This is a genomic window from Natronorubrum marinum (genome assembly GCF_052040125.1).
GTDB lineage: Archaea > Halobacteriota > Halobacteria > Halobacteriales > Natrialbaceae > Natronorubrum.
Window position 1 is genome coordinate 509,712 of record NZ_JBPPFV010000003.1, and the last position, 54,707, is coordinate 564,418.

Sequence of the window (54,707 nt, forward strand, 5' to 3'; positions counted from 1 at the left end):
AGGACCGGCGGCGAACGTACGCCGTCGAGACGCCGGCGCTCTTCTCCTCGGACCGGGACGATCCCGCCGTCCAGGAGACCGTCGCCGAGACGATTCACGACACCGTCCGGATGACGCCCGGCAACACGCTCGCGTTCTTCCCCAACTACGGCGAGGCGAGTCGGTACGCCGAGCGAGTCGACGATCGCTCCGAGAAGACGGTCTACCTCGACGAACCGGGAACGTCCGTCGAGGAGCTACGCCAGCAGTTCGTCGCGGACGACGGCGCCGTCCTCTGTACGTCGCTGTGGGGTACCCTTGCGGAGGGGGTCAGCTTCGACGGCGACGACGCCCATACGGTCCTCGTCGTCGGCGTTCCCTACCCGCACCTCGACGACCGGGCCGAGGCGGTCCAGGAGGCCTACGACGCGGCTTTCGAGGGGACCGAGACGGGCTGGCGCTACGCCGTCGAGATTCCGACGGTCCGCAAGACCAGACAGGCACTGGGCCGGGTTATCCGGTCGCCCGAAGACGTCGGCGTCCGCGCCTTGCTCGACCGGCGCTACTCGCGGTCGGCGAAATCCGATCTCGGCAGGTACAGCGTCAACAGCACCTTCCCGCACGAGGAACGCGAGGAACTGATCGACATCGCACCCGAGAAGCTCAAGTTCGCGATGCTCAACTTCTACGGCGATTTCGACGCCTACGACGGCGAGACGCCCGCGCCGTAGACCCTGCCTCGAGAACCAACACCCGTCTCACTCGACCGGTTCGACCGTCACGTCGGCGACGCCGTTCGTCACCGTGACGACGTGGGCGCCGTCGGATTCGACCGTCACGTCGTAGCTGTCGGCGTCTTCGATCGACCGCGCGTCGAGGGGTCCTTCACCGATTTCGGCGACCTGGACGCTGACTGCGCTTCCCTCACTGACTTCTTGGACATTGACCGAGACGGTGAGTTCCTCGCCTGCCTCAGCGCTGAACTCCGCCGGTTCCTCGTCTCGGAGGGTGCCGTCGACGTATCCGTCATCCATCAGCCCGGTGACTTCGCTACAGCCGGCCAGTAACACTGCCGTCGACCCCGCGAGAACCGCCCGTCGGTACATGGCTCGAGGTACCGAGACGACCGAGTAATAGCTCCCGGACGACTCACGGTTCGTTTCTGTCGGTGAGTCCGTGTCACGTTGCTGGCGAGTTCGATCAAGCCGGCAGCGTCACGCGACTCACGGGTAACTTGTAGGTCCCGTCCCAGAACTCGAGTTCGCTAACGGTCCACCGGATCGGTTCGAGTTCCCGCTCGGCCAGCCGCTTTGCCGTCGCGGCGTCGCCCCCGCGGGCCAGCGTGACGTGGGGGACGTAGTCGGCCCCCTCGAGGCCCTCGACGGTGCCGAAGGCCTCTGTGAGGGTTGCGTGGATCGACTCGAGGCCGGGGCTCTCGACGGCGAGGTAGACGACGGGGGCGGAGCCGAGCGGCGGGTCGGCGAAGTAGTCGATACCCGTAATCTGGGCTTCGACGGCGGGACTCCCCTCGAGCGCGCGGTGGGCGCGGTGTTGTAACTGGGCGACGTGGTCGGCGTCGCCGAGGCGTTTGAGCAGACAGGAGTGGTCCTCGCGGACGCTGTCGAAGCCGACGAGTTCCGGGTAGAGCTCGTTGGCGATGGTCCGGACGCGTCCGGGGACCGGGACGTTGACGCTGTACACTACGGCGGTCGTAGGGTCGAGTGACCTATCAGTGTGACGTTCCCCGCGGCGTCCGGACCGCCGGTTTCAGAGTCGGTCGAGCAGCCAGAGACCGATCACGAGCAGGATGGCGATCATGAGAAGCGGCTGGAGAAGCCCGAGGAGCCCGCTGATGATCGAGCTCAGAATGTTGATGATCAGCAGGACGGCGACCAGCGCAAGGACGATTTTCAGGAGGGTTTCGACCTCGAGTTTGCCACGAGCTCCGTGCATACATTCTGCTACGGACGAACGTTTCAAAAATACGTCGCTGTCGTCGTCGGAAAGACCTATTTGGACGGCTACGACAGTTCATGGTAATGGATTCGAAGGGGCTCTGGGTGCTCGTGGTCGTCGGGTGTGCGGTCGCGATGCTGCCGGTTGCGTCGGTCGGCGCGGTTGCCGACGCTGGAGCCACAGGAGCGATGGTTCAGGAGGACGAGGAGCCGGTCGAGCGCGAAGAACTCGACGAGGCGGACGAGGTGCACATCGACGTCTCTCTCACCGAGAACGGATCGGCGACGTTCGGGGTCGACTATCGGTATTTTCTCGAGAACGAGAACAACACCGAAGCGGAGTGGGACGAGTTAACGAACGACATCGAAGCGGATCCCGAGGCGTTCGCCGCCGCGGAGATGGACGACTGGGACGAAATTCGCGCCGACGGGCAGAACGCAACGGACCGGGAGATGAATCTCTCGAACGCTACCATCTCGATCGACGAGAGCACCGCGCCGCGTCACATCGGCCACGTCCAGTTTACGTTCGAGTGGTCGTCGTTCGCCCACGTCGAGTTGACCGAAATCACCGCGGGAGACGCGCTCCCGGGCTTTACGCTCGTCGACGGCACAACGCTACAGATTACCGGTCCCGAGGACTACGCCGTCCATGATCACGAACCGACGGCCGACAACACGGAACCGAACGCGGTCTACTGGGACGGCGCCGGGACCGAGTTCAACGACGACCAGCCGCGGGTCGTCTTCATCGAGAACGGCGATTCGGGTGCGGAGGTGACCGAACCCGACGAGGGACCGCCGACGACGTGGCTCGCGGTGGCGGCTGCACTCGGCCTGCTCGCCACCGGTGCGATGATCGGCTGGTGGCTCAGACACGGTCGGTCCGACGGGCCGGATCCCGGCGGCGATGTCACTGCCTCACCGTCGCCGCCTGAGGGCTCGTCCAACAACGCGGCGGGACCACCGCCCGAACTCCTCAGCAACGAGGAACGCGTCCTGCGGCTGCTCGAGGAGCGCGGCGGCCGAATCAAACAGCAGGAGGTCGTCGCGGAACTGGACTGGACGGAGGCCAAGACGAGCCAGGTCGTCGGCAGCCTGCGGGAAGGCGACGAGATCGAGGTCTTCCGGATCGGCCGGGAGAACGTGCTGTCGCTCCCCGAGGAAGACGAGGAGTAGTCGCTGTCGCCGCCGTCGCGTCACCGTTAGCCGGTTTCGACTCACCGCTCTCGGTCGAACTCTCGCGACGTGTTCCGCTCGCGTTCGTCGGTACCGGTCAGAAAGACGCAATACTTGCTATTCAGCAGGATTTAATACCGGTGGCGCTCTACAACGCTCCAATGAGTCTCGCCGTCGGTACCACGCTCGCCGCGTTCGGTACCGACGGGACCGTCTCGCCGCGGCGACCGCGACGGCGGCGGCCGGGCCTCTGAGCCCGACTACTACTTTACCCTTTGACCCCGGTTCGTTCCATCGTTCCACCACTCTAGCAACCCTGGAATTTTCGGTTAGCAGACGCTCTATCGGTAATTTACGCGTATGAAATCAATGTGCTTAAGTCGCTCCTGCCGTTTTCCTCGAGTACGATATGACACGCGTTGCACTCGCGTTCTCGGGCGGGTTGGACACGACGGTCTGTGTCCCGCTGCTCGAGGAAGAATACGGATACGACGATGTTATCGGCGTCACGGTCGACGTCGGTCAGCCGGCTTCCGAATTCGAGGAAGCTGAAGAAACCGCGGAAGCGCTCGGTCTCGAACACTACGTCGTCGACGCGAAGGAGGAATTTGCACAACTCTGTCTCGACAGCGTCCGCGCGAACGCGACGTATCAGGGCTACCCGCTCGGCACCGCACTCGCCCGTCCCGTGATCGCGAAGGCGATCCTCGAGGTCGCGGAGGAACAGGGCTGTACCGGCATCGCTCACGGCTGTACGGGCAAGGGGAACGACCAGCTCCGTTTCGAAGCCGTCTGGCGCGACTCCGACCTCGAGGTCATCGCCCCCGTGCGCGAACTCGGGCTCACCCGCGAGTGGGAGAGCGAGTACGCCGAAAAAAAGCAGCTGCCCGTCGAGGGCGGCGACGGCGGGAAGTGGTCGGTCGACACCAACCTCTGGAGTCGCTCCGTCGAGGGCTCCGAACTCGAGGACCCGAACTACGTCCCCGGCGAAGAGATCTACAACTGGACGCAGGCCCCCACCGGCGAGACCCAGGAGATCGAAATCACCTTCGAGAAGGGCTACCCCGTCGCCGTCGACGGCGTCGAGTACGACCCGATCGACCTCATCGAGCACTTAAACGGCGTGGCGGGCGCGTACGGCGTCGGCCGCACCGACTCGATGGAAGACCGCATGCTCGGCCTGAAGGTTCGCGAAAACTACGAGCACCCCGCGGCGACGACGCTGCTCAACGCACACGAAGCCCTCGAGGGCCTCGTGCTCACGCAGGAGGAACGCGAGTTCAAGCAACTGATCGACCAGCGCTGGTCGAAAAAAGGCTACGAGGGCCTGATCGACGCGCCGCTCGTGAAGGCGCTCGAGGCCTTCATCGACGAGACCCAACAGCGCGTCACCGGCACGGTCACGATCCGTTTCGAGGGCGGTCAGGCTCGCGCGGTGGGTCGCGACAGTAAGTACGCCGCCTACTCCGCCGAGCACGCCTCCTTCGACACGGAGACGGTCGGCAAGATCGACCAGGAGGACGCCACGGGCGTCGCGAAGTACCACGGCTTCCAGCGCCGTCTCGCGAACTCGGTGACGGACGCGGAAGACGAGGACGACGCGGTCGAACTCGCGACCGACGGCAGCGGAACCGACGAGGACGAGTAACCATGACCGAGGAGAGCGCTCACGACGACCTGTCCGAACTCGAGTCCGCAGTCGCAACCGACGGGAGCGGCGAGGGCGTCGTCCGGCGGGACCGGTTCAGCGGCGGCCCCGCCCGGAGCTTCCTCTCCTCGCTCGAGGCCGACCGGCGGATCTTCGAGGCCGACCTCGAGGTCGACCGTGCACACGTCCTGATGCTCGCCGAGCAGGGGATCGTCGAGGACGACGTCGCGGGCGAGATTCTGACGGCCCTCGACGCCATCGAAGTCGACGGCCACGGCTCGCTTCCTGACGGCGAGGACGTCCACGAGGCAATCGAGACGGCCGTTATCCAACGTATCGGTGCTGAGGGCGGGAAGATGCACACCGCGCGCTCGCGTAACGACGAGGTCGCGACCTGCATTCGCTACCGCCTGCGCGAGGACGTTCTCGAGGCCATCGAGACGACGCTCGCGCTGCGCGAGGCGCTGGTGGGGGTCGGCGAAGCGAACGTGGAGACGATCATGCCCGGCTACACCCACCTCCAGCCCGCCCAGCCGATCACGGTCGCCCACTGGGCGTGCTCCTACGAGGGAGCCGTCCGCCGCGATACGGAACGCCTGCTCGAGGCCTATGCTCGGATCAACGAGTCGCCGCTGGGCGGCGCCGCGTTCGCCGGCACGACGTTCGATATCGACCGCGAGCGCACGGCCGAGTTGCTGGGATTCGAGGAGATAGTCGAGAACTCGATGGACGCCTCCTCGAGCCGGGACTTCCTGCTCGAGACGACGCAGGCGCTGTCGACGCACGCGACGACGCTGTCGGGACTCGCGGAGGATCTGATCATCTTCGCGAACCGCGGCTTCGTCGATCTCGCGGACGACTACTCCTCGACGTCGTCGATCATGCCCCAGAAAAAGAATCCCGACACGCTCGAACTCGTCCGCGCGGTCGCGGGCGACGCCGCAGGGTCGGTCCAGGGACTGACGACGACGCTCAAGGGACTGCCGCGCGCGTACAACCGCGACCTCCAGCGGGCGACGACCCACGCCTGGGAGACCGTCGACGCCACGACGGACGCGAGCGAGGTTGCGGCGGGGGCCGTCGCGACCGCAGACTGGAACGAGGAGGCGCTGGCCGCCGAAGCCGGCGACGGCTTTTCGACGGCGACCGGCGTCGCCGACCTGCTGGCCGCGAACGGGTTGCCGTTCCGGACGGCCCACGAGATGGTCGCGATCGCCGCAGAGAACGGGGGCGACTACGAGGCGATCGAGTCGGCTGCCCGGGAGGTACTGGGAGAGCCGCTCGAGTCGTTCGTCGATCCCGCGGCCGTCGAGGCCGCGCTCGACCCCGTCGAAAGCGTTGCGAGTCGCGACTCGCAGGGCGGGCCCGCCCCCGAGGTGGTTGCGGACCAACTCGCGGCGGCCCGCGAGGCCCTGTCGGCCGACGAGGAGACGCTCGCGGAGATGGGCGACGCGCTCGAGGCGGCTCACAAGGCGCTCCGCGAGGAGGTGAACGGCTATGTCTGAGGCAGAGTACCCGCGGCCGGCACCGCCACCGTCCCCGCGAGGGGACAATACACCGACTACATGATATGTCATACAAAATTTGCCGCGGATTCGCCTTTTCATCCGCTTAGCGGATAGTCTCTGTAGTGTAATATCCCTGTTAAGTTCGAAGGCTTTAAGGGTCATCGGCTCTCAGTTGCAGGTACAATGACCGAATGCGTCGAGTGTGGGGCTGAGGTGTCCCTGCACGACGATCTGGAAGTTGGAGAGATCGTTGACTGTACGACCTGTGGAGCAGAGCTAGAAGTCGTCGACACTGAGCCGCCAGTCCTCGAGCGAGCCCCGGAGCTCGAAGAGGACTGGGGTGAGTGACCTTGCAAATAGGAATACTCTACTCACGAATCCGCAAAGACGAGAAGCTCCTCCTCAACGAGCTTCGCGAGCGCGACCACGAGATCACCAAGATCGACGTCCGTAAACAGACGTTCGACATCAGCGAGGTCCCCGAGGAGTTCGCTGACCTCGACATCGTCGTCGACCGCTGTCTCGCCACGAGCCGGAGCCTGTACGCCACGCAGTTCTTCGAGGCCTACGGCATCCCCGTGGTCAACAGCCACGAGACCGCCGACATCTGTGCTGACAAAGTGAAGAACAGCTTAGCGCTCGAGAAAGCCGGCGTCCCCACGCCCGCGACGAAAGTCGCCTTTACGAAGGAGACCGCGATGGAAGCCATCGAGGACTTTGGCTACCCCTGCGTCCTCAAACCCGTCGTGGGTTCGTGGGGCCGCCTGATGGCCAAAATCGACTCGCCCGACGCTGCGGAAGCGATTCTGGAGCACAAGGCGACGCTGGGCCACTACGAGCACAAGGTGTTCTACGTCCAGGAGTTCGTCGACAAACCCGGCCGCGACATCCGCGTGCTCGCGACCGACGGCGAACCGATCGCCGGCATGGTCCGCTCCTCGGATCACTGGATCACGAACGCCGCGAAGGGCGCGGAGACGAACGTCTTCGAGCCCGACGAGGAAGCGAAAGAACTCGTGAAGAAGGCCAGCGACGCCGTCGGCGGCGGCCTGCTCGGTATCGACCTGATGGAGACTGACGAGGGATATACGGTCCACGAGGTCAACCACACCGTCGAGTTCAAGGCGCTCGACGGTGCCGTCGACACCGACATCGCCGGCACCGTCGTCGACTGGCTCGAGACGAAAGCGGCCGCCGAAGCCGACGAGGAACTCGAGGTGACCGTCTGATGGCGGTCGGCACCGAGACCGGCGCGGACGCGAACGCCGAGACGGTCACCGCGAGCGTTATCGGTGGCTCCGGCTTCACCGGCGGAGAGTTGCTGCGACTGCTCGCCGGCCATCCGAATTTCGCGATCACGGAGGTCACCAGCCGCTCGAAGGCCGGCAAAAGCGTCGGCTCCGTTCACCCGCCGCTGCGGGGGATGGACCTGCGGTTTACCGAACCCGACGATCTCGAGTCCGTCGACGTCCTGTTCGCCGCGACGCCACACGGCGTCTCGATGGGGCAGATCGACGAGTTCTTCGAGATCGCGGATACCGTCGTCGACCTCTCGGCGGACTTCCGTCTGAACACGGAAGCGCAGTACGAGGAGTGGTACGACGGCCACGACGCGCCCGAGTACTTAGAGAAGGCCGAGTACGCCCTGCCCGAGATCAACCGCGAGAACCTCTCCGGTGCGGGCCTGATCGCCGGCGGTGGCTGTAACGCCACCGCGACGATCCTCGGGCTCTACCCGCTGTTCGAGCACGGTATTCTCGAGGGTGGAGAACAGGTCGTCGTCGACGTCAAAGTCGGCTCCTCGGAGGGAGGTGCTGGCGGCGGCGAGGCCTCGAGTCACCCCGAGCGCTCGGGCGTCGTACGCCCGTACGCGCCGACCGGTCACCGCCACGAGGCCGAAATCGAGCAGTTCCTCGGCACGAGCGTCGCGTTCACCTGCCACGCCGTGGACATGATTCGCGGTGCGAGCGCGACGAGTCACGTCTTCCCGAGCGGCCCCGTCTCGAAGGGCGACCTCTGGAAGGCATATCGGGGCTGCTACGAAGACGAGCCGTTCGTCCGCATGGCCGCCGGCGGCTCCGGGGTCTACCGCTACCCCGAACCGAAGGCCGTCGCGGGGACGAACCTCGCCGAGGTCGGCTTCGAACTCGACCCCTCGAACAAGCGCATCGTCGTCTTCTCGGCCATCGACAACATGATGAAAGGCTCCGCGGGACAGGCGGTCCACGCCGCCAACATCGCGCTGGGCTTGGAGGAGACGGCCGGACTCGAGTTTACGGGGCTCCACCCCGTGGGGGCGCCCTAAATGACGACCGTGGTCAAGATCGGCGGCGCGCGCGCCGTCGACCCCGAGGGCGCGCTCGCGGACGTCGCGAGCCTCGTCGAAGACGGCGAGGACGTCGTCCTTACGCACGGCGGTTCGACCGCCGTCGACGAGACCTTAGAGGACCTCGACCAGGAACCCACGTACGTCGAGACACCCGGCGGCGTCGTCGGACGATTCACCGACGAGGACACGATGGACGTCTTCAAGATGGTGATGCCGGGCAAGCTCAACACCGACCTGGTGGAGAGCCTGCAGAACCTCGAGGTGGACGCGGTCGGCCTCTCGGGTACCGACGGAAAGCTCCTCGAAGGGAAACGCAAGTCCGCCGTTCGCGTCAAAGAAGACGGGAAGAAGAAGATCAAGCGCGGCGACCACTCCGGCAAGATCGAGTCGGTCAATTCGGACCTGCTCGAGACCGTCCTCGCGGGCGGCTACACGCCCGTCGTCTCCGTCCCCATGCTGGGTAAGGAGAAAGAGGGCGGCTATACCGCAGTGAACGCCGACGCCGACCGCGCCGCAGCGGCGATTGCTGGGGCGCTCGACGCGGACTTGGTGCTCCTCACCGACGTCTCGGGCATCTACGAGGATCCCGACGACGAGTCGACCAAGATCGATTCGGCGTCGACGCCCGACGAGTTCTCCGCGGTCAAATCCGCCGCCGAAGGCTTCATGACCAAGAAGGTCATGGCCGCCGAGGAGGCCCTCGAGGGCGGCGCGTCGTCCGTTATCGTCGCGACCGCGAACGCTGACGATCCGATCACGAGCGCGCTCGCGGGAGAGGGCACGACCCTCGAGCCCGGCGTGCTCGAGACGGAGACCGAAACGGCACAGGAGGCCGCAGAATGAGCGACCACGACTTTATCTCCGGCAGCAAGCCCATCGGCATCGAACGCGGCGAGGGACCGTACCTCTACACCGCAGACGACACGGAGTACCTCGATGCCGGCGCGAGCTTCGCGTGCACGCCGCTCGGTCACAGCCACCCCGCGGTCGTCGAGGCCGTCCAGGAGCAGGTCGGCAAGCTGACGTTCGTCGATTCCTCCTATCCCGTGCAGTCCCGGGAGGACGCCTACGCCGCGCTCGTCACGGCAACGCCCGACGGACTCGAGTCCGCCTGGTTCTGTAACTCCGGGACCGAGGCCAACGAGGCCGCACTGAAGTTCGCCCGCTCGGCGACGGGCGAGTCGAAGATCATCGCGGCGACCCGCTCGTTCCACGGCCGGACGATGGGCTCGCTCGCGGCGACCTGGAAGGACAAGTACAAGGAGCCGTTCGAACCCCTCGCTGGCGACGTGGAGTTCGTCCCCTACGGCGACGGCGAGGAGCTCGCGGCCGCCGTGGACGACGAGACCGCGGCCGTGATCTTGGAGCCGATTCAGGGCGAGGGCGGGATCAACGTCCCGCCTGCGGGCTACCTCGAGACCGCTCGCGAACTGACCGACGACGCCGGCGCGGCGCTCGTCTTCGACGAGGTCCAGACCGGCATGGGACGGACGGGCGAGATGTGGGCCTGCGAGAACGCGGGCGTCACGCCAGACGTGCTTACGACAGCGAAGGGGCTGGGCAACGGCCTGCCCGTCGGTGCCGTCGCAGTGCAGGACTGGATCGCCGACGGCGCGGCCTCGCACAACGCCACGTTCAGCGGCGGCCCCGTCGTTGCCGCGGCGGTTCACGCGACCGTCTCGACGCTGGTCGAGGAGGAGTGGCCCGCCCACGCCGCCGAGATGGGAGAGTACCTCACGGCGGAACTCGAGGCCGCGCTCGGCGACGCAGTGCGGGAGGTTCGCGGCGACGGCCTGCTCGTCGGCATCGAGTTGAAACGCGGCGCGAACCGCGTCGCCCGCGATCTGGCGATGAACCACCAGATCCTGGCGCTCCCCGCGGGACGGACCGTCCTGCGCCTGCTCCCGCCGCTCGTGATCGACGAGGCGGAGGCCGACAAACTCGTAGACGCACTGACCGAGATCGTCGCCCCCGAGGCGAGTGCCGAATCATGAGCGCAGCTATGGAAGATACGACCGACGTTTCGCTCGAGGACGCTCGCGAACTGCTGATCGACCTCGTGTCGATTCCGTCGCCGTCCGGCGAAGAGGCCGAAGCCGCCGAACGGCTCGTTGCCTTCTTCGACGCCCACGGCCGCGAGGCGTGGATCGACGAGGTCGGTAACGTTCGCGCACCCGCGGATGACGCCGTCCTCTTGACCTCTCACGTCGACACCGTCCCCGGCGAGATTCCGGTCGACGTAAAGCCGGCGGACGAGACCGACGTCGAACGAGAGGTCGCCGAGGAGACCGGCGAAGATATCCTCTGGGGCCGCGGCAGCGTCGACGCCACCGGCCCGCTGGCCGCGATGGCAGCCGCAGCCGTCCGCACGGGCGTCTCCTTCGTCGGCGTCGTCGGCGAGGAGACGAACTCCCGGGGAGCGCGTCATCTCGTCGAGGACCGCGAGGAACCCCGCGCCGTCGTCAACGGCGAGCCAAGCGGTGCGACGGGCATCACGCTCGGCTACCGCGGATTTTTAGCAGGCACCTACGTCGCGACCAGCGAGTCCGGCCACACCTCGCGTCCCGAACCGAACGCGATCCAGCACGCGACCAACTGGTGGACGGGCGTCGAAGCCGCCTTCGAGGACGACGAGTACACGGCCGTCTTCGAGCGCGTCACCGCCAAACCCGTCGACATGAACGGCGGGATCAGCGACGACGGGCTCTCGGTCGAGGCCACGCTCGACGTGCAACTGCGGATCCCGCCGTCGCTGGACGCCGAATCGGTCCGCGAGACCGCCGAAGCCGGTCTCGAGATCGGCACCGTCTCCTGGGCCGAGCCGATTCCGCCGGTGATGGAGAGCCCCCGAACCGAGGTCGCCCGCGCGTTCCGCGCGGCGATCCGGAAGGACGGCAGCGATCCGCGGCTCCTGCGCAAGACCGGTACCAGCGACATGAACCTCTACGCCGGCGTCTGGGACTGCCCGATGGTCACCTACGGCCCCGGCAACTCAGACCTCGATCACGCGCCGGACGAGCGCCTCTCGCTGGTCGAGTTCGACCGCTCGGTCGAGATCTTAGAACGCGTCGCGACGACGTTGCGCGGAGGTGACGACTGATGTCGGACGACGCCGACGTTCGTCATTTTCTCGAGATCGACGACCTCTCCCCGGACGAACTCGAGGCGGTCCTCGACCGCGCCGAGACGTACAAGGCGGCCCAGCAGCGAGGCGAGGAGCATCCGGATCTCGACGGGCAGACGCTGGGCATGATCTTTCAGAAGCCGAGCACGCGAACCCGCGTCTCCTTCGAGACCGGGATGACCCAACTCGGCGGCCACGCCGTCTTCCTCGGCGAGGACGACATCCAACTGGGCCGCGGCGAGCCGTTGAAAGACACCTCGCGAACGCTCTCGCGGTACGTCGACGCCGTGATGGCCCGCGTCTTCAAACACGAGAACATCGAGGTGTTCGCGGAGTACGCCTCGGTTCCGGTCGTCAACGGGCTCACTGACGACGCCCACCCCTGCCAGACGCTCGCCGATCTGCTGACGATCCGTGAGGAAGAGGGTGGGTTCGACGGCGTTTCCGCGGCCTGGATCGGCGACGGCAACAACGTCGCCCAGTCGTTCGTGCTGGGCTGTGCTATCGCCGGAATCGACCTGACGGTCGCCACGCCCGACGGCTACGGGATCGACGACTCGGTGCTCGAGCGCGCTCGAGAACTCGGCGGCGATCCGACGGTGACGACCGACCCGGTCGAGGCCGTCTCCGACGCCGACGTCATCTACACCGACGTCTGGATCAGCATGGGCCAGGAGGACGAACGCGACGTCCGCATGGACGCCTTCGATGGCTTTCAGGTTCGTTCGGAGCTCCTCGAGCACGCCCCCGAGGCGTCGGTCATGCACTGTCTGCCCGCCCACCGCGGCGAGGAGATCTCCGACGACGTTATCGAGAGCGATCGGTCGATCGTCTTCGACCAGGCCGAAAATCGGTTGCACGCCCAGAAGGCACTGTTGAGTTGGCTGCTCGAGTGAATCTTCGATCACGAACGGAGTGAATGATCGGGTTTTTTGGTCCAGATTTTTTGCGTGAGTGGTCGGCGAAGCCGACCCGAGCGGAAAAAAGGTGGCCACGAAGGCGCTGTTGAGCTGGCTGCTTGAGTAACCGTCGGAATCAACTGTTTCGCGGTCACCCTCATTACTATCCTCGAGTCGCGTACGCGAAGTCCTCTCACCGGCGGTCGTCGTCGACGCACGTCGGCCAACCCCTACGTCGGTACGTGTTCCCTTCCGGTCGATAACCCGAACATTACTCGGGTAAATACAGTATTATCGCTCGACAGAATCGGCGGCGGATATGAACGGTCTTCTGCGCTTATATGTGACGTTCAAATCGTTCCGAGCGGGAGATGTCGTTCAGAGTACTGCTCGCCACGCTGATCATGCTACTCGGGCCGGCGGCCCTGCTGGCACTGCATCTGTCGTGAGCGAGTCTGGGGGACGGTGAACAGACGAAAGACTGCGCGGATCGACCGAGACGCTCGTTTTTAACCGGTCCGTCGACGGCTTCGGAGCTGCGGGACCGCCGAACCCACGTGCTTTTTCTCCCTCGCCCCCCTCTCGGCCGATAATGAGTCTCAGTCTCTCCGCCGACCAGCCGGCAGCGCCCGACGACGCCGACGACGGCGTCTGGCTCGAGTGTATCGAGTGCGGCGAAACCTTCGCTCCGTTCGACGACATCCGCTACACCTGCGACGAGTGTGACGGGCTCCTCGAGGTCCGGTACGACGAGCTGCCGACGTTCGACGACTTCGAAGGCCACGGTGTCTGGCGCTACGCCGATGCCCTGCCGTTCGAGGCGGGCGTCTCGATTCAGGAGGGTGCGACGCCGCTGTACGAGGTACCGCGGCTCGAGGACGATATCGGCGTCGAGGCGCTGCGGATCAAACACGAAGGGATGAACCCGACAGGTTCGTTCAAGGACCGCGGGATGACCGTCGGCGTCCGTGTCGCGAAGGAACTCGGCGTCGACCGACTGGCGTGTGCCTCGACGGGGAACACGAGCGCAGCCCTCGCGGCCTACGGCTCCCGAGGCGGGATGGAGACGCTCGTGCTCCTCCCGGCAGGGAAGGTCGCGGCGGGGAAAATCGCCCAGGCCAGCCTCCACGGGGCGCGCATCCTCGAGGTCGACGGGAACTTCGACGCCTGCCTCGATATCGTCCAGGAACTGGCCGGTCAGGGGGAGGCCTACCTGCTGAACTCGCTGAACCCGTTCCGACTCGAGGGCCAGAAGACGATCGGGCTCGAGATCCTCGAGGGCTTTCTCGCCGACTACGACACCGTTCCGGACCGGATCGTGCTGCCGGTCGGCAACGCCGGGAACACCTCGGCGCTGTACAAAGCCTTCCGTGAACTCGTCCAGGCGGGCGAACTCGCGGAGAGCGATGTCCCCAAACTGACGGGCGTCCAGGCTGAGGGCGCGGCGCCGATGGTCGAAGCGATCGAGAACGGCGCGGACAAAGTGACGCGCTGGGAGGAGGTCGAGACGCGCGCGACGGCGATCCGGATCGGAAACCCGGTCAACGCACCCAAAGCGCTACCCGGCATCCGCGAAACCGGTGGGACCGCCGTCGCCGTCTCCGACGAGGAGATCACCGAGGCCCAGCGGGACGTCGCCGGAGAGGGAATCGGTGTTGAACCCGCCTCTGCGGCCTCTATTGCGGGCCTGCGGAAGCTCCGGCGCGACGGAGTCGTCGACGACGACGAGCGCGTCGCCTGCCTGACGACCGGGCACCTGCTCAAGGACCCCGACGCTGCAGCGGCCGCGGGGGCCGATCCCGAGCCGGTGCCGAACGATCTCGAGGGCGTGCTCGAGCATCTCCGGAACTGACGGACTATGTCATTCAGGCGCACGACCCGCGTCAGACGCGTCTGACGGTCGACTGACTGAACTTTTTCCGGACTGCGTACGACGCTCTATCCATGTCCGTCGAGCAACGACCTCCCGCCGGAACGTCCCCCGCTGACGAACTCGTGGCAACGCGAGGACGGTCGCATCCCGAGCGAACGGCTGATTCCGCGTCTACTCGTTCCTCGAGCGTGAGACGAACTGATCGCACGACACCCGCGGAGCCACCTCTCCAGGCCCGAATCGAACGAACACAGTTGCGGCTGCAGGTTGCCGCACTCGAGCGCGCACTCGAGACGAGCGAGCGCCGACGACAGACCGTTATCGACCGATACGAGCACCTCCTCGCAGAGCGCGAAGCGGCCGCCAGCGAGTCGCCGACGTCCGAGAACCGCGCCGAATCGTCCCTGAAACGGCTTCTCGGTCTGTCGCACTGAGTCTCGAGGCGTTCCCTTTCGATTGGCTTTCCGGAACTCACTTCAGGACAGTTCCGCCGCCGCTCTACTGCAGGCTCCGACCGCGCTGTTTGCCGCCGTCTGTTTCGCTGCCTCGACCCATCGACCGAACGTCGTTCGCACATTTATTCCCTATGTCCATGCTACATTTTAAATACCATCACGGCCCTCAAATTAGATACGGGAAGGTAATAACCAATGGTGAATGCCGATTCAGCTGCTGTCTGTCCCGAATGTGGCGGCAAAGTACGAACGAGAGGAACTGAGACGATCTGTGAGGAGTGTGGACTTATCTCTGCGGAGGATTCGATCGACCGCGGCCCCGAGTGGCGGTCGTTCGACGAAGAGGAGACCGACCGTCGGCGGACTGGTGCCCCGTTGACTCGCTCGAGACACGACCGCGGGCTCTCGACGGAGATCGGCTACGGCTCCGGCTCGAACGCCGACTACCGATCTCGACTCACCGGTCGGAAACGACGGCAGATCGCTCGGCTTCGCCGAGAACACAACCGCGCTCGAATCTCCACGAAGGCCAAACGCAATCAGGTGTACGGATTCTCCGAAATTCGGCGGGTCAACGTCTCGCTGTCGCTCCCCGACTCGGTCAGGGAGCAGGCGTGTGTCCTGTTCGAGTCGGCCCAATCCGAGGGTCTCTTTCAGGGGCGGTCACTCGAGGGCTTTGCTGCCGCGTCGGTGTATGCGACCTGTCGAACGCAGTCAAATCCGCGAACGATCGCCGAAGTGACGACCGTTGCTCGCGCCAGCGACGACGAACTTACCGCCGCCTACGATGCGCTCAATCGCGACCTCGGTCTGCCCACCGGCCCGATCGATCCGACGCAGTATCTGCCGCGATACGCCTCGAAACTCGACCTCGGGACGGCCGTCGAGTGCCGCGCCCGCGAGTTTGCGTCCGCGTTACTGCAGAACGGGGCGATCGGCGGGCGCAACCCCAGCGGCGTCGCGGCAGCCTGTCTCTACGAGGCGGCCGGCGAACGCGAGGAGTGGCCGACGGTCACGCAGGCTGCGGCGGCCGACGTCGCCGACGTTGCGCCGGCGACGGTTCGGTCGACCGTAACAACGATCCGTGAACTGTGACTCGTCGTCGAACACTGCGTCGGAACAATTCGTTCGGTTCGATGTAATCGTCCTCGAACGTTATCGCCGACTGCTGACGTCGTCCACAGCCAGATCGATCACGTCGTTCGGAGGTTGTCCATACTCGGCTCGTAGACCTCGCCTTTCTGTTTGAGCTTCTCGATCTCGTGTTCCGCTTTGGACTGGTCCATCCCGATCTCTTCGGCTCGTTCCATGACGATGTCGACCGGCGCCCCGTCGTCGTACTCCTCTTCGATGTCGCTGATGAGCTGTTTGAGGTTCTTGATCCGGTCGCGCTGGGACTTCGAGGTGCCAGCCTCGACGATGTCCGCGTCGAACTCGCCCGTCTCGGGATCGACCCCGATATCCTGTAGACACGAGCGAACGATCTCGATGACGCGGTTCGCGTCCGACTCCTCGACCGTATCCGAGAGCCGTACGCGAGCGCTGGCCTCCGACAGGCGGACGAGCGCCTCGAGTTTCCGTGCCGTCACCGGGATCGGCGCGTCATCGTCTGTCCCCTTCGAGCGCAGATCGACGTAGAAATCCCGGATCGCGTTGCGGGCCACCTCCGTCATCCGCGGATGGCAGTTCTGCTTCGAGTAGGCGATGTACTTCCGCAGGAGGTCGGCGTCGATCTCGGGGTCGACCTTCTCGGTCATCTCCTCGATCTCCTCGCTCGAGACGTCCATCGTGTTCATCTGCTTCTGCTGGGTCGTCAACTCGCCGGCGTAGTTGGTGTTGATGATGTGCTCGGCGAGATTCTTGTCTTTCTCCTCGTCGGGTTCGTCGGTGACCGTGAAGATCAGGTCGAATCGAGAGATCAGTGCCGGCTCGAGGTCGATCTGCTCGCTGATGGGCTCGTAGTGGTCGAAGCGGCCGTACTTGGGGTTCGCAGCTCCGAGGAGCGAGCAGCGAGATTTGAGCGTCGCGTTGATCCCCGCCTTGGAGACCGAGATTTTCTGTTGCTCTAAGGCCTCGTGCATGGCGGACCTATCTTCGCTTCGCATTTTATCTAGCTCGTCAACTGCCGCGATTCCGCGGTCGGCAAGGACGAGCGCGCCGGCCTCGAGCGTCCACTGTTGGCCGTCGCCGAAGTCGTCGCGAACTGCGGCGGCAGTAAGCCCAGCAGAGGAGGAACCCTTACCAGACGTATAGACGGCTCGAGGGGCGATATTTTTGATGTAGCCGATCATCTGCGATTTTCCGGTACCCGGATCACCGATCAGCAGCATATGCAGGTCGCCACGGATCCTCGAGCCGTCGGGTAACTGCTTCGTCACGCCCGAAAACAGCTGCAAAATCATCGCGAGCTTCTCCTGTTCGTAGCCGTAGATCGAGGGAGCGATGGAGGCGACCATCTGCTCGTAGACGTCGTCCTGATTGGAAATCTCGTAGATCGCCTTTTTGTCCTCGTCGGTGATGTCCATGTCCTCGAACTGCTCTTCGTCGATGTCGACGGACATCCCCTCCATGTAAAAGTCGAAGACGGGGGATTTCTCCTGTTGGTCGCCCTGTTGCTCGAGTCGCAACACGCCGGTCGCGGAGACGTGGTCGCCGGGGGTGACCTCGCCGGTGATGTCGTCTTCGATGTGGACGTCGAGCGACTGCGGGGTTTCCCCGCCGCGCAGTCCTTCGGGGCTCTCTTGCATCCGGAGCTTCTGGGAGTCGACGAACTCCGACTGGTCGAAGTTCACCTTGAACGGCCCCTGTCGCTCACAGCCTTGACACTCGTGGGGCTCCTGGAAGTCGCCGCTGGACTGGGGAATCCGCGTCAGGGTGCCACAGAGCTGGCACTCGAAGGCGGCCTCCTCGATCTTCGGGCGGACGTCGGTGGCTTTCCGGACGATGCCGTGGACCTGCACGAGAGAGTTCATGTCCCGCGCGCGGATCTCCCGGATCTCGGGGGCCTCCGTCTCGGGAAGGTTTCGAATCCTGACGTGGGCCTGTCCGAGGCTGACGTCGATCGGCAGGTCGTACAGCCGCAGCGCCTCCTCGGCGTAGCGCTGGAGCTGTTCGGGCTGGTTGAGATAGTCGTCCGCGAGATCCGGATCGTACCGGTAGAGGTCCTGCCAGTCGATGTGAAGCGAGCGCTGCTCGTTGGGGTATCGCTGCGCAAGCTGCTTGATCTCGTTGTCGTAGTAGTTGCGGAAGAACTGCTCGAATGCGTCGACGAGTTCCGTATTTCCCGCTTGCGCCATTGGACACTCTTAGGTGCGCCATCGGGTATAAATGGTGGCAAAGCGGAGCGAAACTGATCGTCATCGTCTCGAGTCGTTCCGATCGAATCGTTCGCGGGCGTCTCGGTTTGCGGGTTCGACACCGTCTCGTTTCGAACGGCGCTCGCTCACCGCGAGTGTGAGGCGAGCGATAAAATTGGGCCTCCCCTTGAGCCGCAACACCGCGTCCGACTATCGCCGCCAGCGAGCGACTGGGGGCGCACACGCCGCATTCCTCTATTCCTGTGGGCCGCTACGGCCACACCTACGCTTTCGACTACTGGGTTATGTAGGTGCGGCCAATCTATTTTGGTCATCGCCGATGCTAGTCGGATCGTCGATAGTTTCACTCGTGTTCCGCTTCGCCGAGTTCGTTGGAGGCGACGCCGAGCGTCGCGATCGAGCGAACGGCCTCCTCGACGGTGATATCGACGTTGTAGACGTGCTCGGTGGGCATATGCATCACGAACCCGTTGGTTGTCGGATTCGGACCGAGCGGAACCATAACGGTCTCCATCGTGCCGTCGTCGACGCGCTCTTCGACCACTCGTGGGGTATCCGCGGTGAGAAAGGCCAGCATGTAGGCGTCCCGATGGGGGAACTCGACGAGTTTCACGTCCTTGAACTGCTCCGTATCATCGTTGAGGAGCATGTTACTGGCCCGGCGGACGCTCTCGTAGACCGTGCTGATTCCCGGAATGGTCTCCATCGTCGCGTGGACGCGCCTCGAGATGTACCGTCCGGGCGTGTACTCCGCGACGATGCCGATCACGACGAAGAACGCGATCAGCGAGAGGAGCGTCACCAACTGGACGACTGCCGTCGGTGGGTCGTTCGGTAGCACGTAGATAATTCCCTGGACGATCGGCGAGAGCACGCCGAGAATGAAATCGACGACGACGAGCAACACCAAGAGCGTGATCACCAACGGGATCGCGATCGCGATTCCGTTGATGAGCCAGCGCTTGAAGTGGGCTTTCGGGCCGCCTCGAGGCTCCGGCATGTGTGCTAGGCGAACGGATGCGATCGGGAAGTCGTTCGGCTTGCAGGGACCGTCGTGTTAGGTGATGGGTTCGATTCGCGGGACGGTTTCGGCTGCATCGAGTTCTCCGCCCGCTGCTAGCTGTCTCGATGAGAAGTCGCCGTCCAACGACGTCTCCAACGTCGTATAGCAAATGAAACGAATAAAAGGCCGCTTCGGACCGTAAACTGTCCAGAAGTGGCCAAAATGAACGTCGGATACCAAGGTGCTGGACCAGTCGATATCGGTACGGCATGAGGGGTAACGAACCGCAGCGGGCGGTAGCCCAGTGCATCGATTGCGATGTGATTTTCGCAGCCAGTATCGCTCCGGACGGATCGATTCGAAGTATCGGCCGCCCCGGCGGCTGTCGTTGCGGCGGACGGGAGTTCGTTCTGTTAGCCGAGTAAATGGGGTACTCGAGGCTTTCCGTCGTTTCAATAGGGGAGACTTGAATGAGAGACAGTCTTTCGCTGTTGCGATCTCTGGTTATTCTCTCAGAAGAATTCCATCCGAGGAATCAGGGCTCGCCCGGATTTGAACCGGAGCAAGACGTCGCTCTCGCTTCGCTCGAGCGCTGCGACTTCCAGGGTCCAAACCCGTCGATATAACGAAGTTACGCCTCACGGAATTGTTCGGCGCAAAATTAGTGGGATCGCCCGAACTGGATCGGGTTTCGAATTGTTCTCTACCCACGGTCGGATTCGGCCGCGGGGGAGTTCCAATTGAGACGAGATTGCGCTTGATCCTTTGTTCGGGTGCTTGCTCGCGTATTCCATTACCCGTTCGTAGTCTTCGGCGGACTCGAATGGATCCGCGTAAGAGGGCGTGTTGTAGGTGCGGGCGAGAGCGCGCTCGGAGACGAGTGCCGATTTGGACATACTGCTGTGGTGTTGCTACCCAGCCAAAAGCATTATTACCGATATCTGAGACGCCCGATATCGCTCACTTCAGGCGTTTCAAGGGTACATTGGAGCGATTCTACCGGACACTGATTATCATTGATGAAACCGATATCACTCACTGAGACCTTCACTATCCTCTAGGTATATATGGGAACAGTAGGCTGGTTGCTATTAGCACCAAAACCGAACGGCAGGAAGGACGACGCACGGGATGGTTGTGCAAACCCAATCCCCCTGAGCGTCACACGGTGGTATCACACCGCCGAGAATAAGCTTTCCGACCGTTCTCGGGGTGCGTGACAACAATGGATTTGACCAAATACAGACAGAAGTTGATCGGAAGCGAAGAGGAACGGGCTGTGTCCCCAGTTATCGGGGTTATTTTGATGGTTGCCATCACTGTGATTCTGGCAGCTGTGATCGCGGCGTTCGTGCTCGATATCGGTGACGACCTGGGTGACAGCAGTGTTAACGCTGCTGTGACTGTAGATGAAGACGGAACAGATGTCACAGTCACTGTATCAGATATGGGCGACGCTGACGGTGTTGTTCTGACTGATGATGACGGACAAATCATTGGAGAAAGTGAGGTGCTCACTACCACTGGTACATCTAATACACACAGTCTAACTAGTGGCGACGGGTACATTGTGTACGCATACATAGGTAGTACGACCACTGCATCGAGCTTTAGTGACACTGAGTCGCTGGAAAGCCAAGTTGATACTCTAACCGCAGTGTCTGAGGGTGAAGTCTAAATGGATCTCAAACAATATCGCAACAAACTGGTCGGGAGCGAAGACGAGCGGGCAGTCTCTCCGGTGATCGGAGTTATTCTTATGGTCGCAATAACTGTTATTCTTGCAGCAGTGATTGCAGCATTCGTTCTGGACATCGGTGACGATCTGGGAGATAGTAGCGTTAACGCTGCAGTCACCGTGGATGTTGAAGGTGAAAGTGTTACAGTTACCGTCTCAGATATGGGCGACGCTGACGGCGTCATCCTGACTGATGGTAATGGAGAAATCACTTCGCAAAACGACGTAATTACGACTACTGGTACGTCGGCAACTTATGATTTAAGTAGTTCAGGTGCTGACGTAGACAATTACATCGTCTACGCATATATCGGTAGCAACACATCTTTCAGCAGCGGAAGCGGAACGCTGGAAAGCCAAGTTGACACCGTGACTGCAGTGTCTGACGGCGAGGTCTAACGAAACTCCTGTAGGCAATTTCGCGTTTTCATCTCAACTGACTTTTTTAGCTGATTTCAGTTCTTCGTAGCTATTAGTACGCAAATCTCACCAATTCGTTCCAGTTGATATTAGGTTACTAGCTGACCCCTTCGACAAGTTCGACCTTCCATTCACCGTCGCTAACGTAACGGATATGGACGTGGTGGTCGCCCTCGAGTTCTCCGTTTTCGTCGATAAGCCCCTCGACGCGCATGTCGTCTTTCGGGAGCGTGATCCCGACCGAGTCCTTGTCCAGTTGTCGTATTTTATTTAGCGCCATACCTCGGCGCGCAACCCCACTTCTCATAAAACTTGGTGAACCTCTGGATACCCAAGGGACTCCGGTGGTATTCCTAACGATTTTGTCAGATTGGGGGAACTGGGCTTGCGTATGGCACTCAGCCTACCGCAGAAGTACGTTCCTGACTCGATTCGTCAGGAGAACGGTATCGACCTAACAGACAGCATTCTCGCGCCGTTGTTCGTGCTCGCGTCGTTCTCAATCGGCGCGGTCGGCACGCTCGAGTTCAGCCAACCGCTGAACTTCGCGCTGACGGACGCGCTGTACGCGGCCCACGGCACCGAGATCACGTACGCGTTCATCCTCTCGATCGGGATCCTGCTGATCGGGTGGCTGACGAACGAAAGCACGCCGGAGGACTGGACGGACGTCGAGACCGTCGTCGTGCTCTTGGCCGTGATCCTGAACATTCTCGGGGCACTCGTTCCGGCGATGACGGTCACCCTCGAGAGCATGTGGTACGTCGGCTGGTTCACGGTCTTCCTGAACGGCGCGACGTTCTACGTGATCGCCTACAAGTAACTCGGAGGTTCCAGACATGAGTTCCAACGTTTTCAGCGGCAAGTCGGCGGAGTGGTACAGTTCGGTGATGACGGGCTACATCGTCACGGCGTCGGTCGTGTCGACCGGCCTCTCGGCGGTGATGGCTGCGGGGGTGGTCTGAATGCGGGTTCTCCGACGGCTCCCACTGCGGGAGACGACCCACGAACTGCTCGAGGCGGTCGGGCTGCTGACGGTCGGGACGTGCGCGGCGCTGATGCTCCTGTTCTTTTACGGGGGTGTCTTCTGATGTCGATCGACTCGGCAGAGGACTTCAGCCCACGCCCACAGCCCACGGCCCACGAGGTCGTGCCGGGCTGCTCACTTAACCGGCGACGGTTCCTCGCTTCGAGTAACTGCTCGTGAGCGCTTCGTTTGACGTAGAACCGGCCTCGAGTCGATCGGCTGCCGTTGCTCGTCTCGATCTGACAGCCCTTGATCTCGATCGGCGTCTCGGGCTCGACGAGAACGATGCCGTAGAACGGCAGCGATCGGCTCGCCTCGAGGACGGCCGTCGTTCGCGCGTCGTGCCAGGTGGCCGTGCGATCACCGACGTACTCCAGGGCGTCGATCACCTGCACGATCTCCGCCTCGAGGGCGTCGCCGCTGGCCTTCGAGCTCTCGAGTTCGGATGTCCGCGAACTCATCGCGAATCACCGTCCTCTCGCACAGTAGCCGTGTGTAGTGACTGATCTGAACGGGACTGTCCTACTACTTTAGTAGAAGATAACTCGTGATCCGGGTCGTGGTACTCAGTTTGGCAGCGTACGTCTATGCGTCGGTTCGCACGCCCGAACACGAATTTAGTCGGGATTTCGCTTTTCTGCTCTTTTTGGCAGATGCGGCCACAGCAGGTGCAATTTTCCCCTCCCAACTGTTCATGTAGCTGTCGGGGCCGTTGTTCAGACCTGCTCGAGGCGTTGCCACCGTCAGCCCGAATCTCACGCTCCTCGAGAACGTGACGAACATCGGCATCGGTCGCCTGATGAACTGGATAGGCTATGGGCGTCCGACTCTCGACGAGGCACAGCTGACTCGCCCGGACGAACTCAGACATCGGCCTCACCTCCGTGGTGACCGACGGCCGTCTCCGGATCGGGAATGCTGACGGGAACGCCAGCTGCGGACCCGCGGGTCAGTCGGCGGTACGAGTCACACTCTCCGCAACGATGGGCGCGGTCGTTGTTGTCGCCGTAAACGCGGCAGAAGCGGTCGGAAACGTACGCTCCGCAGTGTTTGCACGTCGAGTTGTCGACCGACGGCCACGGTGCGATCGTCACGCCGACCACCTCCAGAAAGCGGCTGCTACGTAATGTGAGAACGAAGGCCGTGAAGCGGCAAAAAGCGCCGCTTCACTTTTATACAGTATGGGATCGCCCGGATTTGAACCGGGGTCACGGGCACCCAAGGCCCGAAGTATACCAAGCTAACCCACGATCCCGTACCTCTCTCTAACTGGTGCACTGCATAAAGGGTTTCGTTACGCACCGAACGGTTTTACCGGTCGAGGTGATACCGCCGAGCACATGACTGGTCTCGAAATCCTCCTCCTCGTCCTCGTTCTCGTGGGTGTACTCGCTGCGGCAACTATCGTCCGTGCGATTAGCCCGTTCATCGTCAACGCGGTCGTCGGACTGCTCGTCTTGTTCCTCGCTAACGCGGTGTTCGCGCTTCCCATCGCGGTGACGCCGATCGTCCTCCTGATCGTCGCCCTGGGCGGCGTTCTCGGTGCGATCGCCGTGATTGTCCTCGCACTGTTCGGCATCGCGTTCGTTCCGTAACTACGAGTCTCACACGCGCCAGCGGATCTCTGTCAGTCCGTTCACGCCGTCACTTCTCCAGAATCCGGGCGATGTCTTCGTCCGTCGCCTCGGCCGTCGGCGTCGGCTCGAGTTCGATCGTGCCTGCCGCGCCGTCGTTCCACTGCGCGAGCAGATCAGCGACCTCCTCGTCGGTTGCCTCCGGGAGCGAGTCTTCGGCGTCCTCGTCGGCGACGACGGCATCGAAAATCGTCCCGAACGTCGAGACGACCCGATCCTCGTGGCGCGTCGGATCGAGGTGAAAGTGTGCGGAGGCGTCGACGCTCGCGAGTCGGTTCGTGAGTACGTGTGCGAACTGGAAGGCGTGGTTGGGAGACGAACCGCACAGCACTGCGTCGAGCGAGTCGAAACAGACCGTGATCTGCGCGTCCGAATCGGTCCAATGTTTGCAGAATCGACTGACTGCGACGCCGATTTCGGAGAGATCGGTCGGATCGCAGACGGAGTCAACGACGACGGTGTCGGTGAAGTCGGGGTCCGCATCGGTGCTGTGCAACAGGTCCCCAACCTGAAGCAGTCCGAGCGTTCCGTCCACGTCGTTCGAATCCGGCTCCGTCGGCTGATCGTCGCCGAACGTCACTCTGAGTTCGGCTGTGTGGTCGTGCTCGTGACGGAGTTCGGCGCAGGCGTCGGACTCGCTGTGGGCTGGGTGAACGAGCAAGACGTTCGCCGGCGGTTCGATCTCGGCTGGGAGTTCGGGCTCCATTTATCTCGTCGGGGTAGTCCCCGTGCTGATAGCTGCATGGGCACTCTCGGTCTTTACCGTTCCGGCCGCTGATACGTTCCACAAAAGGGTTGCGGCCGGAGTCGCGTGGGTCTGATCCCCGGACGCGGTTGGGGACCGACTCTTTCGACGCAGTTGGGGACCGACTCTTTCGACGCGGACTCGAGACCGCCTACAGGTCGTCGTCTCGAAGTTCGAGGTCGGCGACGAGTTCGTAGGGGTGGGCGTCCTTCCGAATGCCGTCGAGCAGCGCGAACGCGTCGCCGGGATCGAGGAAGTGCCTCGTGATGACGCGGCCCAGCGGCGTGGGTTCGAAGCCGTCGATGAAGTCGTACTGCAGGAGCTTTCCGATGGCGTGTTTCGTCGGGATGTCGCCGAGCATGCGATCGTTGAGCGTCTTCGCGGCCTTCCCGCCGACCGTGATGTTCGCGAGCGTCTCCTCGACGGCCGCGTCCTCGTCGTAGTGGGTCATCACCGACTCCATGTCCCCCTTTAACAACTTGAAGGCGACCTCGTCCTCGCTCATCTCCATCGAGTTGTGGTAGGCGCAGTCGGGTTCGACGAGGACGTACACCGTTCCCTTATCGTGATAATCCGGCCGACCCGCGCGGCCGAGCATCTGGTGGAACTCCTGGACCGAGAGCCACTCGATCCCCATCGCCAGCGAGTCGAAGATGACTTGCGAGGCCGGGAAGTCGACCCCTGCCGCGAGGGCTGCGGTCGTGACGACTGCCGACAACTCCTGCTCGCCGAACTGGCGTTCGACTTGTTTCCGCTTCCGGTAGTCCAGCCCCGCGTGGTACGGCGCGGCGGAGTACTCGAGTTTTCGCGAGATCTCGTGACACCGTCGCCGGGAGTTCGTAAAGATGATCGTCTGCCCGCGATACCCCTTCGACGACTCGGTGTCGAACGCCCGTTTGACGAGTTTGTTCTCGATGCGGACCTTCTCCTGGCCGTCGGCGAACGTGACGTGGCGCTCGATCGGGACCGGCCGCTCCTCGAACTCGATGAGTTTCGCCTCGAGCGCCGTCGCCAACTGCTCGGGGTTGCCCACGGTCGCGGAGAGGTAGACCCACTGTGCACCGCCGTACTCCTCGCGGCGTTTCGCTCGCTGCTCGCAGGTGTACTTCAATCGCGAGATGAGCCCGTCCAGTCGGTGGCCCCGTTCTTCCTCTTTGAGCGTGTGCACCTCGTCGATGACGACGGTCCCGATGTCGCCCATCTCCTTGCCCGTCCGCAGCGCGTGGTCGATCCCCTCGTAGGTGCCGACGATGACGTCGGCGTCGGGATCGAACTGGTTGCCGTTGTCCGAAATCCGGCTCGCGCCCACGCGAATCGAGACGTCGACGAGGTGGCCGTACTCGTCTTGGAAATCCTCGTACTTCTGGTTCGCGAGTGCGACGAGCGGGACGAGAAAGAGCATCTTCCCCTTCCCCTCGAGCACGCGGTCGATCCCGGTCATCTCGCCGACGAGCGTCTTCCCGGTCGCCGTCGCCGAGACCACCATCTGATCGTCGCCGTCGAACAGTCCGTGGTCCACCGCGAGGCTCTGGACCGGCAGCAGGGTCTCGAATCGGTTCTCGAGCAGGTTCTGGACGCCCGGATGCAGGTTCATCGAGTCCACTCGAACGGGGTCGACCTCGTCGGTCGTCGCCGAGATGGTATCGAACTTCGTCAGGTCGGGGTCGAGTTGCCCTTTTAGCAGGTTGACGATCCGTTCTAGGTCCTGGACCTCCATCATGAGGTCCTCAAGGCGGTCCTTGGCCGCTCCCGTCACCTCGCCGCCACCGGCGTAGCTCAACTGCCGCTCGAGCTGTTGGCGCGCACAGTCCTTGCAGATCCAGTCGTTGTCGTCCTTGATCGCGGTCTCTGTCGTGATCGGCGAGTAGCGGCCCGCGGAGGCGCAGTACCGACAGGTCCGGACGGTCTTGGTCTTGTCCTCGAGCTGGTAGCCGCCGAACATCTCGGTGAGTTCCTGACGACCCGCCCGCGAGGTCTGTTCCGAGATACGGATCCGCTTCGCTCGGCGGGCGAGTTCGACGAACTCGTCGGGCTGGCGGGGCTCCTCGCTCGAGCCGTCTTTCAGTCGGAACTTCGCGGGGCGGGGACCGGCCGAGGTTTCCGACAGCCCGAGCTTCGCCCGGAACAGCCGCTGTCCGTCACGTTCGACGACGACGAGATAGTCGCTGCCGACCTCGTGACAAAAGATCGTCTCGACCTCCTGGACCTGCTTCGACACGACAACAGATAGTCGCGTGGCGTACTTGAGCGATTCGGACTTTCCGTGTTGCCTGATAACGAGCCACAACTAACTGTCTCGAGGCACTGGTACTCCGCCGGCAGCGGCTTCGATTCGCTCGACCCGCGGCTCGCTTCACTTATCCGAGACGCCACTGCTCGAAGTGCCAGATCCCACGTTTCGAGACACCAGTTCCCACGTTTCGAGACACCAGTTCCGCACGCGACCGCGGCCGCGCCTCCCCGACTCCGTGTCTCCGTGTCTCCGGGCGGCCAGCACGTCGCCGGCCGCCCTTCGACAGCCGTTTGGCGGCTGTGAGGGCTGTTGGACGAGAGCGGCTGGACGACCGTCTGCGGCTCAGTCCTCGACGGGATGGTGGGGCATGATCGTCGGGCCCTCCTCGCCGTAGCCGACGGTGGCGACGACGCCGAAGACCTCCTCGAGCAGTTCGTCGGTGACGACTTCGTCCGGCGGTCCCCAGTCGAAGATGGAGCCGTCTTTGAGCGCGACGAGGTTGTCGGCGTAGCGGGCGGCCTGGGAGATATCGTGGAGGACGACGCCGATGGTGACGCCGAGTTCCTCGTTCAGGGTCTGGACGACCTCCATCACGCGAAGCTGATGGTGGAGGTCGAGGTAGGTCGTCGGCTCGTCGAGCAGGAGGACGTTGGTCTCCTGGGCGAGCACCATCGCGATCCAGATGAGCTGTTTCTGGCCGCCGCTCAGGTTGCCGACCTCTTCGTCGCGCAGGTGGTCGACGCCCGCGAGGTCGATCGCGCGCTCGACGGCCGCCTCGTCGTCGTCGTCGACGGCGTCGAAGAAGCCCCGGTGGGGGTACCGACCGTAGTAGATCAGTTCCTCGGCGGTCATGCTGCCCGGCGAGTCGTGCTCCTGGGAGAGTAGGCCGACGCGGCGGGCGAACGCCTTGGAGCCGAGTTCGTCGATATCCTCGCCGTTCAGGAGGACGACGCCGTCGTCGGGCGCGTGCTGGCGGGCCAGCGACTTCAGCACCGTCGATTTGCCGCTGCCGTTCGGACCGACCAGCGCCGTCACCTCGCCCGCGGGGAGGTCGAGTCGATCGATCTCGACGACCGGCTCTTCCGTCGTGGGGTAGCCGATCTCGAGCGCTTCGCCGACCAGTTGGCTCGAGTCGTCGGCACCGGCGTCCTCGACCGCGTCGGCGTCTTCGATTGCGTCAGCGGTGGGACCGGTGGCGGCGTCGGTGCTCATTGCAGTGTCGGTTCGCGTTTCGGCCGTCGATTCGATGGGATTTTCCTTGCTCATAGTTCACCGAGTTGCTCGCGTTTGCGCATCAGGTAGAGGAAGTAGGGCCCCCCGATCAGTCCGGTGAGGATGCCGACCGGGAGCTGATTCGGGCTGTCGAACAGGACCTGCATTCCGAGGCGCGCGCCCACGTCGGCCGACACCATCAGCGCGGGACCGACGAAGATACAGCCGATCATCAGCCGTTTGTAGTCGCTGCCGACGATCGTTCGCACGACGTGGGGGACGATGAGGCCGACGAAGCCGACGATGCCCGCGACGGCGATCGACGCCGAGGCGGCGACGATGGCGACCGCGGAGAGCGCAAAGCGGACGCGCTCGACCGACATCCCCAGCGCGCCGGCGGTCTGCTCGCCGAGCAGGAGGACGTTCAGCTGTCTCGAGCCGGCGAGCGCGAGCCCCATCGCGATCACGGTCCACGGGAAGACGAGTCGGACGTCGCCCCAGTCGGTGCCGGTGAGCGAGCCCGTGGTCCACGCGACGGCCGACTGGACGGTCGAGATATCGTCAGCGAAGAGGTAGAGGGCGGTCTGTAACGAGGTGCAGACGGTGGCAACGATGACCCCCGCGAGCACCAGCCGCACGGGGCTCGTCCCGCCCTTCCAGGCGATGGCGTAGACGACGAGAAATGCCGCTGCACCGCCGAAGGCGGCCGTAAACGGCAGAAGCGTGCTCATACCCGAGAAGACGACGAGCGTGAGCAGGATCGCCAGGCCGGCCCCCGACGAGACGCCGAGAATGTACGGACTCGCGAGCTCGTTGCGCGTGACCGCCTGAAAGATCGCTCCGGAGATAGCGAGGTTCATGCCGACGAAGGTGCCGACGAGCACGCGCGGGAACCGCAGGTTCCAGACGATGTTCGTATTCGTCGCGAGATCCGGCAGTTGGTAGCTCTCGGGGACGAAGAGGACGGTCCGCATCAGCTCCTCGCCGAGCAGGAACGAGGCCAGCACTCGCGGCTCGTACCAGACGTCGGCGTCTAACAGCGCGAACCAGGCGTCGGTGATCGACATGGTGTACGTCCCGAAGCTTACCTGAATGAACAGCGACGCGAGAACGATCGCGACGCTCGCGGCGGCGAGACCGAACAGACTCGAGTCGAGCCACGAGAGGCGATCGCCCCGGCCGGAGGCGATGCCGTCGTCGGTCGCGCCGGTCCCGGAGCCGCGGTCCGTCGACGTCGAAACGTCCTCGCTCATCGTGAGTACCGTTTCGAACGGTTCTCGAGCCCCGTACTCGAAACTCGACGGTTGTCGGCGGGATGGATCGATCCCGTCGTCGACACGTCGTCGACCCCGAACTCGTCGGCATGGGCGGCGAGAGTCCCCCCTTCCGCCTCCCCCGAAGCGTGGAAGGGGTGCCGCGTCACTATCCCGTTCATGTGTTTTAGGCTGACCTAATTGTTGAAAAAGCCATCGTTTTAGGGATTCCTAAGTGGTGTCCCGGAAGTAGCAAGCGAACACCTCGAAACCGATCAGAAGGTGCCCGGTGACCCGGCCGATCGAGCGTCACGGCAGTCCCGCGAGCGGGACGACGCTGAACCGGATGATTAAACTCAGCGAGACGATCATCTGTGCGTCGATGCGTCGGGGACCCGATGCCGACGAGAGCGGGCGGCGAATCGTCCACGCCAACTCGAGGACGTGTGGTACGCACAGGACGTTCGCGAACCCCTACGGATTTGGAACCATGCCAAGCGCGTGCCAGCCGACGCCCGCGGCGGCGGCAATCGGCGTCGTTCCCGTGGCGAACCGAGCGGCGTCGTCGACGCCGAATCGAACGCCGATCGTTCGCTTCTAGGCGGCACGGTCCGCGGCGACGTCGATGACTCGATTGGTTCCAGTTCGGTCACCCGCGTGATCCGCACGCCAGCGTAGCCAAGCGTGGCGCGTTTGACGGCGCTGGTCTCCGGCCGGCGGTAGATCTAGCGGTAGGCCCGCGGCGGCATGCCCACCGTGATGCTCGTCTCGGCCGTTTTGTCGTCGAGCAGTTCGGCGTGGCCTGCGCCCTCGCTCCTCGTACGCCGCGAATGCGAACCCTGGTTCGAAGATGCGGTCGAAAAAGCCCTCGAGCCGCGTGGACACCGTTATTCACTAGTTCGGGTAGACGGAGGCGAATTCGTGGCTGCCAGTGGCGTCGCATCCGTATCCGTCACCGAGTCGCCGTCGCTCACTCGACCAGTTCGATCGCATCGTCGCCGTTCGGCACGGCACAGATGAACGCGCCCCGCTCGTCGCCCTCGTTTCGGTACCAATGGACGGTCCCGCCGGGGATGAGCAGCGAATCGCCCGCGCTGACCTCGTATTCCGACTCTCCGATTCCCACTGTGTACGATCCCTCGAGGACGTACTGCTCGTGTTCGACCTCGTTAGTGTGTTCGGGGACCTCGGCGCCGGCCTCGAGGACGAACCGTCGGATCGCGAAGTTCGGCGCCCCGTCCGTTTCGTCGATCAGGACGCCCTTCTCGAGGCCGTCGGCGGCGCTCACGGGTTCGTACTCGATCTCGTCGCGTCGGCGAATCGTCGGGTCGATGTCGGTCATTGGTCGACCGTGAATTAGAGCGGGACCACGAAAACGAATGCGGTAGCTCTCGAATGGGGCGACTGTCGGACCGCACCCCCCCGCGTAGTTCACAGCTGGACGGGTCTGCCAGTTCCGACCGTCGCCGATCCAATATGTTTATCTCTCTATTAGTTCACTGCACTATAATGACCGGGACGACGATTGACTCACGGCCACTGGACGCCCCGTGGTGGGTGCTACTACAAGCGGTGGCGATGTCCGCGTTTTTGTTCGGAATCGGCGAGGCGTGGGTCGTCGTCTCGCTCGAGGCGACGGCGGTCGCGGTCGTCACCGGGGCGATCGTCGGCGTGTCGCTTCTCGGACTGGCCGTCAGCGTTGGGTTCGGATCGTTCAGCGACCGACGACAGATTGCCCTTCTGGGTGCGTTCATCGCCGTTTCGATGGCGAGCTCGCTGCTCGTTCCGCGCGAACACGGTCCCACGCTCTTTCAGTTCTGGCTCGCCGCTCTCTGGAGTACGACGCTCGCCGTACTCGCGCGAGGGAGGTGACTCGGTAGCTCGAGACGGCCGCGTCGCTCGAGGATGTAAAATACAGTTCTGAAGTGCCGATACCTCCGCGAATTCCGATTTACAGGCGCTCGACGTTCGTCGCGCGCGGGCCTTTGGGGGCCTGCTCGATGTCGAACTCGAGCTCCTGTCCTTCCTCAAGGTCCGGGCCGCCGATGTCTTCCATGTGGAAGAACACGTCGTCGTCCGCGTCCTCAGTCTCGATGAATCCGTAGCCGCCAGTGTCGTTGAAGAAATCAACGGTTCCTTTCGCCATTGCTTCTAAAGAGAGTGCTCCGATACGCATAAAGCCTGCGACTCGATTCATTTGGCCGGTATCTCCCCGTAGTGGACGCCTACCGCCTGTTTGGGAAGCTCTTTTCGGTCGCTCACAGCTCGTTTCGCTCCTCGAGTCGGTGGACCGCCACCGAGACGAAAAACACCAGCATGAACAGGAAGAAGCCAACGACGAGTCCGCCGAGTTCGATCGCGCCGATGCCGCCCGGGTTGACCATCGCGAGCACTGCCAGGGCCAGGAGGAAGACGACGATCGTAAAGGCGCCGACAGCGTAGTAGAAGCCGGTGTCCGACTCGAGGTACTCCCGCATAGGCGTACGTTTCATCGCGGTCGGCAAAACGCTACCGGCAGCGGGCCGCTCGAGTCCGGCTCGACGCGACAGAACTCGATATCTGACGGGCGTGATCCCCCTCAGTAGAGCAGACTGCGCGTCGCCTCCGCGTACTCCGGTGGAATCTCCTCGGCAATCGCTTCAGGGTTCGTCTCGCCGTTGACGTTGACCAGATACGCACGCCCGTGTTCGTCGCCGTAGATGCCCTGGAAGTCGTAGACGAAGCCGTAGACGTCGATGTCGTCCGGGACATCGTCGGACTCGCGGAGGAACGTCGTCTGGTGGTCGACGTTGTACTCGACGAGCTGGTTGATCACGGTTTCCTCGTCGGCGTCGGCGTCGATCAGGTCGCTCTCGAGGGCCTCCTCGACGACGGGGACGAGCTGTCCGACCCACTTGTCGACGCCGCGCGGACCGGGCATGCTGCCGCCGGTTGCGGCCTGGTACGCCGCGGTAACGGCTCCACAGCCGGTGTGGCCGACGACGGCGGCGACGTCGGTGTCGGCGTGGTGGATGGGGTACAGCAGGCCGCCGTCGACGATTTGTTCGCCGTCGTCCTCGTCCCAGACCTGGTTGCCGATGTTGCTCGGAGTGAACACCGTCCCCGGATCGTCGACGCCCCACATCCGTTCCTGTGGGACTCGCGAGTCCGAACAGCAGACGGTGACGACGTCGGGATGTTGTCCCGTCTGCACCGCGTCGAAGTACGCGTCGGGCAGGCCGTCGACGTGACGCTCGTTTCCGGCTAACAACTCGTTGAGAACGTCGTGGTCCATACTGTACTGATGACGTATCTCCGTCAAAACGTTTCCTTTCGGGTCGTGATTTGCGAGGGTCGGGAACGGCGGTCGGTTCCCCCGCGAGATTCGGTCACGGATCAAGTCGCTGGCTCGAGTCCGGATCTAACGAACGAAACCTTCGGCCGGTTCCGGGATACCAATATTAACCTACCGTCCCCACCCAATGGGGGTATGGCAGAAACCAGACAGTGGCAGCTCGCGAGCCGTCCGGTCGGCGAACCGACCCACGAGAACTTCGAACTCGTCACCGTCGACCGTCCCGAACCCGGCCCGAACGAGGTGTTGATCAAGACGCTCTACCAGTCCGTCGACCCCTACATGCGCGGCCGAATGCGCGACGCGGAGTCCTACGCCGAACCGTGGGACGTCGGCGATCCGATGCAGGCCAGCGTCGTCGGGGAAGTGCTCGAGTCCAACAGCGCCAGATTCGACGAAGGCGATTTCGTCACCGGCGATCTCCTGTGGGCGGAACACGTCGCGGCGGACGCGGGCGAACTCCAGCGCGTGAACCCGGACCACGGCCCGATTTCGACGGCCCTCGGCGTGCTCGGGATGCCCGGCGTGACGGCCTACTGGGGCACCACCGACGTCGCCGACCCCAACCCCGGCGACACGGTCGTCGTCTCCGCCGCCGCGGGCGCGGTCGGCTCCGTCGTCGGCCAGCTCGCCAAACTCTCGGGCGCACGCGTGGTCGGCACCGCGGGTAGCGAGGCGAAAGTCGAGTGGCTCACCGAGGAGCTCGGCTTCGACGCCGCGATCAACTACAAGGAGACCGACGACCTCTCCGGCGCGGTCGACGAGGCCTGTCCGAACGGCGTCGACGTCTACTTCGACAACGTCGGCGGTCCGATCACGGACGCCGTCTGGCCCCGGCTGAACGTCGACGCTCGCGTCGCGGTCTGCGGCCAGATCGCGCTGTACAACGAGACCCAGGTGCCGACCGGCCCACGAAAGCTCGCGAAACTCATCGAGACCCGCGCGAAAGTCGAAGGCCTGCTCGTTAGCGACTACCAGCCGCGCTGGGGTGAGGCGCTCCAACGGCTCTCGCAGTTCGTCCGGAACGACGATATCCGCTACCGCGAGAACGTCGTCGAGGGCTTCGAAAACGCCCCCGACGCGTTCCTCGGGCTGTTCGAAGGCGAGAACATCGGGAAGCAGGTCGTCAAAGTCGCGGGCCGCGAGGAGTAGCGGAGTAGCCGCTCGAGGCGGACCGCCGCCCGTCGGCCGGCTCAGTCCGTCAGCCCGTAGCCGATTTTGAACAGGTAGACGTCTGTGGCGATGACAACGACGGTGAGCAGCGTCAGGATTCCGAGCGACGCGTACGGCGCGAACTCCGCGTAGGCCGTCGGCGCGACCGAGATCATGTCCGAGTGGCCGAGCAGGCCGTACCGGACGCTGTCGACCATGTAGACCATCGGATTCAGCAGGGAGATCTGTATCTGCCAGGCCTGATCGAACATCTCGAGGGAGTAAAAGACCGCTCCGAAGAAGACCAGCGGTCGCAGGATGAACTGGTTCATGACGGTCAGGTCGTCGAAGTCTCGCGCCACGAGACCGCCGATGATGCCGAAACCGGCGAACAGCGACGCGATGACGATCATCGTGGCGACGAGGAACAGCCCGTGTTCGATCGATATCGGCACGAACAGCCGGCCGATGACGGCGATGATGACGCCGACGATCAGTCCGCGGACGGCGCTCGCGCCGACGTAAGCGACGACCATCTCGGCGTAGGACAGCGGCGAGGTGAGCGTCTCGTGAATGTACTCGTTCCAGCGCCCGTGGAAGATCGAGAACGAGGCGTTCTCGAAGGCGTTCGAGATCGTGCCGAGGACGACGAGTCCGGGGACGAGAAAGAGGATGTAGCCGATTCCCTCGACCGGTTCGTCGATCCGTCCGCCCAGAATGAGCCCGAAGACGGCGAAGTAGAGCACGTTCGTGATCGCCGGCGGCATGAACGTGTTCTTCGGTCGCCGGATGAATCGCAGCAGTTCGCGCCGGAAGAGCGCCCTGAAGCCGACCGACAGCATCAGGCGACCCCCTCCTGTTCGCGCTCGCGTTCGCGTTCGGCGTCGCGTTTCTCCTCGGCGTTCTCCTCTGCGCTATCGTCCGCGGACGACGCACTCGAGCGGGTCACCGTCCGATCTTCGCTCCGCGTCAGGTCGACGAAGATCTCCTCGAGCGACGTTCTGGAGATCTCGAGATCTGCGATCTCGTAGCCCATCGCCTCGAGGTCGTTGAGCAACTGCGGCGCGGTCGAGCCGCCGTCGTCGACGCGCACCTCGAGGCTTTCGCCGGCCGCCGATGTCGTCACCTCGTGTGCGTACGCGCCGAGAGCAGTCTCGAGGTCGGTCGTCGCGCTCGAAGAAACCGGGGACTCGAGCCTGACAGAGATCGTGTCCGTGCCGCGGGTCTTCAGGTCGTCCGGCGTCGCGACGGTCACCTTCCGGCCCTCGTTCATGATCGCGACGCGGTCACAGAGGCGTTCGGCTTCCTCGATGTAGTGGGTGGTCAGCAGGATCGTCGTCCCCTCCTCGTTGAGTTCGGTGACGAGGTCCCAGAGGTCGTGGCGCAACTGGACGTCGACGCCGGCCGTCGGCTCGTCCAGGATGAGCAGATCGGGATCGGTGACGAGCGCGCGGGCGAGCAGGAGCCGGCGTTTCATCCCGCCGGAGAGCCAGTCGAAGCGCTCGTTGCGCTTGTCGTAGATCCCGACTCGCTTCAGCACCTCGTCGGCACGCTCGGCGGCTTCGTCCTCGGGGACGCCGTGGTAGCCGGCCTTGTGCTCGAGGACTTCCCGAATGGGGAAGAAGCGATCGACGTTGAACTCCTGGGGTGCCAGCCCGATCGCGTCGCGGGCCTGCCGGTAGTCGTCCTCGATGTCGTGGCCGAAAACAAGCGCTTCGCCGTCGCTCTTGCGGACCAGGCCGACCAGCGTGTTGATGAACGTCGTCTTGCCCGCGCCGTTGGGGCCGAGCAGGCCGAAGAACTCGCCCTCCTCGACGGTCAGCGACAACTCCTGTAGGGCGCGCAAGTCGCCGTACTCCTTCACGAGGTCCGTCGTCTCGATGGCCGGTGGCATCGCCGGGGAGTCGGCCCCGGCCGCGGTTAAGAATGTTGATAGCGGCGCTCGAGACGGCCGAAACGGCTGTCTTTGCCGCTTCACCGCTCGATTACCTTGGTAGTCCGTCGCTCAATTGGCAGACCGTCGCTCAGTCCGCGGTTCGGGGCTGCCGGTTCGGGCTCACCGAACCGCTCTTCTGGACGATGTCGAAGGCGGTCATCACGTCCGACCGCGAGATGAGACCGATGAGGTCGCCGTCGTCGACGACGAGCAGGCGACCGATGTTGTGCTCGCGCATCCGTTCGATCGCCGTCATCGCGTCCGAGTCGGGCGAGATCGTCTTCAGGTCGGTCGTCATCACTTCTTCGACGGTGAACGCGTCGCGCTCGACGGGGTCGATTTCGCGGGCGTCGCTTAGCGTGACGAGACCGACGAGTCGCTCGCCCTCGAAACCGTCACGATCGATCACCGGGTAGCCGGTGTGGCGCTCGGTGAACATCCGCTGGATCAACGCCGCGACCGACGTCTCGGGGCCGACGGTGTGAAGATCCTTCGCGGGCGTCATGATGTCGCCGACGGTGACGTCCTGGAAGGCGGCTTTCATCGTCACCTGCTGGGCCTCGCTCGAGGCCGCGATGTAGATGAAGAAAGCCAGCGCGATGAAGATGATGTTGAACTGCAGGAGTCCGAACAGCCCCATCAGGATCGCGAACAGTTTACCGACGCTGGCGGCCTGCTGGGTCGCCTTCGCGTAGGGCGTGCTGCGAGCGAGCAGCGCCCGGAGGACGCGACCGCCGTCCATCGGGAACGCGGGGATCATGTTGAAGCCGGCGAGGACGATGTTCAACACCGCGAGGTAGCCGAGGACGAATCGCGCGCCGTCGAGCGATTCGGGGGTGACGAGGAAGAGTCCGTACGACGCCACACCCACGAGTATGGAGACGATTGGGCCGGCGATGGCGATGTTCAGCTCCTGTCGCCAGTCTTCGGGCATCTCCGAGAGCGCGGCGATCCCGCCGAGTAGCCACAGCGTGATCGAGTCGATCGGGAAGCCGTAGCGCTGGGCCGTCAGGGAGTGGCCGAGTTCGTGGAGGACGACGCCGACGAACAGGCCGATCGCGGCGATCAGCCCGATGAGAAACGGCATCCACGACTCAGTAGTAAGCGCGTCGACGTTGATCCCCGCGCCCATGGACGTGTTGAGGATATCGACGACGGGTTCGATCTGGACGCCGATGAGATACGCGAACAGCGGCAACACCAGTAAGAACGTGAGATCCAACTTGATCGGAATCCCGAACAGGGAGCCGATCCGGAAGCTCTTCATCATGTGTCACACTATCGGTGGAGGCGCCTTAAAAACGCCGCCATCGCGATGTTTCGCCGCTCGCACCGATGGGGGTGTGCGATCATCGCGGACGCTCCTGCTCACGGCTCGAGTCGTCCAGCTACCGGTGCGGAAGTGATCTCGACGCTGGAGCGCAGTTCGTCCAGTGGTTCCACTCGAGTCCCCGTTCACCCGATCGACGGTCGTCGTTGGTCGCTCAATATTAATACTCCTTATATAAAATCGGCTGGACGAAAAATACTGATCTGTGGTCTTATTTGCTAGCAGCGATCGTATCGATTTCATCGACTCGCGCCGGACCGACTCGAGACGGTGTCAGAAATTGTCGGGGGACGATACATTCGTTCGATCCTGTTAGTGAGGGGGTAGTCCGCCGTATGCGGGGTAATCGTATTCTCCCCGTTGCGAAAGCTTGCCCTGTCACTCCAACTCAATAGATATAATCACACTAATACTCGTTAGCTAATATGCATTATCCCCACCATAGATTTATACAGGAGTTTGGCGATGGTGTAGATACGATGATAGAACAGACTCACCCAAGCCCCGAGATCAGTCAGCTGCCGACCGAGGTCGAGTCCCCGCAGGGCAAACTCGTCTACCTCTACATCGACGCGACGGGTGGTGCCACCGCCGACGAGATGGGGCAGATCCTCTCGATGAAGAAGATCGGGATTCTGAGCGTCCTCAACTCCCTCTCGAGTGCGGGCCTCGTCGAGAAGCGCGACGATCGGTACGTCCTCGCCAACTGAGCCGATTCTTTTGTCGCCGCGCGTGTCGTGCTGTCGGTATCACCGCAGTAGCGACGGTTGCTCGAACTCGCCCGGAGTTCGCTCTCGGAGCACCGAATGGACCTCAGCCTCGAAGGGTGTAAACGCCACCCACTACCCCGCGGCCCGCCGACTCCTCGCCTCGATTCGGCTCGCTCGCCCGCCCGTTCGCACTGGTTTCGATGTCGACGCGATCGGTCGGTGTCGCCTCGTTCGGCCGCGTTCCGGCTCCCGTCCCCAGCGCGTGGTTCGAAGCCTTTATCCGCACGGTAGGCCTGCGTTTTCGTAAGTAATCACAGCCATGTCAGACAAACCTGCCTCAATGTACCGGGAAATCGATAAGCCGGCCTACACGCGCCGTGAATACATCACCGGCATCCCGGGCTCGAAAATCGCACAGCACAAGATGGGCGACGTCAGCGCCGATCCCGACGAGTACCCCATCCAGATCAGCCTCATCACCGAGGAGGAAGTCCAGATCCGTCACGGGAGCCTCGAGGCCTCGCGCCTCTCGGCGAACCGTCACATGCTGAAAAACGCCGGTGAGCACAACTACAAGATGATTCTCCGGAAGTTCCCCCACCAGGTCATCCGAGAGAACAAGCAGGCGACGGGTGCGGGTGCGGACCGTGTTTCCGACGGGATGCGACAGTCCTTCGGGAAGATCGTCGGCACCGCCGCGCGAATGGGCTCCGGCGAGCGCATCTTTACGATCTGGTGTGACGTCGACGACGCCGAGTTCGCCAAGGACGCGCTCCGACGCGCGTACAACAAGATCTCGCCGCCGTGCCGTATCGTCGTCGAACGAGGCGAAGAGCAGCTGATTGCGTAAAACGAAGTTTTGCTCTGCGTGCGGTCGCTACGCGACCGCACTCGGCAAAAATTCGATTAAAAGCACTCCTCCTTCCGTTTCCTCACTCCTTTCAGTCGTTCGTCCACATCAGTCGTCGGCCCGCTCGCTCGGCCTTCGGCCTCACTCGCGGTCAGTAGCTGGGCATTTGCCTGCCCTCCCCCGGGTCGGGAGGTTTCGCGCAGTTTGCGCGAAACCCCACTCCCGGCCACTGCCCTTTCGATCGAACGACCGTCTCGAGGCACCTTTTTACCCCTCTGCTCCCGACTTCCGACTATGATCGATCTCGCGGTCGCGAACGATCAGGAGACGTTCCAGCGGATGCGCGACCCGCTCGAGGAGCGAGGCATTCGGGTTCATCACGTGCCCGCGAGCGAGCGCGTGATCCCGCTCGGGGACGCGCCGTGGTCGCCCGACGAGTACGACGCCGGCTACGTCTATCCCGGCCGACTGATGGAGGGTGGGGTGGCCGACGCCCTGCTCGAGGTGCCGTGGCTCAACGACCACGAGACGGTGCTGACCTCGCGGAACAAGGCCGAGGTGATCGCGCGGCTCGGTCGGGCGGGCCTCCCGGTGCCGGAGTCGGTCTACGTCTCGAACGACGTCTCGGAGTCCGAACTCGCCGAGGTCTTCGAGCGGTTCGAGCCGCCGGTCGTCGTCAAACCGAACTCGACGACCCGCGGCGTCGGCGTCGCGAAAGCGCACGACTTCGACTCGTTTCTGGGGATCTGTGACTACCTCTCCCTGGTCCACGACTACCGCGCGACCGGCGACCGCTCCTTTCTCGTCCAGGAGTACTTCCCCGACGCGACCGACTATCGGGTGATGGTCCTCGAGGGCGAGTACGTCGGCGCGGTCGAACGTCGCCTGCCCGATGACGCGGTCGCGGAGGGCCAGTGGAAACACAACGTCCACCGCGGGGCGGAGGCGACCGGCGTCGACCTACCCGAGTCGCGGCGCGAACTGGCCGAAGCTGTTGCCCGCGAACTCGAGATTCCGTTTCTCGGCGTCGACCTACTCGAGACCGACGACGGCGTGGTGATAAACGAGACGAACGCGCGCCCGACGATCGACGAGGAAACGAAGTACGAACCGGGGTTTTACGACCGACTCGCGGCTGCGATTCGAAAAACGGCCGACCGAGAATAGCATTCGCGCGACTGCGACGTCGCTGTGACTGCGACCGCGAGGACCGCCTACTCGAGACTGATTCCCGACGACTGCTCCGCGAGGTCGAAGACGACCTCGAGGACGCCGTTGTTGTAGGTTGCAGAGGCCGTGTGCTCGTTGACGCGCTGGGGCAGGGAGACGCGCTCGTCGTACTCGCGGTGGTCGCTCGAGGCGGAGATGGTCAGCGTCTTGCCGTCGCACTCGAGTTCGATGTTGTCCTTCTCGACGCCGGGGAGGTCCGCGACGACGCGGATCTCTTCGTCGGTTTCGTGGATGTCGACGTGGGTGTCCATCCCGAAGCCGTTGTCGACGCCGGAGGAGTTGAAGTCGACGTTCGCGTCGGCTCCGTTCATCATTTCGTTCATCATGCGTTCAATCTCGCGGAACAGGTCGTCGAAGGGTTCGTCGCGGTCGTCTCGGCGCATGCGAACGTGTAGTAGACCGCGAGGCAAAAACTTTCTGTCGTCGCTAGTTGTTTGGAGTGATCGAAATCGAAGAAAGCGGGGGAGCGTCGTGTCCGGATCGGTCGCTCGAGACGGCCGATCTACAGACCGATACCCATCGTCTCGTCGGTCGTCGCGATGCTCTCCTCGGCGTCGGTCGCGCCGAGCACCGCTCGGATGGCGTCGACGTTCTCCGGGACGACGTCGCTCTCCTGGTGGATCCCCTGGAAGAGATAGAGATCCGTTCCGACCGTGGAGATGGACTCCTCCCAGATGCAGTTCTCCCAGATGTCGCCGCGCGGGCGGCCCGCGTCCATCGCGTACTCCTTGAGTTTCCCGCTGCCGTCGATGTCCATCCGCTCGGGGATCAGGAACAGTCGCGACTCGTCGGCGAACAGTTCGCGAACCTCGCTCGCGTCGACCTCCTCCGCCAGCGTCACGTTCAGGCTGTGCATGTGCATCAGCGTCGCGGGCACCTTCATCCCGAGCGTGTCGATGTCGAGGTCGTCGAAGATGGTCTCGACGTCGGGCCCGTGGTGGGAGGGGATCGTGACCGGGTTCGGCAGAATGTCGTTGATCGGCCCGCGCGAGGTCTGGCCGGGGTCGCCACCGCGGCGGACGAGCGTCGCGCGAACCTTCTCGACGCCGTAGGCCTCACGAAGCGGCGCGAGAACCCGCGAAAGTCCGGTCGTGTTACAGGAAACGACACGGACGTGGTCTGCGTCGACGGCATCCTCGAAGTTCGAGCGCGCGTTGAAGCTGACGTCGACGAGGTCGGCGTCCTCGCCGCCCTGGTAGAGCGCCGGCGTGTCGTACTCCTCGTACATGGCCTTGTTCTCCGCGCCGATTCCGGATGGCGTCGCGTCAACGACGACGTCGGCCTCGTCGACCAGATCCTCGACGGGACCGGCGATCTCGAGTCCGGCCTCCGCGAACTGGTCGGCGCGTTCCTCGATGGCGGCGTAGAGGGAGAATCCCTTCTCGACGGCCGTTTCGGCCTCGAAGTTCGGCCGCGTCTTGGCGACGCCGACGACCTCCATATCCGGCTGTTCTCGCACGGCGTCCGCGACGCGTTTTCCGATCGTGCCGTAGCCGTTGACCGCGACCTGAATCATATGTTCGGGAGTCCACTACCGAGGGGGATAACCGTTTCGAGCCTTTTCGACCGATTGTAACTCAGAAGCGAGTTTCACCCCGGTTTCGGTGAGTATTTCGAGCGCTCCACCGTTCCGAGCTGATCGGCGACGCCGCCCGGGTCGTGTCGAACTTTATACGATAGCGCGCTCGAAAATACGGGCATGGTCGAGGTCGACTGGGAAACCGATCGCCGGGAGGGGGTGACGTTCGTGACCGCAGTCGTCGCGAACACGCGGACGACCCCGCAGACGGTCCGTCTCGAGAGCCAACTCGACGGGCCGACGTGGCCGCCGCGTCGAAACGGCGTCACGGCACCCGAGTGGGACGGGGACGTCTGGGAGGGCACTGTCGAGCCGGGACGCCGCCGCGGCGTCGGCTTCGCCAGCCCGGTAGCGCCGACGGAGCCGCCGCTCGAGGTTCTCGAGGTGTCCCGCGTCTCCGACACAACGACCGCGACGTCGAACGAGGTGCTCGCCGAACTGGACGGCTGGGCACCGACCCCCGACGTTCTCACCCGGGACCCATGATCGTCGCGGTCTGCGGCGGAAAAGGCGGCGTCGGGAAATCGACCGTTTCGCTGAACCTCGCGCGGGAACTCGACGCCGTCGTCGTCGACGCGGATCTCGCGACGGCGGATCTCCCCCGCGGGAGCGGCGCCGACTTGCACGACGTCCTCGCGGGCCGCGCCGACCCGCTCGAGGCCGTCGACTCGTTCGGCTCGATTCGCATCCTCCCCTGTGGCCGAACGCTCGCCGGCGCTCGCGCGTCGAACGTGAGCGAACTCGAACGGGTGGTCGACCGACTCGAACGGGAGTGCAGCCGCGTCGTCATCGACTGTCCGGCGGGGCTGGCACGCGACGTCGGCACGCAGCTCGAGTGTGCCCACGTCGCCGTCCTGGTCACCACGCCGACCGAAGCGGCGGTTGTGGACGCACTCCGAACGCGGGAGATCGCGCTCGAACTCGACACGCCGATCGCGTCGATCGTCTGCAACCGAGCCACGGCCGACGAGTCCGAACGCCTCGCGACTCGCGTCGAGCGGGAACTCGGGGCCCCGACTGCGGTGATCGAGGAGCGATCGGCCGTCGACGATGCGATGGCGCGGTGGCAGCCGGTCCGCGATGCCCACCCCGACTGCGACGCGATCGATGCCTTCGAGGACGTCGCGCACTCGATTGAACGCTGCGAGAAGCGTCTCTCCGGTCGTATCGGGGTTCTCTGAGCCGTACCTGTCTCCTCCTCACTCGACCCGAATCGATCCCCACCCGTGATCGAGCGTTGGGACTGGTGGAGCCATCTCGTTTTTCGTGCGCTTAGTCCGCGTCCTGGTTCGTCTCGAGCGCCATCGCTGCCACGCCGTCGAAGGTGAGTTCGATCGTCTCGGTGAACGCGCTCTCGGGACGGAACTTGGAGACTGACAAATAGTGTTCGACGGCCGTGCCGACACCTGACTCCCTCGTCCGCAGTTCGAAGACGGCGTCGACCGCGTGGATCGTCGCCGTTCGATTCTCCGGTCGGCCGGGGCCGTTAAGACAGTGTAACACGGCGACGCCGTCGGTCTCGACCATCCGATCTTTCAGGTCGTTCAGGAACGAGACGTACGCCCGCCGATCGCGCCGTTCGAGGACGTCCGCGAGGTCGACGACGAGCGTGGCGCCGTCGGGTAACTTTCCGATGATCTCGCCGGCATCCTCGAGGACGTCCGCCCCCTCGACGTGGCGGATCGTCGGATTCCCGGTTTCAACGGACGCGGTCTCGATCGCCCGGCGGACGTTCGCCACCGACCGCTCGGTCGTGAGATACAGCGTGCCGCGGGGTGTCGTCGCCTCGTAGAGCAGTTGCTCGGACTGGCTGGCCGGTTCGGCGGTCAGCGCCACGACTGAGCCGGGTGCCAGCCCACCGCCGAGTCGCCGGTCGAGGGTGTCGATGCCCGTCGGCAGCAGTTCGTCGTCGTACGCCGGTGGCGTTCGGTCGGTCGCGTTTCGCGTCCGTAACGTCTCGACGATGGCCTCGTAGGCGGCGGTGGTGTTCTCATCCGTCAGCGGCGACTCCGCCTCCGGAACGACGCCCAGTACCGGCACGTCGACCCACGACTCGACCTCGGCGGGGACCTCTTCGCACCTGTTCACAACCGTCCCGAGCACACACACGCCGAGCCGGCGAGCCATTTCGACCGTCGTCTCGGCGGCCGTGAGACTCCGCTCGCTGTCCGTCGTGACGACGATCACGCCGTCGGCCGCCGACAGCGGTTCGACGACGTCGGGGCCCGCTCCGGAGGGACAGTCGACGACCGTCTGTATCGGGTCGGTCTCGAGTCGACCCAGCACCGACTTGAAGTCCAGTTTCTCGGACGGCCCCGGGGCGGGAACGATGCCGGCACGCGACGTCCGCGGGCTCACCTGTGCGACCGATCGGACGTCGGTTTCTGTCGTGAGGGCCGCGAGCGTCGGCTCGCGGTCGACGCCGCCGGTTACGTGGACGTTCGGGAGCTGGCGATCGGCGTCGATCGCGATAGCTGACGTTCCGGTTCGTGCAAAGCCCTCAGCGAGGCCGAGCGTCGTGATCGTCTTCCCGCAGCCACCTTTCGCACCGGCGATAGCAATCATATCGGGATTGGCGCGTCTTCCTTTTTCAACCTGTACACGGTCGCTTCGGGTGCACTCGAGAGCGCCGTCGCTCCGACGGCCGGAATCGTGCGATTGGAGCATCTACCGGCTGTCGAGTTCGTCGTCTCGAGCGCCTCTCTGAACCGAAAAGGATGTTGTCGAACCGATGTCATCCGTACTGTTTCAGCTCGGTGGCCGTCGACCGAATCGTCATCCGCGAGACGTTCGCCAGTTCGGCGACTTCGGTCTGCGTGACGTCGACGCCGTGGTCGTAGGCCGCCCGGTAGAGACAGGCGGCTGCGACACCGCTGGGGTTCTTCCCGCCGATCCGGCCGCGCTCGCGCAGCCACGTTGCGTACTCTCGGGCGCAACTCTCGATATCCGCCCGCAACTCGAGTTCCGACGTGTACCGCGGCAGGTACTCGACCGGCGAAATCGGGCCGACCGGAAGACCGAGCTCCCGGTTGAGCGCGTCGTAGGCCGCCTTGAGTTCGCTCTTGCTCGCACGCGCCTGTGCGACGACTTCGTCCATCGTCCGTGCGATCGACTGGACGCGACAGGTTGCATACACCGTCGCCGCCGAAAACCCCTCGAGCGAACGCCCGCAGAGCAGATCCTTGTGCTGGGCCGACTCGAACAGCGTACACGACTGCTCGCGGACCGGCGTCGGCAGCGACAGCGAGGAGATGAGCCGGCGGATCTCGGTAAAGCCGTAGGCCTTGTTCCGTTCGGCTTTCGACGAGAACCGGGCTCGGTTGTGTTGGCGACGCATGCGGACCAGTTGCCGCTGACGCTCGCCCGTCACCTCCGTTCCCGTCCCGAACCCGATTCTGGTCGACAGACCTCTGTCGTGACGCGAACGCTCGAGGGGTGCACCGGTTCGGCGCCGGCTGTTACCGTTCTCGAGGGTCCGCCACTCGGGGCCGCGATCGATACTGTCTTCGCCGGCCACGAGCCCGCACTCCTCGCAAACCACTTCGTTTTCCGTCGTTCGAAGACGGCCACCACACTCCTCACAGCTTTCGGTCTGGGTTGCGCGTTTCATTCAGTCCCCACCGCTTCAAGTTCGTGTCTACACCATATTATATTAAAACTTCTGAACAATACGAAAATACAGAACTTTATAAATTACAGGGGATGACTGACAAAGATTCTAACACAATCTGATAGCAGTTCTACTGGTCTATAACTGTTAGGTATTCGAGCAAAAACTGCTGTAGATCTCGTCGACTACCGTTGGAAGTGACGGACCGCACAGAATTGGTGTAGCGCACGCGCTCAGTTTTCCGGTCGACCGGTGTTGAGCGATCGCGGACATGGTCGTGCGTCGCCAGCGATTCGAACCGATCGGCTGGTCGCGGACCACTCCTCGCGCCGCTCCCGGCCGCGCTGCGGTCGACGTCGGTCGGCGTCAGTCTCGAACCCGTCGCTTCATAACGCCATCTCGATGACGGTGACGGAAAACCCGTACAGGGCCATCGAGGTGACCAACGCTCGGCCGATGTGGTAGCCGAAGAGGGCGCGATCCAACCCGTACCGAAGGGCGATCGAGAGCGGAACGAGGATGAAACACAGTGTGAGGAGATAGACGCCGACGACGATGCCGAGTGACTCGGCGGGAAAGGCGGCTGCGTCGAGATCCGCCGTCCCGACCATGTCTTCGCCGGACATCATGGCGGCCATCGCGACCGTCGCACCGGCCACCAGCGGTCCGAAGTAGGCCGCCGTGTTGTCGAGCGTCCCCGTCACTTGCTCGAGACTCCGTTTCGTCTTGGCCTCGACCTCGTCGAGCTCCTCTAAGTGATCGGCCATCGAGACGATCGCCCGACCCGCGGGTTTCCCTTCGTCGGCGGCGGTCGCGAGCAGCGCGGCCGTCCCGTGGGCTCGCGGGCTCGGAACGTCTCTGAGTGCGCCGTACTCGCCGAGAAACGCGGCTTCGACGCCCGCGTGGAGGCGTCGCTGGACGCCGGAGGCGTGCTCGAAGACCTCGCCCGTCTCGGCGGGGACTCGGTCCGCCGCGAGTTCGACCGCCGACTCGACGGACTCGCCCTCTGCGACCTGCCGGCCGACGATGTAGAGCGCGTCGGTGAGGTGTTCCTCGACGTCGCGGACGTAGTTTCGAACCTCGAGAATCGGCCCGAAGACCGCGAGCAGGCCGGCGCCGAGTCCGAAACCGAGCCCGATGATCGGCGCCAGATGTGCGGGACCGAACGTCACGGTAATTGCGTACCCGCTCGCGCCCGCGATGACGCCCCAGAGGCCCCGCATCCAGAGTCGGTCGGGAACGTCGGGGTGGTCGCGGCTGACTTTCGGGGGCGGGAACGCGACGGGGCGGCGGACGAGCAACCAGAGACTCGCGGCGACGAGACACGCGGGGAGGACGACGTTGTACAGCAACACGACGATCCAGATGTTGACCGCGAAGCCGACCATCGGAACGGCCGGAACGAGCGCGATCAGCGCCAGCGGGATCATGATCCCGAAGGCGAACAGCGCGGTCGTCGGCGCACGAATGGCGGCGGTGAACTCGGCCATCTGGTTCCGGGTACCAGTGAGCACCGCCGAAAGCGCTCGATCGAGCGTTCGCGCTCGCTCTCCCTGCGGCGCGTCCTGGGCGGTCGCGAGCAGGTGCGAGGACCGGCGCAACGCGGGGAACCACTCGGCCCACTCCTCCGCGAACGACAGCAGTCCCGTGTCCGCAGTCCCGATCGAGCGATCGATGTGGCCGTCGAGGCTGTCCGCCAGCGGCCCTCGTCCGGTCTCGGCGGCGAATCGAACGGCGCTCTCGAGCGCCGGCTGAACCTGCATCCGCAACACGGCGCGGCCGACGAGATTCGGCGTGTCGCCGAGTGCTTCAGTTCGGCGAAACGCCGCCTGGAGATGTGGCAGCGAGTGGATCGCGTGAATCGCCGCGACGGGCGTCACGAGGACGAAAAAGAGGACGAACGTGAGCGGTGCCGAGGTCACTAACAGCGGTAACGGGAGCAGTGCGCCGACGATACCGGCTCCGTACCCTGCACGGATAACCGTCTCGTCGTCGTGTGGCGAGTCGATGAACGAGAGCGAGTCGACGAGATCGTCGCTCCCGTCGACGTCGTAGGGGTAGAGCGCGGCCAACTTCTGAATGAGTGCCGACGACAGCGTCATCGATCGATTACTCTCTCCCCCGGTCGGCGTACGCCGAAGCTACTTCGCGCGGACTCGTCCGTCCGTCGGCGGCGAGTCTCGAGAGCCGCTCCGTGCGCTCCGAAATCGCCTGCCGGACCGATGCGTACTCCTCGGCTGGCCTGGTGAGTTGATCGACGATCCGGCTCTCACCGCGGTCGATCCGGCCGGTCGGAACGGTGTGTTCGTCGTCGTCGAGTTCGTACAGCGACTCGAACCAGATGTCGTCGCCGCTGGTGATGACCTCCTCGATTCCGGCGACGCGGCGGTCGCGACCGTTCGGCGTTCGGTACGCCTGGACGGTCACGACGAGGTCCGTCGCGCCGAACGAGGAGGGTTCGACCTCGAGGTCGGAGACGACGCGCTCGTAGACCTCGTCGGCCCCGTCGCCGTGGATCGTCCCGAGCACGGCGTTCGCGTTCGCACCGACCCGCATCGCCTCGTAGAGCACGCGGGCCTCCTCGCCTCGGATCTCCCCGACGACGAGGGCACCGTCTCCGAGACGGAGTGCCGTCTTGAGCGCCTGTTCGGGCGAAATTTCCGGCCCGTCACCGGTTCCGGTTCGGAGCGCCTGGACGTCTCGATCGACCGACTGCAGCGGGTCGACCGGAAGTTCGGGCGTGTCTTCGATCAGGACGGTCCGCGTGTCCGGCGTCAGTTCGTACAGCAGGGTTCCGAGGAGGGTCGTCTTCCCCGATCCTCGAGTGCCGGCGATCAGTGCGGCCGCATTGCGCTCGATGGCGACCGAGAGAAACGCGGCGACCTCCGCCGGCATCGTCCCGTTCGCGACGAGACTCGGGAGCGTAAAGCGGTCGTCGGCCTCTTCGCGGAAGGCGAACGCGACGCCCTCCGCGACCGGGTCGGTGACGCCGGCGACGCGGACCCCGGTCCCGTTCTCGAGGGCGGCCATCGCGTCGACCGTCGGATTCGCCCGCGAGAACGCCCGTCCGCTGGTTCGACGGACGCGAGATGCGAGCGCCCGCGCGCCGTCGACCGTCAGGTGGACGTTCGTCGTCATCGACTCCCCGTCGACGACGAGACGGATCGGGTTCTGGGACACCGGCGACGTCACGTAGACGTCCGTCACCCGTTCGTCCGCGAACAGGTCCTCGAGGATGCCGTAGCCGCTCGTGTGCTTCGACAGCACCCTCGTCAGCAACGGATCGGCCGGTTCGTCGGTCGCGTACTCGATCGCGCGCGAGGCCGCCCGGTCGCCCTCGACGTTCCCCTCCGCGATGGCCTCGTACCCTTCGATGAGGTGCTCTCGTTCCGTTTCTGAGAGCGTTCTGTCGACGACGTCGAGAACGTACAGCGGGACGCCGTCCGACCGCGTGTAGACCCGCGCTTCGCTGCCGGTCTCGAGCGTTTCGACGTCCTCGAGTCGTGTGTCGTCGTCGATCCGCTGATCGACGAAGTAATGTCCGATGGTGAGTCCGACGGTCGAGGTCAGCACCGAGTCGTAGCTGTCGATTCCGATTGCCGCGTCCGTGAGTCCGGACTCGACGGCGATGTCCGCAACCGGACCGATCTGGCTCTCGAGTTCCGCAGCAACCTCGAGCGGGTTGCGCGCGGCGGCCTCGGCGAGTCGCTCGTCGCGCTCGCCGAGCAGTTCGACGAACCGGCCGGCCGCGCCGAGCAGTTCGACGCCCCGATCACCGTACCGTCGTTCGGTCCCGTTCGATCTGGTGAGGATACCCGTCGCTTCGCGGTCGGTGAGCGCGTCGACGACCGTCCGGCGACACGCCGGTGCGCTCGCGAGGTCGCCGTCACAGTCGCTCGCGTCGACTACTATCAACTCGTCTTCGACGGAGATACTGCACGTACACGCCCCCTCCGGTTCGCCATCGCCGAGCAACGATCCGAGCCCGAGTTCGTCGAGTACGGACCGAATGGTGCTCACGACCCCATCCTGTGACATATCGATACTGGCAGCCTGTTCCGGTTTAAAATTACACACGGCATGCAACGATTATCGGCCCCCCGTTCTCGTCTTCCAGCAACACGAGCGCGAGGCGCTGGTCACCGGTGCCGCCGAGTTCGGTCGTTTTGTTCCCTTCGGGATCGTTCCAGACGATTTCCTCGCTAATGACCGCCTCTCGCGTGGTGCCGTCCTCGAGGACGTACCGAGCGTGGGTGTAACTCCCGTTCTCGTGGGGCACCAGTTCGAAGTGATCGACCCCCTCACTGGTCAGCGTGCTCCGCGGGAGCGTCACCTCGACGACGCGCTGGGGATCGGGGTGGCCGTCGGGGGTCGTCTCCTCGTTCTCGATCAGCGAGGTCGCCTCGTCGTCGATCTCCGCCAGACTCGCATCGACCTGTCGCTCGCTGTTCATCGTGGCTCCCTTGTCGATGGCGGGGACCGAAATCGCAAAGAGCGCGATCGTCAACATGACCGCGAGAACGTATCGGATCACGAGAGTTTGGCGCGAAGTGTGGTGAACAGGCCGCTCGATTCGTCGTTCTCGTCACCCTCGTCGTCCGACAACTCGGCCAATTGGGTATCGTCCGAACTGGCTGCGCTGTCCGAAGTGGACGCGCCTACTGAACTGGACGTCCCAACCGAACTGGATCCGTCGACCGCGTCGTCCGACCCGGACAGCCGCCGCTCGATCGCCTGTTGGACGGCCAGTCCACCGGACGACGCGCCGTCACCGTCGTCCGCTTTCGCCTCGTTCTCCGGTGACTCGAGGAGCGTTTCAGCCGTTGCTTCGACGTCACTGGACTCCCCAAACGAAGCGGCGGTTGCCGAACTCTCCGGCGCCACGACAGCTGTCGAGCCGGACCCGTTCGCACTGATTTCCGACGTGTGGCCCGATCTGGAAGCCTGCTCGTCGCCACCAGCGGTCTCCAGTGCAGACGGCTCCGCTCCCCCACGGTCACTGGTGCCGTCATCGATGTCCCGGCCGCCACCCTGTCGCTCCCGCTTCGCGAGCGATCGCTCGAGTTCGTCGATCCGATACTCGAGCCGATCGACGGCCGCGATGGCCGCATCGGCCTGTCGCTCGACGCCCTCGTTGACCGTCTCGACGTTGCCAACGAGACCGGTGACCGCGTCGACGCTCCCCTCCAACTCCGCGAGTCGCCGCTCGTGTTCCTCGAGTCTGGTCTCGAGGCGTTCGACGTCCTCGATGACCGCGGCGAGATCGTCGAGTCGGTCGAGTTCGACGTCGCCGTCGACGACCGCGCGCTCGACCGCGGACAGTCGCTGATCGATTCGCTCGATATCGCTCATGTCGCTCTTGGCCGACTCATGGTATTTAAACATCAACCTCGAACGAGGTGCTCGAGTCTCGGTCTGGCCGCGCCGATTCGTCAGTCGTCCGCGACGACGTCGCTCGCCCGCGGACTATCACCGCCGTGTGGAGTCTCGCGCGGCCGGACCTGTGCCGAGTGGATCGTCTCCGTTGCGTCGTCGACGATGACGACTTCGCCGGGGGCCTCCGGGAGCCGATCCGCGTCCGATAGCGAGAAGTTCATGTACGTCGGCTGGGCCGCCTGGAGGGCGTCGAGGTCCGACTGGGAGGTCAGCCGGTGGGAGATCAGGACGTCCGACTGGGAAATCCCGACTTCGGGGACGGCACTCGGCCGCTGTGTGGCCGAGACGAGACTCACACCTGGCGCGCGCCCGCGAGTCAGGATCGTCCGGAGGGCCGGTTCAGCAACGCCGTCGAAAAACGTGTGGGCTTCGTCGAGGAGCAGCCATGGAAGCCGATCGACCGTGTCGGTAACGCGTGCGCGATACAGCGCTTCCGCGACACCGCGGCAGACGGCGTTCATCGGCGCGGACTCGAGTCCCGAGACGTCGACGACCGTCGCCTCGGAACTGCCGAGTTCGTCGGCGTCGATCCCGTCGGGGTCGAAGACCTCCCACGCGTCGGCGAGTCGGAGGTGGTTGCTCGCCGCTCGTTTGTCGGCGACCGGCGCGTCGGTCGCCTCGACGTGGGCTTCCATCTCCTCGAGCGTCGACGCCGCCTGTACAGCCTGCCAGACGAGCCCGCCGGCGCCGCTCTCCGGCGAGAGCCCGAGCAGCGCACACCACGAACTGGGATCGAGCGAGGTCGGCGTGACGGCCGGCTCGTCGATCACCGTCGCGGGGACGCCCGCACCGGAGGTCGACTCCGCGAGCGTGTCGAAGACGCCCATCGGATCGACGATCACCGGTGCGACGCCGTCGGCTCGAGCGAGCCCTTCCGCGAGAACGCCCATCGTGTAGGACTTCCCGTAGCCGCGCTTGCCAACGATCAACATCGCGTGCGGGCCATCGAAGTCGAGATGGAGCGTCGCCCCCTCGCTTCCGTCTCGGGCCCGGTAGGCACCCAATCGCCCGACGGGACCCTCCTCGAGGTCGTCATCGCGTCCGATTACGAAGCTCACAGTGAGAGTTGTTCCCTCTTCCCTTTTGAACTTTTAGTCCAACATTTAAGTCAGAAGGCGCGACCAAGAGGGGGTATGCTACCGGACACCCTGTTGTCGGACCGCTCCGACGGGTTGGATCGGTCCGACCAGTTGAACCGTTCTCGCTCGTCGTTCGCTCGAGACGATCGCGCAATCGAGGGCCTGCCGATCCGACTCGTGATCGCGCTGGTCGTCGGCGTGGCGGCGCTGGCGTTGATGCTGAATATGCTTGGAACGATTGGGTCAGTTGGTGATACTGAGGTAGATGTTGAAATAGACGAGGGACAAGTAATCGAGAATGATGAAACAGAAAAAATTGTTATTGAAGTCATTGACGAGGATGGCAACTACGTAGAGGAGGCTACCGTTCTTATCTCGTCAGGGTCAGCTCAACTTGAGGGTACACTGGATCAAGATACTAGTGCCTCTGGTGAAGAGCACATTGCCGAATTTTCTGGTGTGACTGAACACGGACTTCGTGCTGATCAAGACAAGGGAACGCTCGAAGTTGATGTGGTTCCACCTTCGGATAGCAGCTATATTGACGAGCAACCGAATTCAGAGATAATAGTTGTTCAGGATAGAAATTAATAAAATAATGAAAATCAATAATTTTACCTTAGCTATAATAATGGCCGTGTTTGTGTTATTAGTGTTTACAGGGTCCGCTATCGCTCATGGGACTGCCCTTCAGGAAATCGAAGGTGAGGGAACTGAGGATGATCCGTACGTAATCACTGATATCAAGGAACTACAGGCGGTGAACGAGGATCTTGAAGCTAACTACGTTCTCGCAGACGATATCGACGCGAGTGATACTGAAACATCGGACGCAGGCGCTGGTTTCGAACCGATTGGTGAGGATAGTGAATCTCCGTTTACGGGGACATTCGACGGACAAGGATACACGGTTGATCGTCTTACCATCGATCGAGCAGGGCAACGGAATGTTGGGTTATTTGGTCAGAGTTCAGGAACGATCAAAAACCTCAATCTAGAAAATGTTGACGTTCGCGGAGGTGATAGACGAGTTGGAGGTTTGGCTGGTGAGACGACAGGTGTTATTAAAGATGTTTCAGTGTCTGGGGTCGTTACTGGCGAGGACTGGAGTACTGGTGGCGTTGTTGGATCTACAGATGGGGGTGCACGAATCGAACGATCCTCTGCCGACGTAGATGTGACTGGTAAAACTGGTATTGGTGGTTTAGTCGGAATTGTATATGGAGAATCCGTGACTGAGTCCTATTCGACGGGTAATGTTACCGTTGAAGAGAATTCCAATCACGGTGGCGGATTAGTTGGTTCTATTGGTGAGGAAAGTGATGTTCGCCAATCGTATGCAACGGGTGACGTGAGCGGTGAGCAGATCAGTATGTCAGGAGGAATAGTTGCATTCAACAGAGGGACGGTTAGTGATACCTTTGCGACCGGAGCTGTTGCTAGCGGCGACCACGAATCTGGCGGCTTGGTTGCCCGAAACGGTCGACACGATGAGGGTCAAGTAGTGGATTCATATTGGAATACTGAAACCACTGGGCACCAAGTCGGGAAGTCGGGTAGCGGTACTGGAACAGGACTAGGGACTGATGAGATGACCGGGTCGGCCCCCGAGGACTCGATGAATAAACTCAACTTCGACAACTTCTGGACACTCACCGACGATTACCCAGTCCTCGAGTGGCAAGTCCAAGACCTCTCGATCACCCTTGACGACTCGACCGTCGGCGAAGGCCAGCAGACCGACGTAACGGTCACGCTCACGCTCGACGACGGCTCGACGGTCACCGCCTCCGAAGTCGCCGACTACGACGCCGGCGGTATCGTCGACGTCGATAGCGGTGTCGTCGACGCCAATCAGCAGGGTACGACCGAGATCACCGCCACCGTCGCCGACCAGACCGACAGTGCCGAACTCGAGGTCGTCGAACCGCCGAATATCGAACTCGAGGACGCTACTCTCGATGCGAACGCCGTCGTCGAAGGAAGCCCGCTCACTGCAACGGCCACCTACGAGAACGACGGCGGGCCGGGCAGCCACACCGCCGAACTGACGGCCGACGGCGAGGTCGTCGACACGCAACTCGTCTCCCTCGAAGCCGACGCGGAGACCGCCGTCGACTTCGAGTGGACGCCGAACGGTCCCGTCGGCACCGAGTACGACGCCTCGGTCGACGGGACCGATCTCGGTTCGATCGAAATCGTTGAGTCCAGCACGGTTTCGCTCGCGGCTATTTCGGTTCCCGAGGAGGTTGGCTCCGGGGCACCCTACGAGTTCACGGTCGACCTCGAGAACGCGGCCGACGAGACGGTGATCGACACCGTCGAGTACGAACTCGAGAGCCAGACTGCAATCACGGAACCGATTGCCGTCGATCCCGACGGTTCGGACGCAACCCTCGACTACGAGACCGATGTCGATACCGGTCTCACCATCGTGCACGCGGTGACGGTCGACGACGAAACGCTCGAGGAGACGAGTCAGGTCACCGAGCCGCCGTCATTCGACGTTACCGATGTCGAGACGCCGGAGGATGTCGAACCCGGTGACGAGTTCGACCTCTCGGTGACGATCGAGAACACCGGCGGCGTCGAGGGGACGCAGTCAGTCACCGTCTCGGACAACGACAGCGAAATCGCGACCGAAGAACTGACGCTCGAGGCCGACTCAAGCGAGACGATTTCGTTGGCAGTGAGCGAGGACGCGACGGGCGAGTACGAGTACGCGGTGGCAACCGACGACGACGAGACCGATGTCACAGTCACGGTCTCGGAGGAGGCCGGTGACGACGGTGCTGACGATTCGGACGGTCTCCCCGGATTCGGTTCGGTCGTCGCGGCCGGCGCACTCGCGATGACGGTAGCACTCGTGGCACTGCGGCGCCGGAACTAGGGAGGTCGAGACGTCTATCGGTACGATTGCAACGAGACAC

57 protein-coding genes, 1 tRNA gene and 2 pseudogenes (1 of these 60 only partly in view) are annotated in these 54,707 nt (G+C 63.6%); 30 read left to right on the forward strand and 30 right to left on the reverse strand.

Going from position 1 to position 54,707, the window contains the following annotated elements; all coding sequences use genetic code 11:
- Positions 1–710 carry the 3' end of an ATP-dependent DNA helicase gene (locus ACSFC5_RS18785; protein WP_440766764.1) on the forward strand. Its footprint begins 1,462 nt before the window's first position, so the window shows 710 of its 2,172 coding nt (coding positions 1,463–2,172); its start codon lies beyond the left edge, outside the window; it ends in the stop codon at positions 708–710.
- Positions 711–737: 27 nt separating this feature from the next.
- On the opposite strand, the gene ACSFC5_RS18790 is transcribed toward ACSFC5_RS18785, so the two are convergent.
- The 3 genes from ACSFC5_RS18790 to ACSFC5_RS18800 all read right to left on the reverse strand — a co-directional run bounded on the left by ACSFC5_RS18790 (position 738) and on the right by ACSFC5_RS18800 (position 1,932).
- Positions 738–1,085, reverse strand: a complete 348-nt coding sequence (locus ACSFC5_RS18790) for a hypothetical protein (RefSeq protein ID WP_440766765.1) — start codon at positions 1,083–1,085, stop codon at positions 738–740.
- Between the two features lie 94 nt (positions 1,086–1,179).
- A complete protein-coding gene (locus ACSFC5_RS18795) occupies positions 1,180–1,680 on the reverse strand; it encodes a 2'-5' RNA ligase family protein (RefSeq protein ID WP_440766766.1) in 501 nt (166 codons plus the stop codon).
- 66 nt (positions 1,681–1,746) lie between these two features.
- Complete coding sequence (locus ACSFC5_RS18800; protein ID WP_440766767.1) at positions 1,747–1,932, reverse strand: DUF7554 family protein; 186 nt, start codon at positions 1,930–1,932, stop codon at positions 1,747–1,749.
- Positions 1,933–2,018: 86 nt separating this feature from the next.
- Between ACSFC5_RS18800 and ACSFC5_RS18805 the strand changes: the two genes are divergently transcribed.
- The 13 genes from ACSFC5_RS18805 (at position 2,019) to ACSFC5_RS18865 (ending at position 16,044) form a co-directional block, all read left to right on the forward strand.
- Positions 2,019–3,113, forward strand: coding sequence for a helix-turn-helix transcriptional regulator (locus ACSFC5_RS18805; RefSeq protein WP_440766768.1), 1,095 nt, complete (start codon positions 2,019–2,021; stop codon positions 3,111–3,113).
- A 409-nt stretch (positions 3,114–3,522) separates the two neighbouring features.
- Positions 3,523–4,761: an argininosuccinate synthase gene (locus ACSFC5_RS18810; protein WP_440766769.1), complete on the forward strand. Its 1,239-nt coding sequence runs from the start codon at positions 3,523–3,525 to the stop codon at positions 4,759–4,761.
- Between the two features lie 2 nt (positions 4,762–4,763).
- A complete protein-coding gene (argH, locus tag ACSFC5_RS18815; RefSeq protein WP_440766770.1) occupies positions 4,764–6,266 on the forward strand; it encodes an argininosuccinate lyase in 1,503 nt (500 codons plus the stop codon).
- 186 nt (positions 6,267–6,452) lie between these two features.
- Positions 6,453–6,617, forward strand: a complete 165-nt coding sequence (gene lysW / locus ACSFC5_RS18820) for a lysine biosynthesis protein LysW (RefSeq protein ID WP_005554620.1) — start codon at positions 6,453–6,455, stop codon at positions 6,615–6,617.
- Entirely contained in the window at positions 6,614–7,498 is an 885-nt protein-coding gene (gene lysX / locus ACSFC5_RS18825) for a lysine biosynthesis protein LysX (protein ID WP_440766771.1), read from the forward strand. Before lysW ends, lysX begins: the two co-directional genes overlap by 4 nt.
- Positions 7,498–8,574 carry an N-acetyl-gamma-glutamyl-phosphate reductase gene (argC, locus tag ACSFC5_RS18830; RefSeq protein WP_440766772.1) on the forward strand — a complete coding sequence of 359 codons (1,077 nt, stop codon included), beginning with the start codon at positions 7,498–7,500 and terminating at the stop codon, positions 8,572–8,574. Before lysX ends, argC begins: the two co-directional genes overlap by 1 nt.
- The gene (locus ACSFC5_RS18835) at positions 8,575–9,441 is read left to right on the forward strand and encodes an acetylglutamate/acetylaminoadipate kinase (RefSeq protein WP_440766773.1); all 867 of its coding nucleotides are present in this window, start codon (positions 8,575–8,577) and stop codon (positions 9,439–9,441) included.
- Positions 9,438–10,592: an aspartate aminotransferase family protein gene (locus tag ACSFC5_RS18840; RefSeq protein WP_440766774.1), complete on the forward strand. Its 1,155-nt coding sequence runs from the start codon at positions 9,438–9,440 to the stop codon at positions 10,590–10,592. The genes ACSFC5_RS18835 and ACSFC5_RS18840 overlap by 4 nt, the downstream gene beginning before the upstream one ends.
- Positions 10,589–11,698: a [LysW]-lysine hydrolase gene (locus ACSFC5_RS18845; RefSeq protein WP_440766775.1), complete on the forward strand. Its 1,110-nt coding sequence runs from the start codon at positions 10,589–10,591 to the stop codon at positions 11,696–11,698. Before ACSFC5_RS18840 ends, ACSFC5_RS18845 begins: the two co-directional genes overlap by 4 nt.
- Positions 11,698–12,618 carry an ornithine carbamoyltransferase gene (gene argF / locus ACSFC5_RS18850; protein WP_440766776.1) on the forward strand — a complete coding sequence of 307 codons (921 nt, stop codon included), beginning with the start codon at positions 11,698–11,700 and terminating at the stop codon, positions 12,616–12,618. Before ACSFC5_RS18845 ends, argF begins: the two co-directional genes overlap by 1 nt.
- 595 nt (positions 12,619–13,213) lie before the next feature.
- Positions 13,214–14,473: a threonine synthase gene (gene thrC, locus ACSFC5_RS18855; protein WP_440766777.1), complete on the forward strand. Its 1,260-nt coding sequence runs from the start codon at positions 13,214–13,216 to the stop codon at positions 14,471–14,473.
- Between the two features lie 209 nt (positions 14,474–14,682).
- A complete protein-coding gene (locus ACSFC5_RS18860; protein WP_440766778.1) occupies positions 14,683–14,928 on the forward strand; it encodes a hypothetical protein in 246 nt (81 codons plus the stop codon).
- Between the two features lie 216 nt (positions 14,929–15,144).
- Entirely contained in the window at positions 15,145–16,044 is a 900-nt protein-coding gene (locus ACSFC5_RS18865; RefSeq protein WP_440766779.1) for a transcription initiation factor IIB, read from the forward strand.
- A gap of 98 nt (positions 16,045–16,142) precedes the next feature.
- Here the strand turns inward: ACSFC5_RS18865 and ACSFC5_RS18870 are convergent, their stop codons facing one another.
- Complete coding sequence (locus ACSFC5_RS18870) at positions 16,143–18,245, reverse strand: minichromosome maintenance protein MCM (protein ID WP_440766780.1); 2,103 nt, start codon at positions 18,243–18,245, stop codon at positions 16,143–16,145.
- A gap of 364 nt (positions 18,246–18,609) precedes the next feature.
- Positions 18,610–19,266, reverse strand: a complete 657-nt coding sequence (locus ACSFC5_RS18875; protein WP_440766781.1) for a DUF502 domain-containing protein — start codon at positions 19,264–19,266, stop codon at positions 18,610–18,612.
- 1,228 nt (positions 19,267–20,494) lie between these two features.
- On the opposite strand from ACSFC5_RS18875, the gene ACSFC5_RS18880 reads away from it, so the two are divergent.
- Both ACSFC5_RS18880 and ACSFC5_RS18885 read left to right on the forward strand, forming a co-directional pair.
- The gene (locus tag ACSFC5_RS18880) at positions 20,495–20,947 is read left to right on the forward strand and encodes a type IV pilin domain-containing protein (RefSeq protein WP_440766782.1); all 453 of its coding nucleotides are present in this window, start codon (positions 20,495–20,497) and stop codon (positions 20,945–20,947) included.
- Complete coding sequence (locus ACSFC5_RS18885) at positions 20,948–21,406, forward strand: type IV pilin domain-containing protein (protein ID WP_440766783.1); 459 nt, start codon at positions 20,948–20,950, stop codon at positions 21,404–21,406.
- A 118-nt stretch (positions 21,407–21,524) separates the two neighbouring features.
- On the opposite strand, the gene ACSFC5_RS18890 is transcribed toward ACSFC5_RS18885, so the two are convergent.
- Positions 21,525–21,707 (reverse strand): DUF8053 family protein, encoded by a 183-nt coding sequence (locus tag ACSFC5_RS18890; RefSeq protein ID WP_440766784.1) that lies wholly within the window; start codon positions 21,705–21,707, stop codon positions 21,525–21,527.
- Positions 21,708–21,818: 111 nt separating this feature from the next.
- Between ACSFC5_RS18890 and ACSFC5_RS18895 the strand changes: the two genes are divergently transcribed.
- The 3 genes from ACSFC5_RS18895 to ACSFC5_RS18905 are packed head-to-tail and all read left to right on the forward strand — an operon-like array spanning position 21,819 to position 22,518.
- A complete protein-coding gene (locus ACSFC5_RS18895) occupies positions 21,819–22,250 on the forward strand; it encodes a DUF8023 family protein (RefSeq protein ID WP_440766785.1) in 432 nt (143 codons plus the stop codon).
- Positions 22,251–22,266: 16 nt separating this feature from the next.
- On the forward strand, positions 22,267–22,392 hold the full coding sequence (locus ACSFC5_RS18900) for a hypothetical protein (RefSeq protein WP_440766996.1): 126 nt from the start codon (positions 22,267–22,269) through the stop codon (positions 22,390–22,392).
- A complete protein-coding gene (locus tag ACSFC5_RS18905) occupies positions 22,393–22,518 on the forward strand; it encodes a hypothetical protein (RefSeq protein WP_440766997.1) in 126 nt (41 codons plus the stop codon).
- Between the two features lie 94 nt (positions 22,519–22,612).
- Here the strand turns inward: ACSFC5_RS18905 and ACSFC5_RS18910 are convergent.
- The 3 genes and pseudogenes from ACSFC5_RS18910 to ACSFC5_RS18920 all read right to left on the reverse strand — a co-directional run.
- A pseudogene (locus ACSFC5_RS18910) lies at positions 22,613–22,915 on the reverse strand (PD-(D/E)XK family putative nuclease); the annotation flags it as partial.
- A 402-nt stretch (positions 22,916–23,317) separates the two neighbouring features.
- Complete coding sequence (locus ACSFC5_RS18915) at positions 23,318–23,557, reverse strand: DUF7563 family protein (RefSeq protein ID WP_440766786.1); 240 nt, start codon at positions 23,555–23,557, stop codon at positions 23,318–23,320.
- 79 nt (positions 23,558–23,636) lie between these two features.
- Positions 23,637–23,709 (reverse strand) — tRNA-Pro (locus ACSFC5_RS18920).
- Positions 23,710–23,794: 85 nt separating this feature from the next.
- On the opposite strand from ACSFC5_RS18920, the gene ACSFC5_RS18925 reads away from it, so the two are divergent.
- Positions 23,795–24,049, forward strand: a complete 255-nt coding sequence (locus ACSFC5_RS18925) for a pro-sigmaK processing inhibitor BofA family protein (RefSeq protein WP_440766787.1) — start codon at positions 23,795–23,797, stop codon at positions 24,047–24,049.
- A 49-nt stretch (positions 24,050–24,098) separates the two neighbouring features.
- Here the strand turns inward: ACSFC5_RS18925 and ACSFC5_RS18930 are convergent, their stop codons facing one another.
- The 4 genes from ACSFC5_RS18930 to ACSFC5_RS18945 all read right to left on the reverse strand — a co-directional run bounded on the left by ACSFC5_RS18930 (position 24,099) and on the right by ACSFC5_RS18945 (position 29,531).
- Complete coding sequence (locus ACSFC5_RS18930) at positions 24,099–24,794, reverse strand: DUF7504 family protein (RefSeq protein ID WP_440766788.1); 696 nt, start codon at positions 24,792–24,794, stop codon at positions 24,099–24,101.
- Positions 24,795–24,984: 190 nt separating this feature from the next.
- The gene (locus ACSFC5_RS18935; protein WP_440766789.1) at positions 24,985–27,051 is read right to left on the reverse strand and encodes a DEAD/DEAH box helicase; all 2,067 of its coding nucleotides are present in this window, start codon (positions 27,049–27,051) and stop codon (positions 24,985–24,987) included.
- A gap of 357 nt (positions 27,052–27,408) precedes the next feature.
- A complete protein-coding gene (locus ACSFC5_RS18940; RefSeq protein WP_440766989.1) occupies positions 27,409–28,278 on the reverse strand; it encodes an ABC transporter ATP-binding protein in 870 nt (289 codons plus the stop codon).
- A 50-nt stretch (positions 28,279–28,328) separates the two neighbouring features.
- A complete protein-coding gene (locus ACSFC5_RS18945; protein ID WP_440766790.1) occupies positions 28,329–29,531 on the reverse strand; it encodes a FecCD family ABC transporter permease in 1,203 nt (400 codons plus the stop codon).
- Positions 29,532–29,820: 289 nt separating this feature from the next.
- On the opposite strand from ACSFC5_RS18945, the gene ACSFC5_RS18950 reads away from it, so the two are divergent.
- Positions 29,821–30,132 carry a hypothetical protein gene (locus ACSFC5_RS18950; RefSeq protein ID WP_440766791.1) on the forward strand — a complete coding sequence of 104 codons (312 nt, stop codon included), beginning with the start codon at positions 29,821–29,823 and terminating at the stop codon, positions 30,130–30,132.
- A gap of 19 nt (positions 30,133–30,151) precedes the next feature.
- Here the strand turns inward: ACSFC5_RS18950 and ACSFC5_RS18955 are convergent.
- Positions 30,152–30,419: pseudogene (locus ACSFC5_RS18955) on the reverse strand (NAD(P)H-dependent oxidoreductase); the annotation flags it as partial.
- An 82-nt stretch (positions 30,420–30,501) separates the two neighbouring features.
- Positions 30,502–30,873 (reverse strand): cupin domain-containing protein, encoded by a 372-nt coding sequence (locus tag ACSFC5_RS18960; protein WP_440766792.1) that lies wholly within the window; start codon positions 30,871–30,873, stop codon positions 30,502–30,504.
- 167 nt (positions 30,874–31,040) lie between these two features.
- Between ACSFC5_RS18960 and ACSFC5_RS18965 the strand changes: the two genes are divergently transcribed.
- A complete protein-coding gene (locus ACSFC5_RS18965) occupies positions 31,041–31,403 on the forward strand; it encodes a hypothetical protein (protein ID WP_440766793.1) in 363 nt (120 codons plus the stop codon).
- Positions 31,404–31,482: 79 nt separating this feature from the next.
- Here the strand turns inward: ACSFC5_RS18965 and ACSFC5_RS18970 are convergent, their stop codons facing one another.
- The 3 genes from ACSFC5_RS18970 to ACSFC5_RS18980 form a co-directional block, all read right to left on the reverse strand.
- Complete coding sequence (locus tag ACSFC5_RS18970) at positions 31,483–31,677, reverse strand: cold-shock protein (RefSeq protein ID WP_005554588.1); 195 nt, start codon at positions 31,675–31,677, stop codon at positions 31,483–31,485.
- 112 nt (positions 31,678–31,789) lie between these two features.
- Positions 31,790–32,008: a hypothetical protein gene (locus tag ACSFC5_RS18975; RefSeq protein ID WP_440766794.1), complete on the reverse strand. Its 219-nt coding sequence runs from the start codon at positions 32,006–32,008 to the stop codon at positions 31,790–31,792.
- 101 nt (positions 32,009–32,109) lie between these two features.
- Positions 32,110–32,805: a carbonic anhydrase gene (locus tag ACSFC5_RS18980; protein ID WP_440766795.1), complete on the reverse strand. Its 696-nt coding sequence runs from the start codon at positions 32,803–32,805 to the stop codon at positions 32,110–32,112.
- 195 nt (positions 32,806–33,000) lie between these two features.
- On the opposite strand from ACSFC5_RS18980, the gene ACSFC5_RS18985 reads away from it, so the two are divergent.
- Positions 33,001–34,017 (forward strand): NADP-dependent oxidoreductase, encoded by a 1,017-nt coding sequence (locus ACSFC5_RS18985; RefSeq protein ID WP_440766796.1) that lies wholly within the window; start codon positions 33,001–33,003, stop codon positions 34,015–34,017.
- A 41-nt stretch (positions 34,018–34,058) separates the two neighbouring features.
- Here the strand turns inward: ACSFC5_RS18985 and ACSFC5_RS18990 are convergent, their stop codons facing one another.
- From ACSFC5_RS18990 to ACSFC5_RS19000, 3 genes are all read right to left on the reverse strand, one after another.
- Positions 34,059–34,859 (reverse strand): ABC transporter permease, encoded by an 801-nt coding sequence (locus ACSFC5_RS18990; protein WP_440766797.1) that lies wholly within the window; start codon positions 34,857–34,859, stop codon positions 34,059–34,061.
- The gene (locus ACSFC5_RS18995) at positions 34,859–35,911 is read right to left on the reverse strand and encodes an ABC transporter ATP-binding protein (RefSeq protein ID WP_440766798.1); all 1,053 of its coding nucleotides are present in this window, start codon (positions 35,909–35,911) and stop codon (positions 34,859–34,861) included. The genes ACSFC5_RS18990 and ACSFC5_RS18995 overlap by 1 nt, the downstream gene beginning before the upstream one ends.
- Before the next feature lie 130 nt (positions 35,912–36,041).
- A complete protein-coding gene (locus tag ACSFC5_RS19000; protein ID WP_440766799.1) occupies positions 36,042–37,223 on the reverse strand; it encodes a CBS domain-containing protein in 1,182 nt (393 codons plus the stop codon).
- Between the two features lie 539 nt (positions 37,224–37,762).
- Between ACSFC5_RS19000 and ACSFC5_RS19005 the strand changes: the two genes are divergently transcribed.
- The 3 genes from ACSFC5_RS19005 to ACSFC5_RS19015 all read left to right on the forward strand — a co-directional run bounded on the left by ACSFC5_RS19005 (position 37,763) and on the right by ACSFC5_RS19015 (position 40,010).
- Entirely contained in the window at positions 37,763–37,993 is a 231-nt protein-coding gene (locus ACSFC5_RS19005; protein ID WP_006092426.1) for a helix-turn-helix domain-containing protein, read from the forward strand.
- 319 nt (positions 37,994–38,312) lie between these two features.
- Positions 38,313–38,843: a 50S ribosomal protein L16 gene (locus ACSFC5_RS19010; protein ID WP_440766800.1), complete on the forward strand. Its 531-nt coding sequence runs from the start codon at positions 38,313–38,315 to the stop codon at positions 38,841–38,843.
- Positions 38,844–39,137: 294 nt separating this feature from the next.
- Positions 39,138–40,010, forward strand: a complete 873-nt coding sequence (locus tag ACSFC5_RS19015) for an ATP-grasp domain-containing protein (protein WP_440766801.1) — start codon at positions 39,138–39,140, stop codon at positions 40,008–40,010.
- Positions 40,011–40,057: 47 nt separating this feature from the next.
- Here ACSFC5_RS19015 and ACSFC5_RS19020 read toward each other — a convergent pair whose 3' ends face one another.
- Together ACSFC5_RS19020 and ACSFC5_RS19025 are read right to left on the reverse strand one after the other, a co-directional pair.
- Positions 40,058–40,456, reverse strand: a complete 399-nt coding sequence (locus tag ACSFC5_RS19020; protein ID WP_090308478.1) for an Hsp20/alpha crystallin family protein — start codon at positions 40,454–40,456, stop codon at positions 40,058–40,060.
- A gap of 119 nt (positions 40,457–40,575) precedes the next feature.
- A complete protein-coding gene (locus ACSFC5_RS19025) occupies positions 40,576–41,589 on the reverse strand; it encodes a type II glyceraldehyde-3-phosphate dehydrogenase (protein ID WP_440766802.1) in 1,014 nt (337 codons plus the stop codon).
- A gap of 183 nt (positions 41,590–41,772) precedes the next feature.
- On the opposite strand from ACSFC5_RS19025, the gene ACSFC5_RS19030 reads away from it, so the two are divergent.
- Both ACSFC5_RS19030 and ACSFC5_RS19035 read left to right on the forward strand, forming a co-directional pair.
- Complete coding sequence (locus ACSFC5_RS19030) at positions 41,773–42,138, forward strand: DUF7857 domain-containing protein (RefSeq protein WP_440766803.1); 366 nt, start codon at positions 41,773–41,775, stop codon at positions 42,136–42,138.
- Entirely contained in the window at positions 42,135–42,833 is a 699-nt protein-coding gene (locus ACSFC5_RS19035; RefSeq protein ID WP_440766804.1) for a MinD/ParA family ATP-binding protein, read from the forward strand. Before ACSFC5_RS19030 ends, ACSFC5_RS19035 begins: the two co-directional genes overlap by 4 nt.
- Positions 42,834–42,924: 91 nt before the next feature.
- Here the strand turns inward: ACSFC5_RS19035 and ACSFC5_RS19040 are convergent, their stop codons facing one another.
- The 7 genes from ACSFC5_RS19040 to ACSFC5_RS19070 all read right to left on the reverse strand — a co-directional run bounded on the left by ACSFC5_RS19040 (position 42,925) and on the right by ACSFC5_RS19070 (position 51,756).
- Positions 42,925–44,217, reverse strand: a complete 1,293-nt coding sequence (locus ACSFC5_RS19040; protein ID WP_440766805.1) for a DUF7125 family protein — start codon at positions 44,215–44,217, stop codon at positions 42,925–42,927.
- A 169-nt stretch (positions 44,218–44,386) separates the two neighbouring features.
- Positions 44,387–45,262, reverse strand: a complete 876-nt coding sequence (locus ACSFC5_RS19045) for a transcription initiation factor IIB (RefSeq protein ID WP_440766806.1) — start codon at positions 45,260–45,262, stop codon at positions 44,387–44,389.
- Between the two features lie 386 nt (positions 45,263–45,648).
- Positions 45,649–47,364 (reverse strand): secretion system protein, encoded by a 1,716-nt coding sequence (locus ACSFC5_RS19050; RefSeq protein WP_440766807.1) that lies wholly within the window; start codon positions 47,362–47,364, stop codon positions 45,649–45,651.
- A 7-nt stretch (positions 47,365–47,371) separates the two neighbouring features.
- Positions 47,372–49,300, reverse strand: a complete 1,929-nt coding sequence (locus ACSFC5_RS19055; RefSeq protein WP_440766808.1) for an ATPase, T2SS/T4P/T4SS family — start codon at positions 49,298–49,300, stop codon at positions 47,372–47,374.
- Positions 49,301–49,331: 31 nt separating this feature from the next.
- A complete protein-coding gene (locus tag ACSFC5_RS19060) occupies positions 49,332–49,796 on the reverse strand; it encodes a DUF7311 family protein (protein WP_440766809.1) in 465 nt (154 codons plus the stop codon).
- Complete coding sequence (locus tag ACSFC5_RS19065; RefSeq protein WP_440766810.1) at positions 49,793–50,614, reverse strand: DUF7310 family coiled-coil domain-containing protein; 822 nt, start codon at positions 50,612–50,614, stop codon at positions 49,793–49,795. Before ACSFC5_RS19065 ends, ACSFC5_RS19060 begins: the two co-directional genes overlap by 4 nt.
- An 80-nt stretch (positions 50,615–50,694) precedes the next feature.
- Positions 50,695–51,756 (reverse strand): ATP-binding protein, encoded by a 1,062-nt coding sequence (locus tag ACSFC5_RS19070; RefSeq protein ID WP_440766811.1) that lies wholly within the window; start codon positions 51,754–51,756, stop codon positions 50,695–50,697.
- A gap of 75 nt (positions 51,757–51,831) precedes the next feature.
- Here ACSFC5_RS19070 and ACSFC5_RS19075 point away from each other — a divergent pair, with 75 nt between their 5' ends.
- Together ACSFC5_RS19075 and ACSFC5_RS23370 are read left to right on the forward strand one after the other, a co-directional pair.
- Entirely contained in the window at positions 51,832–52,368 is a 537-nt protein-coding gene (locus tag ACSFC5_RS19075; protein WP_440766812.1) for a DUF7382 domain-containing protein, read from the forward strand.
- Between the two features lie 40 nt (positions 52,369–52,408).
- Complete coding sequence (locus tag ACSFC5_RS23370) at positions 52,409–54,667, forward strand: CARDB domain-containing protein (RefSeq protein WP_502262996.1); 2,259 nt, start codon at positions 52,409–52,411, stop codon at positions 54,665–54,667.
- Positions 54,668–54,707 lie beyond the last annotated feature (40 nt).

What these genes read in the sequence shown, in the direction of transcription:
- ACSFC5_RS18790 (WP_440766765.1), bottom strand. Translation starts at nt 1,085, where the DNA reads ATGTACCGACGGGCGGTTCTCGCGGGGTCGACGGCAGTGTTACTGGCC.
- ACSFC5_RS18800 (WP_440766767.1), bottom strand. Translation starts at nt 1,932, where the DNA reads ATGCACGGAGCTCGTGGCAAACTCGAGGTCGAAACCCTCCTGAAAATC.
- ACSFC5_RS18805 (WP_440766768.1), top strand. Translation starts at nt 2,019, where the DNA reads ATGGATTCGAAGGGGCTCTGGGTGCTCGTGGTCGTCGGGTGTGCGGTC.
- ACSFC5_RS18810 (WP_440766769.1), top strand. Translation starts at nt 3,523, where the DNA reads ATGACACGCGTTGCACTCGCGTTCTCGGGCGGGTTGGACACGACGGTC.
- argH (WP_440766770.1), top strand. Translation starts at nt 4,764, where the DNA reads ATGACCGAGGAGAGCGCTCACGACGACCTGTCCGAACTCGAGTCCGCA.
- lysW (WP_005554620.1), top strand. Translation starts at nt 6,453, where the DNA reads ATGACCGAATGCGTCGAGTGTGGGGCTGAGGTGTCCCTGCACGACGAT.
- argC (WP_440766772.1), top strand. Translation starts at nt 7,498, where the DNA reads ATGGCGGTCGGCACCGAGACCGGCGCGGACGCGAACGCCGAGACGGTC.
- ACSFC5_RS18835 (WP_440766773.1), top strand. Translation starts at nt 8,575, where the DNA reads ATGACGACCGTGGTCAAGATCGGCGGCGCGCGCGCCGTCGACCCCGAG.
- ACSFC5_RS18840 (WP_440766774.1), top strand. Translation starts at nt 9,438, where the DNA reads ATGAGCGACCACGACTTTATCTCCGGCAGCAAGCCCATCGGCATCGAA.
- ACSFC5_RS18845 (WP_440766775.1), top strand. Translation starts at nt 10,589, where the DNA reads ATGAGCGCAGCTATGGAAGATACGACCGACGTTTCGCTCGAGGACGCT.
- argF (WP_440766776.1), top strand. Translation starts at nt 11,698, where the DNA reads ATGTCGGACGACGCCGACGTTCGTCATTTTCTCGAGATCGACGACCTC.
- thrC (WP_440766777.1), top strand. Translation starts at nt 13,214, where the DNA reads ATGAGTCTCAGTCTCTCCGCCGACCAGCCGGCAGCGCCCGACGACGCC.
- ACSFC5_RS18865 (WP_440766779.1), top strand. Translation starts at nt 15,145, where the DNA reads ATGGTGAATGCCGATTCAGCTGCTGTCTGTCCCGAATGTGGCGGCAAA.
- ACSFC5_RS18870 (WP_440766780.1), bottom strand. Translation starts at nt 18,245, where the DNA reads ATGGCGCAAGCGGGAAATACGGAACTCGTCGACGCATTCGAGCAGTTC.
- ACSFC5_RS18875 (WP_440766781.1), bottom strand. Translation starts at nt 19,266, where the DNA reads ATGCCGGAGCCTCGAGGCGGCCCGAAAGCCCACTTCAAGCGCTGGCTC.
- ACSFC5_RS18880 (WP_440766782.1), top strand. Translation starts at nt 20,495, where the DNA reads ATGGATTTGACCAAATACAGACAGAAGTTGATCGGAAGCGAAGAGGAA.
- ACSFC5_RS18885 (WP_440766783.1), top strand. Translation starts at nt 20,948, where the DNA reads ATGGATCTCAAACAATATCGCAACAAACTGGTCGGGAGCGAAGACGAG.
- ACSFC5_RS18890 (WP_440766784.1), bottom strand. Translation starts at nt 21,707, where the DNA reads ATGGCGCTAAATAAAATACGACAACTGGACAAGGACTCGGTCGGGATC.
- ACSFC5_RS18895 (WP_440766785.1), top strand. Translation starts at nt 21,819, where the DNA reads ATGGCACTCAGCCTACCGCAGAAGTACGTTCCTGACTCGATTCGTCAG.
- ACSFC5_RS18900 (WP_440766996.1), top strand. Translation starts at nt 22,267, where the DNA reads ATGAGTTCCAACGTTTTCAGCGGCAAGTCGGCGGAGTGGTACAGTTCG.
- ACSFC5_RS18905 (WP_440766997.1), top strand. Translation starts at nt 22,393, where the DNA reads ATGCGGGTTCTCCGACGGCTCCCACTGCGGGAGACGACCCACGAACTG.
- ACSFC5_RS18925 (WP_440766787.1), top strand. Translation starts at nt 23,795, where the DNA reads ATGACTGGTCTCGAAATCCTCCTCCTCGTCCTCGTTCTCGTGGGTGTA.
- ACSFC5_RS18930 (WP_440766788.1), bottom strand. Translation starts at nt 24,794, where the DNA reads ATGGAGCCCGAACTCCCAGCCGAGATCGAACCGCCGGCGAACGTCTTG.
- ACSFC5_RS18940 (WP_440766989.1), bottom strand. Translation starts at nt 28,278, where the DNA reads ATGAGCACCGACGCCGCCACCGGTCCCACCGCTGACGCAATCGAAGAC.
- ACSFC5_RS18945 (WP_440766790.1), bottom strand. Translation starts at nt 29,531, where the DNA reads ATGAGCGAGGACGTTTCGACGTCGACGGACCGCGGCTCCGGGACCGGC.
- ACSFC5_RS18960 (WP_440766792.1), bottom strand. Translation starts at nt 30,873, where the DNA reads ATGACCGACATCGACCCGACGATTCGCCGACGCGACGAGATCGAGTAC.
- ACSFC5_RS18965 (WP_440766793.1), top strand. Translation starts at nt 31,041, where the DNA reads ATGACCGGGACGACGATTGACTCACGGCCACTGGACGCCCCGTGGTGG.
- ACSFC5_RS18970 (WP_005554588.1), bottom strand. Translation starts at nt 31,677, where the DNA reads ATGGCGAAAGGAACCGTTGATTTCTTCAACGACACTGGCGGCTACGGA.
- ACSFC5_RS18975 (WP_440766794.1), bottom strand. Translation starts at nt 32,008, where the DNA reads ATGCGGGAGTACCTCGAGTCGGACACCGGCTTCTACTACGCTGTCGGC.
- ACSFC5_RS18980 (WP_440766795.1), bottom strand. Translation starts at nt 32,805, where the DNA reads ATGGACCACGACGTTCTCAACGAGTTGTTAGCCGGAAACGAGCGTCAC.
- ACSFC5_RS18985 (WP_440766796.1), top strand. Translation starts at nt 33,001, where the DNA reads ATGGCAGAAACCAGACAGTGGCAGCTCGCGAGCCGTCCGGTCGGCGAA.
- ACSFC5_RS18990 (WP_440766797.1), bottom strand. Translation starts at nt 34,859, where the DNA reads ATGCTGTCGGTCGGCTTCAGGGCGCTCTTCCGGCGCGAACTGCTGCGA.
- ACSFC5_RS18995 (WP_440766798.1), bottom strand. Translation starts at nt 35,911, where the DNA reads ATGCCACCGGCCATCGAGACGACGGACCTCGTGAAGGAGTACGGCGAC.
- ACSFC5_RS19000 (WP_440766799.1), bottom strand. Translation starts at nt 37,223, where the DNA reads ATGATGAAGAGCTTCCGGATCGGCTCCCTGTTCGGGATTCCGATCAAG.
- ACSFC5_RS19005 (WP_006092426.1), top strand. Translation starts at nt 37,763, where the DNA reads ATGATAGAACAGACTCACCCAAGCCCCGAGATCAGTCAGCTGCCGACC.
- ACSFC5_RS19010 (WP_440766800.1), top strand. Translation starts at nt 38,313, where the DNA reads ATGTCAGACAAACCTGCCTCAATGTACCGGGAAATCGATAAGCCGGCC.
- ACSFC5_RS19015 (WP_440766801.1), top strand. Translation starts at nt 39,138, where the DNA reads ATGATCGATCTCGCGGTCGCGAACGATCAGGAGACGTTCCAGCGGATG.
- ACSFC5_RS19020 (WP_090308478.1), bottom strand. Translation starts at nt 40,456, where the DNA reads ATGCGCCGAGACGACCGCGACGAACCCTTCGACGACCTGTTCCGCGAG.
- ACSFC5_RS19025 (WP_440766802.1), bottom strand. Translation starts at nt 41,589, where the DNA reads ATGATTCAGGTCGCGGTCAACGGCTACGGCACGATCGGAAAACGCGTC.
- ACSFC5_RS19030 (WP_440766803.1), top strand. Translation starts at nt 41,773, where the DNA reads ATGGTCGAGGTCGACTGGGAAACCGATCGCCGGGAGGGGGTGACGTTC.
- ACSFC5_RS19035 (WP_440766804.1), top strand. Translation starts at nt 42,135, where the DNA reads ATGATCGTCGCGGTCTGCGGCGGAAAAGGCGGCGTCGGGAAATCGACC.
- ACSFC5_RS19040 (WP_440766805.1), bottom strand. Translation starts at nt 44,217, where the DNA reads ATGATTGCTATCGCCGGTGCGAAAGGTGGCTGCGGGAAGACGATCACG.
- ACSFC5_RS19045 (WP_440766806.1), bottom strand. Translation starts at nt 45,262, where the DNA reads ATGAAACGCGCAACCCAGACCGAAAGCTGTGAGGAGTGTGGTGGCCGT.
- ACSFC5_RS19050 (WP_440766807.1), bottom strand. Translation starts at nt 47,364, where the DNA reads ATGACGCTGTCGTCGGCACTCATTCAGAAGTTGGCCGCGCTCTACCCC.
- ACSFC5_RS19055 (WP_440766808.1), bottom strand. Translation starts at nt 49,300, where the DNA reads ATGTCACAGGATGGGGTCGTGAGCACCATTCGGTCCGTACTCGACGAA.
- ACSFC5_RS19065 (WP_440766810.1), bottom strand. Translation starts at nt 50,614, where the DNA reads ATGAGCGATATCGAGCGAATCGATCAGCGACTGTCCGCGGTCGAGCGC.
- ACSFC5_RS19075 (WP_440766812.1), top strand. Translation starts at nt 51,832, where the DNA reads ATGCTACCGGACACCCTGTTGTCGGACCGCTCCGACGGGTTGGATCGG.
- ACSFC5_RS23370 (WP_502262996.1), top strand. Translation starts at nt 52,409, where the DNA reads ATGGCCGTGTTTGTGTTATTAGTGTTTACAGGGTCCGCTATCGCTCAT.